This is a genomic window from Daejeonella rubra (assembly GCF_900103545.1).
GTDB classification, from domain to species: Bacteria; Bacteroidota; Bacteroidia; order Sphingobacteriales; family Sphingobacteriaceae; genus Daejeonella; species Daejeonella rubra.
The window spans coordinates 1-57671 of record NZ_FNHH01000007.1; the positions used below are offsets into that span (position 1 = coordinate 1).

52 protein-coding genes (1 of these 52 running past the window's edge) are annotated in these 57671 nt (G+C 39.4%); 30 read left to right on the plus strand and 22 right to left on the minus strand.

The window, feature by feature from the left end; genetic code table 11:
- Nucleotides 1-208 precede the first annotated feature (208 nt).
- The 3 genes from BLR27_RS18790 to pepT all read right to left on the minus strand — a co-directional run bounded on the left by BLR27_RS18790 (nt 209) and on the right by pepT (nt 5434).
- Complete coding sequence (locus BLR27_RS18790) at nt 209-3079, minus strand: outer membrane beta-barrel protein (RefSeq protein WP_176767625.1); 2871 nt, start codon at nt 3077-3079, stop codon at nt 209-211.
- A gap of 74 nt (nt 3080-3153) precedes the next feature.
- Nucleotides 3154-4038, minus strand: coding sequence for a hypothetical protein (locus BLR27_RS06555; RefSeq protein ID WP_090702341.1), 885 nt, complete (start codon nt 4036-4038; stop codon nt 3154-3156).
- A gap of 142 nt (nt 4039-4180) precedes the next feature.
- Entirely contained in the window at nt 4181-5434 is a 1254-nt protein-coding gene (pepT, locus tag BLR27_RS06560; RefSeq protein WP_090702346.1) for a peptidase T, read from the minus strand.
- Nucleotides 5435-5546: 112 nt separating this feature from the next.
- Between pepT and BLR27_RS06565 the strand changes: the two genes are divergently transcribed.
- The 5 genes from BLR27_RS06565 (at nt 5547) to BLR27_RS06585 (ending at nt 9572) form a co-directional block, all read left to right on the plus strand.
- The gene (locus tag BLR27_RS06565) at nt 5547-5885 is read left to right on the plus strand and encodes an MmcQ/YjbR family DNA-binding protein (protein ID WP_090702351.1); all 339 of its coding nucleotides are present in this window, start codon (nt 5547-5549) and stop codon (nt 5883-5885) included.
- Nucleotides 5886-5894: 9 nt separating this feature from the next.
- Nucleotides 5895-6149 carry a 4a-hydroxytetrahydrobiopterin dehydratase gene (locus BLR27_RS06570; RefSeq protein ID WP_090702355.1) on the plus strand — a complete coding sequence of 85 codons (255 nt, stop codon included), beginning with the start codon at nt 5895-5897 and terminating at the stop codon, nt 6147-6149.
- 70 nt (nt 6150-6219) lie between these two features.
- A complete protein-coding gene (locus tag BLR27_RS06575; protein ID WP_245704460.1) occupies nt 6220-7911 on the plus strand; it encodes a M14 family metallopeptidase in 1692 nt (563 codons plus the stop codon).
- Nucleotides 7912-8544, plus strand: a complete 633-nt coding sequence (locus tag BLR27_RS06580; protein ID WP_090702362.1) for a rhomboid family intramembrane serine protease — start codon at nt 7912-7914, stop codon at nt 8542-8544.
- Nucleotides 8544-9572: an MBL fold metallo-hydrolase gene (locus tag BLR27_RS06585; RefSeq protein WP_090702365.1), complete on the plus strand. Its 1029-nt coding sequence runs from the start codon at nt 8544-8546 to the stop codon at nt 9570-9572. Before BLR27_RS06580 ends, BLR27_RS06585 begins: the two co-directional genes overlap by 1 nt.
- 16 nt (nt 9573-9588) lie before the next feature.
- On the opposite strand, the gene BLR27_RS06590 is transcribed toward BLR27_RS06585, so the two are convergent.
- From BLR27_RS06590 to BLR27_RS06615, 6 genes are all read right to left on the minus strand, one after another.
- Entirely contained in the window at nt 9589-10578 is a 990-nt protein-coding gene (locus tag BLR27_RS06590; protein WP_090702368.1) for a hypothetical protein, read from the minus strand.
- 29 nt (nt 10579-10607) lie between these two features.
- Nucleotides 10608-11288, minus strand: coding sequence for a hypothetical protein (locus BLR27_RS06595; protein ID WP_143007712.1), 681 nt, complete (start codon nt 11286-11288; stop codon nt 10608-10610).
- A gap of 44 nt (nt 11289-11332) precedes the next feature.
- Nucleotides 11333-12004 carry a hypothetical protein gene (locus BLR27_RS06600; protein WP_090702375.1) on the minus strand — a complete coding sequence of 224 codons (672 nt, stop codon included), beginning with the start codon at nt 12002-12004 and terminating at the stop codon, nt 11333-11335.
- 156 nt (nt 12005-12160) lie between these two features.
- Nucleotides 12161-12916 carry a DUF2490 domain-containing protein gene (locus BLR27_RS06605; protein ID WP_090702378.1) on the minus strand — a complete coding sequence of 252 codons (756 nt, stop codon included), beginning with the start codon at nt 12914-12916 and terminating at the stop codon, nt 12161-12163.
- 124 nt (nt 12917-13040) lie between these two features.
- Nucleotides 13041-13691: a carbonic anhydrase family protein gene (locus tag BLR27_RS06610; protein ID WP_090702382.1), complete on the minus strand. Its 651-nt coding sequence runs from the start codon at nt 13689-13691 to the stop codon at nt 13041-13043.
- Between the two features lie 4 nt (nt 13692-13695).
- Nucleotides 13696-15252 carry a SulP family inorganic anion transporter gene (locus tag BLR27_RS06615; protein ID WP_090702385.1) on the minus strand — a complete coding sequence of 519 codons (1557 nt, stop codon included), beginning with the start codon at nt 15250-15252 and terminating at the stop codon, nt 13696-13698.
- Nucleotides 15253-15396: 144 nt separating this feature from the next.
- Between BLR27_RS06615 and BLR27_RS06620 the strand changes: the two genes are divergently transcribed.
- Nucleotides 15397-16071 carry a TetR/AcrR family transcriptional regulator gene (locus BLR27_RS06620; protein ID WP_090702388.1) on the plus strand — a complete coding sequence of 225 codons (675 nt, stop codon included), beginning with the start codon at nt 15397-15399 and terminating at the stop codon, nt 16069-16071.
- A 4-nt stretch (nt 16072-16075) separates the two neighbouring features.
- Here the strand turns inward: BLR27_RS06620 and BLR27_RS06625 are convergent, their stop codons facing one another.
- Complete coding sequence (locus tag BLR27_RS06625; RefSeq protein WP_245704461.1) at nt 16076-17059, minus strand: nitrilase family protein; 984 nt, start codon at nt 17057-17059, stop codon at nt 16076-16078.
- A gap of 970 nt (nt 17060-18029) precedes the next feature.
- On the opposite strand from BLR27_RS06625, the gene BLR27_RS06630 reads away from it, so the two are divergent.
- Nucleotides 18030-19043 (plus strand): dipeptide epimerase, encoded by a 1014-nt coding sequence (locus BLR27_RS06630; RefSeq protein ID WP_090702391.1) that lies wholly within the window; start codon nt 18030-18032, stop codon nt 19041-19043.
- Between the two features lie 11 nt (nt 19044-19054).
- On the opposite strand, the gene BLR27_RS06635 is transcribed toward BLR27_RS06630, so the two are convergent.
- Nucleotides 19055-19246 (minus strand): DUF6358 family protein, encoded by a 192-nt coding sequence (locus BLR27_RS06635; protein WP_090702395.1) that lies wholly within the window; start codon nt 19244-19246, stop codon nt 19055-19057.
- A gap of 6 nt (nt 19247-19252) precedes the next feature.
- Nucleotides 19253-19570 (minus strand): rhodanese-like domain-containing protein, encoded by a 318-nt coding sequence (locus tag BLR27_RS06640; protein WP_090702399.1) that lies wholly within the window; start codon nt 19568-19570, stop codon nt 19253-19255.
- Nucleotides 19571-19709: 139 nt separating this feature from the next.
- Between BLR27_RS06640 and BLR27_RS06645 the strand changes: the two genes are divergently transcribed.
- Genes BLR27_RS06645 through BLR27_RS06655 form a run of 3 tightly spaced genes read left to right on the plus strand, consistent with a single transcriptional unit; the run spans nt 19710 to nt 24046 of the window.
- Nucleotides 19710-20819, plus strand: coding sequence for a DUF4407 domain-containing protein (locus BLR27_RS06645; protein WP_090702403.1), 1110 nt, complete (start codon nt 19710-19712; stop codon nt 20817-20819).
- Between the two features lie 56 nt (nt 20820-20875).
- Entirely contained in the window at nt 20876-22693 is a 1818-nt protein-coding gene (locus BLR27_RS06650) for a M61 family metallopeptidase (RefSeq protein ID WP_090702406.1), read from the plus strand.
- A 51-nt stretch (nt 22694-22744) separates the two neighbouring features.
- A complete protein-coding gene (locus BLR27_RS06655) occupies nt 22745-24046 on the plus strand; it encodes a M20/M25/M40 family metallo-hydrolase (RefSeq protein ID WP_090702409.1) in 1302 nt (433 codons plus the stop codon).
- Nucleotides 24047-24058: 12 nt separating this feature from the next.
- Here BLR27_RS06655 and BLR27_RS06660 read toward each other — a convergent pair whose 3' ends face one another.
- The 4 genes from BLR27_RS06660 to BLR27_RS06675 form a co-directional block, all read right to left on the minus strand.
- Complete coding sequence (locus BLR27_RS06660; protein ID WP_090702413.1) at nt 24059-24547, minus strand: GNAT family N-acetyltransferase; 489 nt, start codon at nt 24545-24547, stop codon at nt 24059-24061.
- Between the two features lies 1 nt (nt 24548).
- On the minus strand, nt 24549-25115 hold the full coding sequence (locus BLR27_RS06665; protein WP_090702416.1) for a hypothetical protein: 567 nt from the start codon (nt 25113-25115) through the stop codon (nt 24549-24551).
- A 36-nt stretch (nt 25116-25151) separates the two neighbouring features.
- Nucleotides 25152-25787, minus strand: coding sequence for a thiamine phosphate synthase (locus BLR27_RS06670; protein WP_090702420.1), 636 nt, complete (start codon nt 25785-25787; stop codon nt 25152-25154).
- Between the two features lie 77 nt (nt 25788-25864).
- Nucleotides 25865-28231, minus strand: coding sequence for a TonB-dependent receptor (locus BLR27_RS06675; RefSeq protein WP_317040451.1), 2367 nt, complete (start codon nt 28229-28231; stop codon nt 25865-25867).
- A 710-nt stretch (nt 28232-28941) separates the two neighbouring features.
- Between BLR27_RS06675 and aspS the strand changes: the two genes are divergently transcribed.
- From aspS to BLR27_RS06705, 5 genes are all read left to right on the plus strand, one after another.
- The gene (aspS, locus tag BLR27_RS06685) at nt 28942-30687 is read left to right on the plus strand and encodes an aspartate--tRNA ligase (protein ID WP_090702428.1); all 1746 of its coding nucleotides are present in this window, start codon (nt 28942-28944) and stop codon (nt 30685-30687) included.
- Nucleotides 30688-30807: 120 nt separating this feature from the next.
- A complete protein-coding gene (locus BLR27_RS06690; RefSeq protein WP_090702433.1) occupies nt 30808-31836 on the plus strand; it encodes a N(4)-(beta-N-acetylglucosaminyl)-L-asparaginase in 1029 nt (342 codons plus the stop codon).
- 15 nt (nt 31837-31851) lie between these two features.
- Nucleotides 31852-32532 carry a PAS domain S-box protein gene (locus tag BLR27_RS06695; protein ID WP_090702435.1) on the plus strand — a complete coding sequence of 227 codons (681 nt, stop codon included), beginning with the start codon at nt 31852-31854 and terminating at the stop codon, nt 32530-32532.
- 12 nt (nt 32533-32544) lie between these two features.
- A complete protein-coding gene (locus tag BLR27_RS06700) occupies nt 32545-33261 on the plus strand; it encodes a copper homeostasis protein CutC (protein ID WP_090702439.1) in 717 nt (238 codons plus the stop codon).
- A gap of 70 nt (nt 33262-33331) precedes the next feature.
- On the plus strand, nt 33332-34636 hold the full coding sequence (locus BLR27_RS06705; protein WP_090702442.1) for an amidohydrolase: 1305 nt from the start codon (nt 33332-33334) through the stop codon (nt 34634-34636).
- A gap of 52 nt (nt 34637-34688) precedes the next feature.
- Here the strand turns inward: BLR27_RS06705 and BLR27_RS06710 are convergent, their stop codons facing one another.
- From BLR27_RS06710 to mutY, 3 genes are all read right to left on the minus strand, one after another.
- Nucleotides 34689-37892 carry a S41 family peptidase gene (locus BLR27_RS06710; RefSeq protein WP_090702880.1) on the minus strand — a complete coding sequence of 1068 codons (3204 nt, stop codon included), beginning with the start codon at nt 37890-37892 and terminating at the stop codon, nt 34689-34691.
- A 193-nt stretch (nt 37893-38085) separates the two neighbouring features.
- A complete protein-coding gene (locus BLR27_RS06715; protein ID WP_090702446.1) occupies nt 38086-38538 on the minus strand; it encodes a single-stranded DNA-binding protein in 453 nt (150 codons plus the stop codon).
- 21 nt (nt 38539-38559) lie between these two features.
- On the minus strand, nt 38560-39618 hold the full coding sequence (gene mutY, locus BLR27_RS06720) for an A/G-specific adenine glycosylase (RefSeq protein WP_090702450.1): 1059 nt from the start codon (nt 39616-39618) through the stop codon (nt 38560-38562).
- A 171-nt stretch (nt 39619-39789) separates the two neighbouring features.
- Between mutY and BLR27_RS06725 the strand changes: the two genes are divergently transcribed.
- The 5 genes from BLR27_RS06725 (at nt 39790) to BLR27_RS06745 (ending at nt 44904) form a co-directional block, all read left to right on the plus strand.
- Nucleotides 39790-40074: an HU family DNA-binding protein gene (locus tag BLR27_RS06725; RefSeq protein WP_090702454.1), complete on the plus strand. Its 285-nt coding sequence runs from the start codon at nt 39790-39792 to the stop codon at nt 40072-40074.
- 22 nt (nt 40075-40096) lie between these two features.
- Nucleotides 40097-40948, plus strand: coding sequence for a tetratricopeptide repeat protein (locus tag BLR27_RS06730; protein WP_090702458.1), 852 nt, complete (start codon nt 40097-40099; stop codon nt 40946-40948).
- Nucleotides 40949-41227: 279 nt separating this feature from the next.
- The gene (locus BLR27_RS06735) at nt 41228-42778 is read left to right on the plus strand and encodes an Rne/Rng family ribonuclease (RefSeq protein ID WP_090702461.1); all 1551 of its coding nucleotides are present in this window, start codon (nt 41228-41230) and stop codon (nt 42776-42778) included.
- 126 nt (nt 42779-42904) lie between these two features.
- Complete coding sequence (gene radA / locus BLR27_RS06740) at nt 42905-44323, plus strand: DNA repair protein RadA (RefSeq protein WP_090702466.1); 1419 nt, start codon at nt 42905-42907, stop codon at nt 44321-44323.
- Nucleotides 44324-44415: 92 nt separating this feature from the next.
- Nucleotides 44416-44904, plus strand: a complete 489-nt coding sequence (locus BLR27_RS06745) for a DUF4920 domain-containing protein (protein ID WP_090702470.1) — start codon at nt 44416-44418, stop codon at nt 44902-44904.
- 79 nt (nt 44905-44983) lie between these two features.
- Here the strand turns inward: BLR27_RS06745 and BLR27_RS06750 are convergent, their stop codons facing one another.
- Both BLR27_RS06750 and carB read right to left on the minus strand, forming a co-directional pair.
- Nucleotides 44984-46441, minus strand: a complete 1458-nt coding sequence (locus BLR27_RS06750) for an arabinose isomerase (RefSeq protein ID WP_090702474.1) — start codon at nt 46439-46441, stop codon at nt 44984-44986.
- Nucleotides 46442-46652: 211 nt separating this feature from the next.
- Nucleotides 46653-49469, minus strand: coding sequence for a carbamoyl-phosphate synthase large subunit (gene carB, locus BLR27_RS06755; protein ID WP_090702477.1), 2817 nt, complete (start codon nt 49467-49469; stop codon nt 46653-46655).
- 313 nt (nt 49470-49782) lie between these two features.
- Here carB and BLR27_RS06760 point away from each other — a divergent pair, with 313 nt between their 5' ends.
- From BLR27_RS06760 to BLR27_RS06790, 7 genes are all read left to right on the plus strand, one after another.
- Nucleotides 49783-50313 carry a hypothetical protein gene (locus tag BLR27_RS06760; protein ID WP_090702481.1) on the plus strand — a complete coding sequence of 177 codons (531 nt, stop codon included), beginning with the start codon at nt 49783-49785 and terminating at the stop codon, nt 50311-50313.
- 48 nt (nt 50314-50361) lie between these two features.
- Nucleotides 50362-50979, plus strand: coding sequence for a nicotinamide riboside transporter PnuC (pnuC, locus tag BLR27_RS06765; protein ID WP_090702485.1), 618 nt, complete (start codon nt 50362-50364; stop codon nt 50977-50979).
- Between the two features lie 34 nt (nt 50980-51013).
- Nucleotides 51014-51544 carry an AAA family ATPase gene (locus BLR27_RS06770; RefSeq protein WP_090702490.1) on the plus strand — a complete coding sequence of 177 codons (531 nt, stop codon included), beginning with the start codon at nt 51014-51016 and terminating at the stop codon, nt 51542-51544.
- A gap of 376 nt (nt 51545-51920) precedes the next feature.
- Nucleotides 51921-52484, plus strand: coding sequence for an RNA polymerase sigma factor (locus tag BLR27_RS06775; protein WP_090702495.1), 564 nt, complete (start codon nt 51921-51923; stop codon nt 52482-52484).
- Nucleotides 52485-52526: 42 nt separating this feature from the next.
- Nucleotides 52527-53102: a hypothetical protein gene (locus BLR27_RS06780; RefSeq protein WP_143007713.1), complete on the plus strand. Its 576-nt coding sequence runs from the start codon at nt 52527-52529 to the stop codon at nt 53100-53102.
- Nucleotides 53083-54300, plus strand: a complete 1218-nt coding sequence (locus tag BLR27_RS06785) for a hypothetical protein (protein ID WP_090702503.1) — start codon at nt 53083-53085, stop codon at nt 54298-54300. Before BLR27_RS06780 ends, BLR27_RS06785 begins: the two co-directional genes overlap by 20 nt.
- 100 nt (nt 54301-54400) lie before the next feature.
- A complete protein-coding gene (locus BLR27_RS06790) occupies nt 54401-55177 on the plus strand; it encodes a TerC family protein (RefSeq protein WP_090702506.1) in 777 nt (258 codons plus the stop codon).
- Nucleotides 55178-55185: 8 nt separating this feature from the next.
- On the opposite strand, the gene BLR27_RS06795 is transcribed toward BLR27_RS06790, so the two are convergent.
- On the minus strand, nt 55186-56373 hold the full coding sequence (locus BLR27_RS06795; protein ID WP_090702509.1) for a class I SAM-dependent rRNA methyltransferase: 1188 nt from the start codon (nt 56371-56373) through the stop codon (nt 55186-55188).
- Nucleotides 56374-56462: 89 nt separating this feature from the next.
- Between BLR27_RS06795 and BLR27_RS06800 the strand changes: the two genes are divergently transcribed.
- The 3 genes from BLR27_RS06800 to BLR27_RS06810 all read left to right on the plus strand — a co-directional run.
- Entirely contained in the window at nt 56463-56798 is a 336-nt protein-coding gene (locus BLR27_RS06800) for a tRNA-binding protein (protein ID WP_090702512.1), read from the plus strand.
- A gap of 4 nt (nt 56799-56802) precedes the next feature.
- Nucleotides 56803-57279: a nucleoside deaminase gene (locus tag BLR27_RS06805; RefSeq protein ID WP_090702516.1), complete on the plus strand. Its 477-nt coding sequence runs from the start codon at nt 56803-56805 to the stop codon at nt 57277-57279.
- Nucleotides 57280-57355: 76 nt separating this feature from the next.
- Nucleotides 57356-57671, plus strand: the 5' portion of a protein-coding gene (locus BLR27_RS06810) for a superoxide dismutase (RefSeq protein ID WP_090702519.1). It continues 293 nt past the right edge of the window; 316 of the gene's 609 nt are visible here — the first part of the coding sequence; its start codon is at nt 57356-57358; its stop codon lies beyond the right edge, outside the window.

The window sequence follows — 57671 nt, forward strand, 5'->3', positions numbered from 1 at the left end:
GTAAATGAGCTACTTAAAAATATAGACTACAAAGATGTCAAAGAACTAAATTGTAACCAACTGTCACTCAGCTTGTTTTAAGTGGACAGTAATGAATTCTAATATAGAAAATATCCTCTGGAATCAAATTCATTGGACGCTAAAGAAATGGAAACAAAAAAGCCGCTTCCTTTTCAGGAGCGGCTATAATATTAGAAAATGTTTAGGATTAGTTGAAAACTACATTGCCACCCGGCCCACCGGTACTTCCCGGCCCGCCACCTGATCGGTTAAACATTCCAGGACCCATTTGCTGCTGTTGAGGCTGCTTTCCACTGAATTTTTGAATTCTCATGGTAAAACTTAACATGACATATCTGGATAAACGATTGCTCTGACTATCAGTGATTACGTTACCTGTTACGGAACGGGAAACGCTGGTGTTTTCATCCAGAAGGTCAAAACCTTGTAAACGTAGAGTAGCGCGTTTATCTTTAAAGAATTGTTTTTCAAGATAGGTATTGATAATAAAAGGGTTAACAGCTAATGAACTGCTGTATCCATTATTAAATGATTTGCTAAAATCAGAACCTATAAGCCATGTTTTAAGGAAGTATACCTTGCTGCTAAAGTTCAGTGAGTAGGTAGATACCTTGGTGTTATTGTTGGTAATGGCATCATTTGAATTACTGTTAAAACTATATCTTAAACCCGGATTTAATTCAAAATTCTTATTTGGATTGATCTGCATATTCAAACCCTGCGAGAATATCCAGTTTTTACCTGTGTTCTTTACATTGTCTGTGAAGGAGATATTATTGATATAGTTTGCAGATCCATTGAAAGAGAACACATATTTTTTCTCCTGAAATGGTTTAGAGTAATTATAGAATGCATTGGTAGTAAAATAACCATCTGTATTTAAATAGCGTGATTCCTGAACCAGTCCTATTGCCGGATCCATTTTACGGACAATGTTTGAAACGATCTTATTCTCCGTAAAATTACCTGTTAAGTTGAAGAATAATACGTCTCCGGAGGCAAAATTGAAGTTATTGTATCTGAAGTTCAGGATATGTGAAAATTCAGCACCCAGGTTTGGATTACCATAAACAGGGTATTGCGGATTAGAGATATCTGGTGTTGGTTGCAACTGAATATAGGTAGGTTCATTGGCTCTGCCGAAATAATTTGCATTAATTGCTCTGGTACGGGAGAAATTATAAGAATATCGTGCTGAAGGAATAAGATTAAATCCAGTATTCCGGTTCGGTGTAGTGACACCCATCACAACCGAGCTTCCTTCCAAAACGTTTGGCTGAGCACTTAGTCCGAAGGAATAATTATATTTTTTTTGATTTACCCTGTAATTAACACCAAAACGATTGGTGCTGAAAGAGTAATCAAAGTCATTACTTAAGGTAGTATTGAATGTGGATGCTCCGGCAGGAGTTATATCAAAAGTTTCTCTTTCATTTTTATAATTTGTAGTGCTATGATTATAATTGAATTCCAGATTTGTTGTAGCACTTAAGGGCTCATTATAAGACAGATTGGCATTGATATTAGAGTTTCTGTTATTGTCATATAATTCCTGATTCCTGTAAACGGCCGTGTTTCCTCCATTCACAATATAATTGATGTACTGAGTCAACTGATCATCTTCCTGTTTGGTCTTTGCATTATTTGCTGAAACGAATAAGGAAATATTCCGGCCTCTCTTTTGAAGCCGATGATTGAATAAGATGTTTGCGCCAAAATTAGGATTTTTAGAAACGGTATTGTTCAGAGTGGTACCATCTGAGCTCAAACGGCCATTGTCAGATTGAATATAGCTGGAGTTACCAACATCTGTAGATCCGCCATAGCTGAATGAGGGACTGAATTTAATAAAATTCATACTGTCCGGTTTGTATTCAAGATTCCAGTTAAAACGGTGATTGTCATTGATCAGATTTTTTATTGACGATTGATCAGTAGATATCAGCGAGTTTTGAAAATTATTTTGCTGAAGTTGATTGCTCAAAACATCATTATCACGATTTGAATAGCTGTAATTACCGTATGAACTTATTTTTTTGCCATAGTCCTTGCGATAGTTCAGGCCTATTGATCCAACTGCTGTAAGTCCGTCGCTGCTGCCTCCGATACCCTGGATGCCACCACCTCCGCCACCCATGAAGCGCATACCGCCGCCACCACCGCCGCCAGCAGTTTGAACACGGGCACCGCCACCACCGCCACCAAATCCACCACCGCCACCAAAATTAAATACGGAGCTATTGGTATTGTTCAGATTACCGATAAATGAAAATTGTTCAGTGTTATTATAAGTATTGGCAGTTAATGAACCCTGGTATCTGTCTTTATTTCCTCCTCCAAGTGTTCCTCTTGCAAAATATCCTTTGTTCTTATCAGCCCTGATAGTAAAATTCAGAATTTTCTCAGGATCTCCGTTTCTGATTCCTGTCAGGTTTGCCTGATCACCATAATCATCAATGATCTGCGCTGATTCAAGGATATCTGCAGGAAGCTGCTGAGTAGCAGTCCTGACATCTCCACCAAAGAAGTCTTTACCGTTAATTCTAACTCGTGTAACAGCCTTTCCCTGTGCAGTTACATTACCGTTTTGATCAACCTCAACTCCGGGTAACTTCTTCAAAAGATCTTCTGCAAGTGCATTTTCTCTCAGGGGATAGTCAGATGCTCTGTAAACGATAGTATCTTCCTTTATGGTAACAGAAGGAGTACCAGATATAACTACCTCGCCCAGCATTCTGTTTTCGGCCTTTAAGGTAATTGGATCAAGTACCAAAGGAGTTTCAGCATCCTTGTATAAGAAACGCTTATTTAAAGCCTGATATCCAAGGCTTGAAACAGTGATTAGAAATGTCGATGATTTAACGCCTTTAAAAGAGAATTTACCATCTATGTCAGTTCGTGTAAAAATGGTATCCTTTCCGGCAATAAATTTTACCGTAGCTGCTATCACGCTGGTTCCGGTTGAATCTTTGACCACCCCGCTTACATCACGGCTTGTTTGTGCCATAGCACCGTAACTGATAAAAAAACCGATAATTAAGGGTAATATTCTTTTCATATTTGTTTGTATTTGTTTCATAATTGGGTTTAATTCCGCCAGGTTAATTTAAATCACCGGACAGGTCATTTTCATTATCGTTTTACAGCCAGCACACTCTTTATAAAAAACTCAGGAGTAGTTATGGTTTTACTGTATGAATAATTTCTTCTTGGCATTCCGCCATACATTCCATTATAGTTTCGGCCGTACCTGCCATTATATCTTCCTCCATAAGCTCCACCGTACATATCTTCATAATCATTCATATCCCTTTGCTGAGTAGCTGCAGGTCCCTGAAATCCATTAATCCTTATTCTGTATGTTATTAGTTCAGTGCTGCCTGGTTCAATTCCCAGTAATCGGAGTGGAATGGCAATCTCCTGAATCATATTATTTTTTTCATCAAATGCAGTTGCAGCCTTTATACCATAGGTATTATAAAGAGATATTCCTCCGTCAACCAGTTCCTTGAACCCTTCTACTTTGATCTCTTTGATCTTCGAAATTATTCGCCTTTGTATTTCCTTAGGCTCCGGCTGTTCAGTTTCATTCAATTTTTTACCAGGTGTCCGGTCAAGAATCGGGAACGTTACAGTAGGAGGCACTTTCTTACTGTTCTCATAATTTGCAGAGAAGCTTATTCCCCTTGCAAGTATTTTAGTTAAACCCTCTTGTGAACTATTTTTAATAGCGAGGTAGATATTTTCATTGTCATTGGATAGACTATAGTACAACTTGGTTTCTTCATTATATAAGTCAAGGCTATCTTTCCAATCATTTATAAATCCATCAACCAGAACAGGTTTTTCTGCCCATCGTGTGTTGATCAGCTCTGCCTTTTTCTGTGACCAGACCTGAACAGGAATGGTTAGAAAAGCAATAATTAAGAGAATAAAAAAGCTATTGATTTTAAGCATCATACTTGGTTTAGACTGCATCAGCAGTGAAGGTTTAACGACTCTTCGTAATGATTTCATTACAATTGAAATTGTATAAAATAGAACAGGAAAATTGAAATTTTTGGCAATTGGTTTTCAGCAAAAGATGCAAATATACCTTAGTATATACTCTTTTTTGTTAAACTCAGGTAAGATTAACGTTAGAATGGAATAAAATTGATCAACTTTTCTCCTCCCAGATCGAAGCAAGGTTAACAATTGTTTGTACAGCCTTTTGCATATCCTGAACAGATACCCATTCCTGCCTGCTATGGAAGGCATGTTCTCCGGCAAAGATATTCGGGCAGGGCAATCCCATGAACGAAAGTCTTGAACCATCTGTTCCACCTCTTATTCTTTGAAGTTTAGCTTTTAATCCTGCCCGCTCAATGGCCTCTATTCCTAACTGAGTTAAGTTCGGGTATCGGTCAAGTACCGATTTCATATTCCGGTATTGCTCTTCCACAATAAATTCATAGGTGGAATTGGGATAAGCTTTCAGTACCTGTTGAACGGTTTGCTCAAGGATCTGCTCATGGCTTTTCAGAGATTCTGTATTAAAATCACGGATAATAAACTCAATTTCAGCTTCTTCAACACTTCCGCTTATTGAAACTGGGTGTATAAATCCATCAAGATCTGATGTGCTTTCGGGAGAAAGGGTTTCTTTTGGCAATTGAGATACAATTGCTGAAGCGATCTTGATGGCACTTTCCATTTTGTTTTTTGCAAAGCCCGGGTGGGCACTAATTCCATGAATGACCACTTTTACACCATCGGCCGAAAAGGTCTCATTTTCAATCGTTCCGGCGCTCTCACCATCAATGGTATAAGCAAAATCAGCACCCAGTTTTTTAATATCAACATGATCTACCCCACGCCCAATCTCTTCATCAGGAGTGAAAAGGATCTTTATTGTTCCATGTTTTATCTCCGGATGATTGATCAGAAAATTAGCTGCATCCATTATTTCAGCTAAGCCTGCCTTGTTATCAGCCCCCAGCAATGTAGATCCGCTGGCTGTGATCAGGTCATGGCCTATCTGATCTTTCAGGTCGGGATGATCCTTCATTGAGATGATCTGTGTTTGATCGTCTGGTAAAACAATATCCTGTCCCTGATAATTTTTATGAACGATCGCTTTTACATTTTCACCGGAACAATCGGGGGAAGTATCCATATGCGAGCAAAAACATATGACAGGTACTTCCTTGTCAGTGTTTCCGGGAATTGTAGCATATACATATCCAAAATCATCCAGGTGAGCATCCGATAAGCCTATTTCAAGAAGTTCGGAAACGAGCAATCTGCCCAGGTTTTTCTGCTTTTCTGTGGATGGGCAGCTTTCTGAGCCGGGATCAGACTGCGTATCAATTGCCGTATACCTTAAAAAACGATCTGTAACAGTATTACTTATATTTTCGGGAGCGCTCATTTTTATCTAGCTTTAGGTCAGTTCATGCAAAATTAAGTAAAACATACTGCATGACTGAACTTTAGCCAAATCCGACCAATATTCTTCTGATCGGTTGAATTATTATTGTCAAATGAACATTGAAAGTTTAAGAGATTACTGCCTTTCAAAGGAAAAAGCAGAGGAAAGCTTTCCTTTCGGTGAGGATACCCTCGTCTTTAAGGTTATGAATAAAATCTTTTTGCTATGCGGATTAGAGCATCCTGATCGTTTTAATGTGAAGTGTGATCCTGAAAGGGCAATTTTACTCCGTGAAGAATTTGAAGAGGTACAACCCGGATGGCATATGAACAAAACTCATTGGAATACTGTATTTATGAACGGAAGGTTAAGTGATTCTCAGCTAAAGGAAATGATCGATCATTCTTATGATCTCATAATAAGCAGTTTACCAAAAAATAAACGATTTTAAAATTTAATTATGAATTGGAAAGAAATTAAGAATACGGAAAGCGGTGATGAATATATTCAAAGGGAATTGGTCTTTAAGGATTTTATTTCTACCTGGGCGTTTATGAACAAAGTGGCACTTTTAGCCGAAAAGCTTGGTCATCATCCTGATTGGTCCAATTCATATAACAAGCTAACTATCAGGTTAAGTTCCCATGATGCCGGCAATAAAATCACAGAAAAGGATAGGAATTTCGCTGATCTTATCGATAAGCTAGGGCATTGATATTATATTTGTCTCTTCAAATATGATTAAAAGGTCCTTTCTTATATTCATTTTACTAGCTTGTTTTCATATGGCAGACGCTCAGATTAGTCCCTTTGAAAAAAATAATAAGGTCACCACTACATACAAGGAGCTTATTGATTTTTATGCCCTTCTTGATCAGAAATATGATCAGATGCGGATACTGGATTACGGGCTAAGCGATATCGGGAAACCTATCAATCTGATCATACTATCCAGGGATAAAGTTTTCGATCCGGAGATTATACGAAAACAAAATAAAAGGATATTACTTATCAATAATGGCATTCATCCGGGCGAACCCGAAGGAATAGATGCAAGCATGATGATGGTTCGTGATTTGCTCGAAAAGAATTCCATTCCGGACGATCTTGTAATATGCATTATTCCTGTTTATAATATTGATGGTATGCTGAACCGCGGATTATCCCGTGTAAATCAGAACGGACCGGAGGTTTATGGTTTCAGAGGTAATTATCAGAATCTGGACCTTAACAGAGATTTTATTAAAGGGGATTCAAAAAATTCCAGAGTTTTTCAGAAGATCTTTTCCGACTGGCAGCCGGAGGTATTTATTGACAACCATACCAGCAATGGCGCTGATTATCAGTATGTAATAACTCTGATTCCAACTCAAAAGGATAAATTAAACCCAATATTGTCCAGCTATCTGACTGGCAAAATGCTTCCTGCGCTTTACAAAAAAATGAAGGGATCAGGTTTTGAAATGACTCCCTATGTCAATAGCATTTTGGAAACACCTGATTCCGGCATTACGGGTTTTTTGGAGTCGCCCAGATATTCAACCGGCTTTGCTGCCTTGCATAATACCATTGGTTTTATGCCCGAAACGCATATGCTAAAACCTTATGATCAACGGGTTAAGAGTACTTACCTCTTTATGGAACATGTTATTTCAACAGTTCAACAGGATGCGGATCTAATTGGAAAGAACAAGCGGAAAGCTGATGCAGCGGTAAAAGACCAGAAATCTTTTCCTTTGAATTGGTCTTTGGATGAAAATACCTTTTCGATGTTTTCATTTAAGGGTTACGAGGCAAAACATAAAACTAGTGATGTGAGTGGATTGCCACGTTTGTACTACGATCGAAATGCGCCTTTTGAAAAAGACATTAAAGTTTTTGATAATTATGTGCCTTCCTTATTTGTAAACAAATCTTTGGCCTATATCATACCGCAGTCATGGCAAAAGGTGATCGACCTTTTCGAATTGAATGGTATTCAAATGCGCCGTTTGAAGTCGGATACGACTGTAGATGCAGAAATGTATTATATCGAAGATTATAAAACAGTTTCCGGGCCATATGAAGGGCATTATTTACATTCACAGGTCAAACTTAGAGCTGAAAACCAGGAGGTAAAATTTTTTGAAGGTGATTATATTGTTTTTACAGATCAGGTAAAGAATCGCTATATTATTGAAACCCTCGAACCTCAGGCTACCGATTCGTTTTTTGCCTGGAATTTTTTCGATTCAGTGCTTGGTCAGAAAGAACATTTTTCTGATTATGTATTTGAAGACGATGCTGCACTATTATTAAATCAAGATGCTGAACTGGCCAAACGTTTCAAGGAAGAAAAAGGTAAGAACCCAGCATTATCCGGGAGTGCTGAATCACAACTAAACTGGGTTTACCGCAATTCAAAATATTACGAAATAACACATAGAAGATATCCTGTTGGCCGATTGATCGCGCCAATAAAATTAGATTTGAAATAAATGGAGAGTTTTATCAACGATACCCCTGTAGCTACAATCATTTTTATTTTCACCATTGTTACAAGCATTTATGCTTTTTCAAATGCTGAGGTTTATGGAAAGTTCATGCTTCATCCATATAGTGTAAGCCGTGGCCGCCGACTATATAGTATGATTACAAGTGGTTTGATCCATAAAGACTGGACCCATTTACTGGTGAATATGCTTTCCTATTATTTTTTTGCTTTTACCCTTGAAAAAACCTTTGTTTCCCTGAGCAGCTGGGGCCATGTTCAATTTGGGGTATTGTATATTGTGAGCATCATTCTGAGTGATATCACCTCGATCTTTAAGCATAAAGAAGATTTTTGGTTTAATAGCCTTGGCGCCTCCGGAGCGGTATGCGCCGTGGTATTCAGCTATATTTTATTCTATCCAATGAGTAAAATGATGATCTTCCCGATACCAATTCCCATTCCGGCTGTTATTTACGGCTTTTTGTTTTTAGGATATTGCTGGTATGCTTCTCGTAATTCAAGAGATGCTATTAACCACGATGCACACTTTTACGGAGCACTGACCGGGGTATTATTCACCATTGTATACTACCCTGATGTGGCTGGTTATTTTATCAATCAGTTAACCGGACGATAATGTTCAGAATCTTGGGCCGGAATCCCTCAGGTGAAGATCTCTTACTTTTCAACGGTTCATCAAACTACAGAAAGGGAGCTTTTCAAAATGAGAGTTTCACGGATTTAAGGTTAAAAGATGCTTCATTTTTTAAAATGATGCGTCTTTTGATTAACAAACCAAAGACAGTAAATCCGTCTTTTTCTTTACCATCTGTTAAAACTGATCTAAGATTATTGGATTCTGAAGGTCCTTTGATCATTTGGTTCGGGCACTCTTCATACCTTATCAGATATATGGGGATGACTATCCTTGTGGATCCTGTTCTAAGCGGAAGGGTTTCTCCGGTTTCATTTTTTGGCAATTCATTTCCAGGGACTGATATATATTCACCTGAAGATTTTCCAGATATTGATCTCATGATCCTCACCCATGATCATTATGACCATTTAGACTATAAAACTATTTCTGCTTTTTCAGCTAAAACCAGGCATTTCTATGTCCCATTGGGTTTAGATGCACATTTAAAGTTCTGGGGAATTGATTCAGCAAAAATTACCAGTATGGATTGGTGGCAGACTGTTACAACCGCAGGTGGATTTCAACTTACATCCACACCGGCCAGACATTTTACAGGCAGAAGTTTGAAGAGGAATCAAACACTCTGGACTTCCTTTGTCCTGAAGATGGGTGCAGTTTCCATTTTTATTGGAGGAGATTCTGGCTATGATACACATTTCAAAACGATAGGAGACAAATTCGGTCCATTTAATATCGCAATTCTTGAAAGTGGGCAGTATAACGATATGTGGCCATATATACACCTTCGGCCGGAAGAAAGTGTTAGGGCAGCAATAGAGCTTCAGGCAGATCTGCTTTTACCAGTGCACTGGGGCAAATTTGCTCTGGCATTTCACGATTGGGATGAGCCTGTAAAAAGAGTTTTAAGTGAAGCTGCAGAACAAAAATTAAGTGTGACAACTCCTATGATTGGTGAGCCAATATTTCTGGGTTCAGTTCACCCGGACAAAGAATGGTGGAGTTTATGAACCTCTACTGTATCATTCAGGATGGCAATTCCACAGATCCAGCCTCAATAAATTCCTGATCATTATCAAGAAGATAGCTTAAAGGGTTTTCAGGATCCTTCAGGATCTCAAATAGGAGGATACCCCATGGTTTCCAGAAATTTTCCAGTACCTGTGCAAAGGTTTTGTTTTGCCAGATATCGAAGAGTGGTTTATTACTCATACCCCTTAAAGGCATTGCTTCTATAAAAACAGCTTCATCTGTAGGCATTATGGTATATTCCGGCAAGCGGTTGAACAGATAATTCGAATAGAAGAACCGAGCACAGATCTCTTCAAACTGAGCTGGATGCAAAGGATTGTTGTTGATCTTTGTCAGGATGTCTTTATGATAGATGGCATTTGTACCGTTATCCTGGAGGCAGGCTATGATTCCAAAATCTTTCATGGCCAAAGAATAAGTAAGTGTATTGATCTCATCACGGTAGTTGAAAAGATCCTGTTTGGCATCAATCTTAAAAACACGAATTGACCATGGCAGATTTCCTTCAAACTCGATAGCCTGTGTCAGTGACTGAAGCATCATATGGAGGTTTCCGAACTTATGTACGAGCGACTGGGAAAATATGAACTCCTCTCCTTTGGCCTTCTGTTGAATCATTCCGATGCGGATCTCATTGAACAGGATACCATAAACCATCTTGCCGATCCATTGAAATAATTTTATTTCAGGCAGCTTTTTTACAGAATCATATCCAGATAAAAAGGCAGTTCTTATTTCTTCTTCTAATGGCTCTATAGCCTGATCATAAACTTTTCCGGAGCATGGCAGTTTCATATGACTGTAAGTCGACATGCTTTCATCAAGAAGTTTGAATGGCTTATCCTGAAGCTCATATTCCTGCATGAGCCAAAGAGGGAAGACGTGGATCTCTTCCTCAGTTGATTGAAGTTTTTCGCCGCTCAGAAAGCAGGATTGTTTACTGAAGTTTAAACGTTCGAAAGGTTTGTAAAGTTGAACCGCCATGACTGGCAAAGGTAGTAAACCCGCTTATTTTATTTCGGGACTTTAGTTTTTGAATCGTAAAATTTTCGGATTTCATCACCTAAGCGACGGGTCATTTCCCTTTTCGACAATATCAGAATATATTCATCTTCTGTAGGTTCAATTCCCATTCCTCTTGACATGCTGATCGAAGGGTCGAGTGCGCGTGGATCACCCTGTATATTATCTACATAGGTATTCACATAGTTATAGCTGGCAATAAACGTTTTTTGAAATTTTACAGGAGTTTCTGCCTTAATTAACAGGGAGGTTTTAAACCGTGCATTGGTTCGTTGCTGGATCTGAACAATGTCAACGCTTGCTGTAACAGTCTGGTAAACAGGTTTCCCATTGGAATCAGTGCCAGCTACGATATTCCGGCTAACCCTTCTTCTTGATACCCGTTCATCTTTTGGCCATAGCGTGAAATTTTCAATAGTAATATCGAGTACTACATCGGGATTTTCATCGGCATCAACCAGCACAAAATTTATGCTCTGAAACTGCTCAAGCTCATTCAGCAACTGAAAGCGGTAATAACTCAGGTTGATAAAATTTGCACTTGCGCTGCTTTCGGCCTCGATATTTATTGCAATCGGAACATCAATTTTCGGCGCTCTGGTTTTTTTTTGGGTTTTGCAGGATATGCTTACAACTAAAAGAAACATTAAAATGAAGCCAAACTTTTTCATGGTTCATGTTTTTTTATTGTTTGAGCCTCCGGATTGGGCTCATTTTATTTTGATGCAGATTCTTTTGCGTCGTAATATCGTCTGAGTTGTAAGGACAACTTTCGTGTTAATTCCTTTTTGGTAAGCAGGAACAAAATGTCACTTTCTCTTGGTTCCGGGATACCTCGTGATTCCTTAGTAATGAATTGATCGCCCTGTACGGATTCAATATATCTGTTATCATAGCTATAGCTTGTTTCGAACGTTTCCTGATAATTGTATGGAAGGCCTGCAGAATTCGTGATACTCGCTTTCATCCTTGCATCTGCCTTGCGGCGGATTCTGGCAGTGGTAACGTTTGCTCTCATAGTTTCATATACCGGGTTGCCTTTGTCATCCTGCCCAGTCCTTATATCACGGCTTTGCATACTCGTTGAAACAGTCTTGTTTCCTGGCCAGAGCTTGTATTCTTCAATATTAAGATCCAATATTAATTCAGGATTCTCATCATTCTCTGCCAGTACAAAACTTGCTTTCTGAAACTTTCTGATCTCATCGAGTAACTGCAGCCGGAAAAAATCCAGATTGACCAGATTTTGTGTGGCGTTATTCTTATCGTGAATATTTATCGCTATAGTAACACTCTTAGGCAGGGGATTGCTGTTAACAGGTTCTTTTGCTTTACAAGTAAAACCTAATGCAAACAGAATGATGAAAATTGATCTGGATTTTTTCATGATACACTAGCACAATTAAACCATTGCTGGCTATTCAGCATGTCAAATACAATTTACGAAAATCTGATGATTTTTTATTAATTATTGTATACCTGAAGAAACCTCTTTTATGTTACAGAAAGGCAGATATTGCTTCCTGTAAGGAGATTTTTTGTTTTAAAAATTTAAAATTGTGCTCACCAGAAGTCCCTTATTATTTTGAAATACATTACTTCCGTTAACTTCTCTGGATAATTGTGCAATTTGGTTAAGGTAGCCACCTTCAATACGGACTTTTGATGAGAATCGATATCCCAGAAGTATACCTAATCTATTCTGGTCGAAAACATTTTCATTTACATTTTTACCAAAGCCAATTAATACCTCATCATATACTGCTGCATAAGGGGTATTGTCGCCAATTGATTTTCCTTTCAACGGGAACTGTAAACGAAACATATATCGGAATCTATTGGAAAAGACGAACTGATCTTCTTTTTCTAATAATGCATTGGAGTATCTTCCAATCCATCTTTGTTCCAGCATGAAACGATGGCTTATTTCAAAATTTTTGATCTTATCGCTCAGATTTACCATTTGCCAGGATCTATGTTCAGTGAATTGTTTCCCCAAATTATTCAGTGGAATATCCCCATAATTATATGTTTCTGCCAAGGCATAGCCAACCCGTATACCAAGTTTAGGGTTTACCGTGTAGTTTAAGCCGGTTCGCAAAAGGTTTTGCATCGGTTCTGTGATCAGCTCATCTCGTCTCCACTGAAATTCAGAATTTAAGCTCCACTTATCATTCAATTTAATGCTGGCAGTAAATGCATACCAGCCTATTGTATTCGGGTCAGTTATTCTGGTATTTTGGGAATATGAAACCAGTCCGTTCAGAAATAGGAAGGTAACCAGGAGTAGTTTTTTCATTTAGCTGCTCTCTTTAAAAATTAGAATATTAATATTTGGTTTGACCTCCCGGATATCGGTATTACTAATCTTCATTTGATTGTGATTAAATTAATAGGGTGCATTAAAATGCACCCCTTTTTAATTAGATAGAATTATTTAGGATCAATGTGTCTTCATAAAATTCAACTTCACCAGTGCTTATATCATGAGTACCTCCAACGATTCCGATCTGTCCGCTTTCGATCATTTCTTTTAAAATAGGGCTTCTTTCCATGATCGCCTTAACAGTACGCTTGACATTGATAGTAGAAACCTTTTCAACAAAAATTGGATTTCCTGAATTTCTGTCTGCTTTAACGGTATCCTCATCGTCAACAGCAGGTCTTATTTTTGTTAAAAGTGCGGTAAGATTCCCCATTTCAACATGATCGCATGCACCTTTTACGGCACCGCATTTGGTATGGCCAAGTACAACAATGATCTTTGAACCCGCTACCTTACATCCAAATTCCATGCTGCCAAGGATGTCTTCGTTCAGAATATTTCCGGCAATGCGGATACTGAATACATCGCCCAAACCCTGATCGAAGATTAGCTCTGCTGAAGTTCTGGAATCGATACAGCTCAGGATAACAGCAAAAGGATGCTGTCCATCTGAGGTTTCGTTAGCTTGCTGTAAAAGGTTGCGGTTTATTTTTAGATTACTCACAAAGCGCTTGTTGCCATCCTTTAAAAGTTCAAGTGCTGTGGATGGAGAGATCGCTTCCTGTAATTCTTTCGTTAGTGTTTTCATATTCTTAATTCTTTATTGGTTCTATAAAATTGATGGTTTCTACTTTAATATTTTTCGTTTTGGCATTAGTCCGGTAATTGACAATCAATTCAACTACATCATGTGCAATTGATTTAGACTTGGTACAATCTATTATCACTTTTGAATCAGCGGGGATCTCATCCAATACCTTTAATACACTAGCTTTATTGAAGAAGGAAACTTCTTCGGCAAGCTCCAGGTGAAAGGTCTTTTGACCATCTTCTGTAGTTGTATTCGTTTGTAAATGGTGTGAATTTCTGTAACTGTGACGAAGTGTATAGAAAATTCCGAACAGTAAACCGATAGTGATTCCTTTAAGGAGGTCAGTCAATAATATGGCTACCACAGTTGCTACAAATGGGATGAATTGTTCCCAGCCTAATTTATACATCTGTTTAAACAGTTCTGGTTTAGCCAGTTTATAACCTACCATGATCAATATGGCTGCAAGACTTGCAAGTGGGATCATATTCAATAAACCTGCAATGGTGATGGCACTGATCAGTAGAAATATTCCGTGGAGGATAGCAGACATTTTTGTTTTTCCACCAAAGGAAATGTTTGCTGAACTGCGGACAATTACCTGAGTAATCGGCAGACCACCAATCAATCCTGAAATGATATTTCCTAATCCTTGTGCCTTCAATTCTCTGTTTGTCGGAGTTACTCTTTTGAAAGGGTCTATTTTATCCGTTGCTTCAACGCAAAGCAGGGTTTCCAGACTTGCTACTATGGCCATCACAATGGCAATCTTATATATTTCCGGGTTTGTTAACTGGGTAAAATCAGGGAAAGTGAACTGAGTTAAGAACTGCGAAAAATTTTCTGCAACTGGTAGTTGTACCACCTGGTCATTCGCAAGGGTAAAGTTCAATATTCCATTTTGAAACAGATAATTCATTACTATACCCAAAATAACCACAACTATTGGACCCTGAATCAATTGGAAGATCTTATGTTTTTTTGTGAGCACAGTGTCCCACAATATTAAAAGTGCGATGGATATAGAAGCGATCAGTAATGCTCCCGGCGTGATCCATTCAAATGCTTTGGCTAATGCTGAAAAGGTGTTCTCTCCATCTGCCTGAAAAAATGAATCGTCACCTTCAGCGTCTTTATCATATCCCAAAGCATGTGGAATCTGCTTTAATACAATAAGAAGCCCTATACCTGTGAGCATTCCTTTTATTACTGATGAAGGAAAGAAATAGGCGATAAATCCTGCCCTGGCAAATCCCATTGCCAGTTGGATGATACCGGCTATAACCACCGCCAGCAAAAATGCCGGCCATGAACCAAGTGTGGCAATTGAAGTTAGTACAATTACTGCAAGTCCGGCTGCCGGTCCGCTAACTCCAAGTGCTGATCCGCTGGCCATTCCAACAATGATTCCGCCAACGATTCCTGCAATTATCCCCGAAAAAAGCGGTGCTCCCGATGCAAGGGCAATACCCAGACATAGTGGAACAGCCACGAAAAACACGACAATACTCGCTGGGAGGTCGCTTTTTAGTTCCTTAAACATGTTTTTTGGTTCCATTTTCTAATTTTTTATAAAACAAAGATAGTATCATTATTTTAAATGATAGTAATACTATTTCATATAATTGTAAAACTTTTATCTACTTTTGTAATCTGGAAATAATAGCAAACAATTTGTGTTTACTATTGAGAGATCAGATCTATGGAATTACAGCTTCAAATAAAGATGAATGAGAAATTGTTTGTTCGAAACCCCGAGCAGACAGAACTTGGCAGAAAAATAATTGAATTCAGTATTCAGCTTATCCATGAAAATGGTTTTGAAGCATTTACATTTAAAAAGCTGGCAGAATTGATTGGCTCAACAGAGGCTGGTATTTACCGCTACTTTGAGAATAAGCATCGATTACTGATCTATCTTACTGCATGGTATTGGAGCTGGCTTGAATTCAGAGTTACTTTTCATCTGAATAACATTTCAGATCCAACCATTAAGTTAAAGAAGCTCATTCAATTACTTGCTGCTAATGTTGTAGATGATGACAGTACAATTTATGTCAATGAAAGTCTGTTGCATCAAATAGTAATTGCTGAAGGTTCTAAAGCATACCTGACCAAACATGTTTCTGAAGATAACAAAGACAGATTATTCAAACCGTATAAAGATCTATGTTCTTTGATCGCAGCTATCATTCTGGAATACAATCCAACTTATACACATCCCCGTTCACTTGCTACCACCATAATAGAAATGGCACATTTACAAGTGTTTTTTATGCATCATCTGCCTTCACTCACAGATTTTGGGGATAGTAAAGATGAACAGCTAGTGGTTGATTTTCTGGAAGATCTGGTATTTTGCAGTATTCGTAAATAGTATATCAATTCTCTTTTTTACTTCCTGAATTTAGCCAGACCACATTCAGCTCAGCCTGGTGCTCTTTACCTAGAATATCTCTGTAAAGATCTGGCCTTCTTGCTTTTGTATAGCGATATCCTCCTGCCAATTTAAGGTTTTCGGGGATTAGTGTTGTGCTCACCAGTGAGTCATCAAAAGATCTGCACTCTGCCAGAATATCGCCAAATGGATCAATGATCATGGAACATCCATTTTTTAGCTGGTCATCATCCATCCCGATCGGATTAGAGAAAACAGCATATATTCCATTATCATATGCTCTGGAAGGCAGCCATTTCATCAGCCATTCTCTTCCTTTCATCCCATCAAATTCCAGGCGAAGTGAGGTTGGGTCATTTTCGCGGTTCTGCCATAAGGCAGGATCCACAAAACCGGCACCCGGTCTTGTAGAAGGAGTGCACATAGTCACATGAGGCATAAATATCATATCAGCACCCAATAATGCGGTAGCTCTTACGTTTTCGATCACATTATTATCGTAGCAGATCAGTATTCCGCATTTCCATCCGTGGAGTTCGAAAACTGTATAACTATTTCCGGGGTTTAAATGGGAATTGATAAATGGGTGCAATTTTCTATGCCTTGCAATCAGGCCATTTTTATCTACACATACATATGCCTTAAATATCTTATCATCTTTATCTTTCTCAAAAAGACCCGCCAGTATAGTGATATCATGCTTTTTTGCGATCTCAGATAATTTCAGGATACTTGGTCCTTCGGGAATAAGTTCAGATACCTCAAGCATCTTATCTTTTGTTAAATGCCTGGCAAAGGTGTATCCGGTAATTGAACATTCATGGAATGCAATTACTTTTGAACCTTCAGCTGCTGCCTGTTTGGCAAGTTTATCAATTACTGATAAATTATATTCTTTATCGCCGCTTTTGTTCTCAAACTGAGCTGTAGATATCTTTAATTTTTCCATTTCTTTATAAATATTCATTAGTATCCAGGTATAAATATAAAGATTTCATAATATTGAAATCATCCCGCTCATGCCGGGTGAGGGCACTTACTTTTCCCTTCAGCTGGAAAAGTAAGCAAAAGAGCCGCGGCTTCCCGGTATTTGTTGTAAATCCACCCTTTATCCTATCGGTGTAATCCAAGCCGTGTTAAGGGAAGTGAAATATATGAATGGATCCTGCAACACTTCTCTGGATTACTTAAAGGCAGTGACTCATGATCGTTAATGCAAAGATAAAGCACGTCTTTACTGCCAAATCCCAGGAGGCCGATCTCTGCAATCAGCAATACCGGTAATTTATGAACGGTTGTTACCCATCGCACTGCCCTCAGCTACCATTCATATCAGATAAACGGTTCCGAAGAACGCTTCAATCTCCAGTGCCGGAAAAATCATAAAAGAGTTGCAGGTACATTCTGATTGCACTGGCAAGCATTAGATTTTGGGATGATACCCGGGACGGCTTTCATATTTTGGTATCCCCCAAAAGCAGCGATCCCTCTTTTTTGATGTGTGTTGGACATGTGGCCAAAGGCACCTAGGGATTGAAGAAGGCTTTTGGGTACTTTTGGCCTTCAAAAGTACCGAGCCCACCCGGCGAAAGAGGGTGACAAGGATATGCAAGAGGCTTTCTTTAACTCAACAACACTCTCAATTTAAAGGCATAAATAAAGGTTCCTTGCTATTCCTGAATTTAATCCCAAAACAGTGATTAACACCCCCTGTATAACACGCTAAAAAATCCAGCACTAAAGCTATAAAATTAACAATCAGGCAGATTTTTACAGGCTTTGAAATGATTTTTTAAGGAATTTTGTTTTGGAAACAAAACCAGCGTTTTGAAAATTATTTTCACTAAACCATTTTACCGGATCAAGGGGAATAAAAATATCATAAAACAGTGGCTCCCTGCCATAAATTTCGTTATTTCGTGCATTAATTTATTCCCATGAAGATCAGCTACAAACCTTTTGAGCTTAACCTAAAGCACCCTTTTACCATTGCTAAGTTTTCCCGCACTTCTACTCCGATCATGCTGATGGAGATCAGTCATGAAGGGTATACCGGATATGGAGAAGCCTCAATGGTACCTTATATGGGTGAGAACATTGAATCTGCTACGGCATTCATGGCAAAAGTGGATCTTTCCTGGCTTAAAGCGCCTTTTGATTTTGATGAAGTGATTGCCTATCTGGATAGTATAGCTCCCGGAAATCCAAATATAAAAGCTGCGGTGGATATAGCACTCCATGACCTTCGGGGTAAGATCGAACAAAAGCCATGTTATCAATACTTCGGTTCAGATCCTTCAAAAATGCCTCCTACTTCCTACACACTTGGAATTGATACGCCTGAAGTGCTCTTGCAAAAGATCAAGGAAGGCGAAAATTGTCATATAATTAAGGTAAAACTGGGAAGAGATAATGATAAGGAACTCATCAATACGATTCGTTCAGCTACTGATAAACCATTATATGTAGATGCTAATCAGGGGTGGACAGATAAGCAGCAGGGCCTTGATATGGTGCACTGGCTGCATGAGCAGGGAGTTGTATTAATTGAGCAGCCGATGGCTAAAGACGACATTGATTCCAATGCCTGGATCACTGAACGAAGTCCGATTGCCATAGTTGGAGATGAATCTGTTCAACGATTTGCAGATGTAGAAAAAGCGCAGGGTGTTTATCATGCCATTAATATGAAGCTTATGAAAAGCGCCGGCATGCATGAAGGCTACCGGATGATCATGAAAGCAAAGGAGCTTGGATTGAAAACAATGATCGGCTGTATGAGTGAAACCAGTTGCGGAACACTAGCTGCCGCAGCATTAGCTCCACTCTGCGATTGGGCAGATCTTGACGGACCATTCTTAACCAGCAACAATCCATATAGAGATCCTGAATTTAAGGATGGGAAATGGGTGCTTTCTGACTTAGCGGGACTAGGATTAATAAAATCTTAAGGATAAAGATCTTATTTTCCTCTATTGGTAAGGCTTCTTACGCTTTTTACAAGCCTGAATTTGAGATAAATCAGCATTGCTAGTGGTGGTATTCCGGCAAACAGGTATAAATAATACTTGTTTTTAAATGACCATGCGAGAGAAATAACAACAACAATAATTGCTACGTTCAGGAATATATTTAATAAGATTTTTTTAAGCATATCGAATTAATAAACCGGCATATCTGGTTCAAATTCTGCTTTCCATGCAAGAATACCACCTTTTAAATTATAAAGATTAGTATATCCTAATTGTTGTTCCAACTGATTCAGGGCAGCTGCACTTCTTGCTCCGCTGCGGCACTGCATGATCACAGGTTTATCCTTGCTTATTTTTGATGCTTCAAGTATAACCCCTGCAAGCGGAATGTTCAAGCCATTCAGATTAGACATTTCATATTCAAAAGTCTCACGCACATCGATCAATTGGAAATCTTCCTTATTGTCGATCATCTTCTTAAGTTCCAGTACAGTTATTTCCTTCATGGTGATTTTATAAAATGTAAAGGTACGGTTTTCTATAAATATTAGTAAATAACTGGCATGTTGAAATATAATCTTTGATCTGTAACATGTTGGCACATCAGGCGTTTAATAAAATAATTCTATTGCTGTTTTATCCCAAATGGAAAATCTAACCCAATTTTTCTGGTTTTGCTCCGGTGCACATGTTGATACCTTAAAAAAGTATCCTACGGAACATAATAAATATGTAGGTATTGGTGCAACTATCTTTTTTACAGCCCTTTTTGCAGCATTATCCGGAGGCTATGCTATGTACTTCGTTTTTGCCGGAAGCCCAACTGCGGTTATTTTTGCTATTTTTTTCGGAATTATCTGGGGACTCGCCATATTCAATATGGATAGATATATCGTTTCCAGTATCAGTAAAAGCGGCAGTACAAATCAGCAGATCCTGCAGGCTACCCCCAGAATTTTACTGGCTATAATGATAGGAATTGTTATCTCAAGGCCCCTGGAACTAAAAATATTCGATAAAGAGATCCGTCAGCAGTTAAAAACAAGTTACCTCAACGGCCAGCGTTCAAGAATTGATACATTGAACAGGACTTTTGACCTTAAATATACTGCTGAACTTCAGAAGAACAGTGATCTGAAACGCGAAAAGGATTCATTGGAGAAGGATATTAACCGCTCCAGATATATTCTGAATCAGGAGGTTTTTGGTGATAAAACAAATCAAACATCCGGAATTACAGGCTATGGCACTTATGCCAAACAAAAGGAGTCGATCGTAGTTCAGAAAGAACAGCGGCTGGAGATCGTCCGAAAGGAATTAACTGCAATGGATTCTTTTTTCACTGGCAGGAAAGTTCTTGATGGTTTATCTGATCAACGAATGTTCAGCGGAAAACAGCTTGATAGCCTTGCTAATGTGGCCGGCTTTGCCGACAGGAACCGTGCCCTCGGTCAGCTAACCTTTCAGGAGGATGGCACACGGGATCTGGATAATTATCTTGCCATATCTTTTATTGGTTTCCTTTTCATACTATTCGAATGTTTACCGGTTTTTGTAAAGCTGATGAGCAATAAAGGCCCTTATGACATAGCGCTACAGAATACAGACGATACAGCCATTTATCATTCAGGCAGAACAATGGATAAAGATATATCTGTGATTGATGGGGTACATGATACCAGGGTAAATACTGAAATAGATCAGCAGAAGCGGCAGCTTACCCGCTCCGGAAATATTGACCGGGACCTGGATTAGTACGTTCTTTTTGATCCACAATTTTTCTAACTTCATCCCGCCAATTAAACTGATCAATGAGGACAAGCCTTTTTCTACTAGTATTTTTATTTACTACCCTGAACTTATCAGCTCAGAAACCACTTGAATATAAGATCTCATTTCCAAATGCTGTTCATCATGAGGCAGAAGTTGAACTGCTTATTCCCGATGTTCCTGCTGGTCCCTTAATATTTCGGATGAGCCGGTCTTCACCAGGCAGATATGCTACCCATGAGTTTGGTAAGAATGTTTATGCTGTAAAAGCATTTAATGGGAAAGGGATTGAATTGACAGTAATGCAGGTAGAAGGTGATGTTTACAGCGTGGATAAGCATGATGGAAACCTTAAAATATCTTATACCGTTTTTGGTAACTGGGTAGATGGCACTTACCTGGCAATTGACGAAATTCATGCGCATTTAAATATGCCTGCAGCTTTTATGTGGGTTCCTGTACTCTCCGGAAGGCCAATTCAAATTAAATTCAATGATCTGAATAAATATAATTGGAAAGTTGCCACTCAACTAAAACCTACAGTACTTACAGATACTTATACAGCTCCTGATCTGAATTATTTTATGGATAGTCCGGTTGAACTTTCTGACCATCATTTAACGAGCTGGACAGACCGTAATCCTGATAATACGGAACAGACCATTCGCCTGAGTTCACATGCCATTGATAATAAGGAAGTTGTATCTAATTATGCGAAAATGGTTGAGCGTATGGTTAAAGAATCAAAAGCAGTTTTTGGTGAATTGCCCAGGTTTGATCATGGTACCTATACTTTTTTGCAGGACGTAAGTCAGGATAATGCCGGTGATGGTATGGAGCATAGAAATTCAACTGTGATCAGTGATACTCAGAATAAGATCGCTGGTAGTGAGGAGGATCTTTTGGGTACTTTTTCTCATGAGTTCTTCCATGCCTGGAATGTGGAACGCATTCGTCCGAAGACCCTGGAGCCATTCAATTTTTCTCATGCCAATATGAGCAATGAACTCTGGTTTGCAGAAGGTTTTACACAATATTATGGTAATCTGATCTTAAAGAGGGCAGGTTTCCTTTCTGAAAAGCAATATCATGGGGTACTTTCCGGTATTCTGAATGGAGTATTAAATTCACCAGGTGCTTCAAGCTTCTCTGCACCTCAAATGAGCCGTCGTGCAGTTTTTGTGGATGCCGGAGTTTCTGTCGACAGGAATAATTATGCCAATACCTTCACTTCTTATTATACCTATGGAGCATTTATCGCCATGGGCCTTGATCTTCGTTTACGGTCAGAATTTAATCTGACACTGGATGATTTTATGCAGGCTGTATGGAAAAAACATGGGAAAACTGAAATACCGTATTCAATTCCGGATCTGCAAAATGTGCTCGGAACACTAACCAATACCATGTTTGCAGAAGATTTTTTCCATAGGTACATTCACGGTACTGAAAAGAATGATTATGTAAAGTTGCTGGCAAATGCCGGGCTGGAGCTTCGGAAAGCTGAACCCGGAAAGGCAAGTATTGGGAACCTCAGATTGAATTTGAGACCAACAGATGGAAGGAATATAGTCTCAGCTGCAACTGTCAAGGGAACCGCGGCTTATGAAGCAGGAATTGATATAGGGGATTATATTTCAAGGATTGGCAATGATGATGTGAACGGAAGGCTTGATAGTATCCTCAGTAAATACAAACCAGGCCAAAGCATTTCAGTTACGTTCGAACATAAAGGCAGAATAAAAACTGCCAGTTTAAAACTTCAGGAAAGCAATATACTTGAGGTAGTGGAAAATGAAAAGGCAAGTCCGGAGCAAATCAAGTTCAAAAATAACTGGTTATCATCAAAAATTAAATAGAAACTGAATAAACTCATCCAATGGATTTATTCATTGGGTTAACGCAACAATATGAAAAAAATATACGCAGGCTTAATTGCCATTTTATTTCTGGCATCCTGTTCAGTTCAGAAACCTGAGAAGATCGTTAAAGAGGCTGATGTTGCCCGGATCATAAAAACACTTTCTTCTGATGAAATGGAGGGCAGAGGTACTTTTACCCCGGGTATTGACAAGGCTGCGAAATTTATTGAAAATGAATTTAAGCAGATTGGACTCAAACCATTGGATGGTGATAATGATTTCAGACAAGATTTTAAAGTTAAGAGGTTTAAAGCAGGGGAAATAAGTGCCACAATTAATGGAAAGCTTATTGATCAGCAGAATGTATTGGCCATTTCAGATCTGCCTTCCTTAAAATTCAGCAATACTTCCGGGAATACCATCATTCGTATTGCTGCCGGAGAACAATTCATACAGCGATACAGGGAAATTAGTGCAATGAAAACGCAGGTTCTGGTACTGGTTGATAATCAGCATGCTGCAATCTTTAAACGTCTGAAAGATAATTTTTCAAGAGGCCGAATCGTTGAAAAAGTTAAAGATTCGGGTGCTGCAGTATTTGTACTTGGCGAATCTGATGCAAGTTCATATAGTGTAAGTGCATCTAATATCATTGAGGAGCTTCCCTTGTTTAACGTTGCAGGAATGCTTCCCGGTAAATCGAAAGAAAAGGAACTGGTATTGATCTCTGCTCATTACGACCATCTTGGTATTGTAAAGTCAGTTGATGGTGATTCCATCGCGAATGGTGCAGATGATGATGCCTCAGGAACCACAGCAGTTATCTCTCTGGCAAAATATTATAAGAAATTAAATAATAATGAGCGTACCCTGATATTTGTTGCTTTCACTGCGGAAGAAGTTGGTGGTTTCGGTGCCCGTCATTTTTCATCCTTATTGAATCCTGATGATGTTGTTGCTATGTTTAATATTGAGATGATCGGTAAGGCATCGAAATTTGGTAAAAATGCGGCATTTATTACAGGATACGAAAGGTCAGATTTTGGCGAAATACTTCAGAAAAACCTGGAAGGAACTGATTTCAAATTTCACCCTGATCCATATCCTGCTCAAAATCTATTTTATCGCAGTGATAATGCTACTCTTGCTGCTCTGGGAGTTCCGGCACATACGATTTCAACGGATGAGATCGATATAGATAAGTTTTATCATACCGTAAATGATGAATTTGAAACACTTGCTGTATCTAATATATGGGCAACAATTAAGGCAATTGCATTAAGTTCAAGAAGCATTATTGCAGGAACTGATACACCAAAAAGGATCCCGAAATTAAACAGCAGACCGTAATTTAGCGGCTAATCAGAGATTTTTCCTCATCACATAATCATTCAATACAAAGTGATGGTAATTGATATCTACAGTCTGGTAGATATCAAAGCCTGACTTTATATAAAAGTGATGTGCCGGATTTCCTCTGTTTACGTTTAATTCAAGGATCTTTCCACCCTTTGCTTTGGCTAATGAGGAAACCTGCGCGATTAGTTTTTTACCTGTTCCGTGGCCCTGTTCTGTTGGCAGAACATAGAGCTTATGAAGTTTAAAGACCTGATTTTCCGGATCTGTCAGAGAATATCCTGCAAAAGCAATCGGAATACTCTCTCTTTCAGCTATCAGGAATTCAATCCCTGAGTTCATTTGTTCTAATAAGCTTTCTGCAGAATACATATCATTCAGCATAAAACTGATTTGCTCATCAGAAATGATATTCCGGTAGCTTGGCCACCATATTTTTTCCGCAAGTTCATTGATCGCCGGAATGTCAAGTTCTGAAGCTTGCCTGATAATCATATTAAATAGATTCTGAAATAAAAATAAATGGCTGCTCAAAAGTCAGGGAATAGAAACCGTCTTTTTCTGTTTCCAGTATGTGATCTTCTAGTTTTCTTAGTCCGCTTGTTTGGAGCTTATGAACCTCATGAAGTATTTGTATTACTTCTCCGGCGGGTTGCCACTTACTAAAACCAGATCGTACCGGAAATATTTTTTTATCTCCAATGAAGACCACAATATCCAGATCATCCACAAACAGGACATAGTCTTTCAAAACAAACTCATTGGTAATAATGTTCACTGCCGGGTATTGCTCACCTACCAGAAATTTCAGGGCATCTTCAAGTGGTTCAATGTCTGTAAGGATCAGCCTGGTACTTTCCTGTGCATAGAAATCAGGATCCTTTGTTACCACAGCATCAACCTTAAATGCCATTGAATCAACGAGCTCATAAATATCTTCATGAACGATAACTGTTGGGCTCCATTCCAGTATCTGTCCCAGATTTTCATTCTCAAAACCATCAAGGCTTATGATCAGTAAAGCGGGCTCCTGTTTTTCGCGAACTACGTGATGTGAAGACATACATCAAAAGTAACAAAGCCTTTTCAATGTTTTGCTCTAATAGATCTTTTTGTAAAATTCTCTGATCATAATTCCTGGTGAATCCGAAGAGTTTACGGCTGCAGAAACTGCTATTCCATAAATTCCAGTGTTTAAAACTGCTTCGGTATCTTCAAAATTAATACCGCCAACAGCTAATAATGGAAGATCAATTCCTAGTTCTGTCATCTTATCAGCAATTTCTTTGTAGCCTTCTGTTCCCAGCAGTGGATAATCATTCGGTTTTGTTTTTGTGACAGAAAATGGTCCGCATCCTGCATAATCTACAGCACCCGAGGCATATATCCTTTGAATATCTTCAATGGTATTGGCAGAGGCTCCCAATGTTTTTTCATCGCTGATTATTTCGCGGATAGCAGAAAAGTCAGCATCCATATCTTCAATATGCACTCCCTGTGCATCCACCTGGTCAAGTAAATGATAATGGTCTGTTAGGATCAGCGTAGCCCCCCAATCATCGCAGATGGAGGCTATCTGATGTATTTCCCGGATCAACTCCTCCTCAGCTTTTGAAAAACAACGATATTGAATCCAGTTTGCTCCTGCTTTACAGGCAATTTCTGCTTGTTCAATATGAGTCCGATGCGGAAGATCCTGCGTCAGGTAATGGAATTTAGAGATGTATTTTTTCATAGATAACAATTTAGGCTTTCCCTTTCTGTCCCATTCCGTCCCGGATTCAATCCGGGACGGGATTAGGACAGGAAATATTAAAATTTCAAGCTCAATGAAAGTAAAAAATTACGGGTTGCCTGTGGATAATAAAAATTCTCCGTTGTAAAATCTCCTCCATACATGTAACTGAATGTATATCCGTTAGCTTCATACAATTCAGAGAATACATTATTAACCAAAAGTGTCAGTCCGATATTTTTTAATCCTTTGAATGATGTATTATATCTTAAACGCAGATCATTGACAAAAAAGGCATCCAGTTTGCGTTGCGAATTGGACGTATTGTCAAGATATTGCTCAGATACATATTTGCTCAGCAAGGCAATTTCTGTTTTTTTGAATGGAAGAAAACTGATTTCACTGGAGCTAATAAATGTTGGTGAAAATGCAAGATCAGTATTTTTGTAATTTGTTATGATCTGGCCGCCATTATCATAATCATCTGAATACTCAGTGAAATTTTTGATCTTATTATCACTTAAAGATGCGGTTAAACTCCAGAATAAACTATTGTTTATTTGAACCTTTGTATCCATCTCCAATCCATATCTATAGCTTTTTTCAACATTCTGACGGATATACTCACCTACATCATTCACTTTTCCGGTCAGGACCAGCTGATCTTTATAATACATTGCATAGGCATTGATCCCGGCAGTGAAATTTTCTGCCCTGTGCCTGTAACCCGTCTCGATATCAAGCAAATTTTCTGCAGATGGCCGATTGGAAAGGCTTGAATTTATATAATCATCACGATTCGGTTCTTTGTTAGCTATAGCTATAGAAGCATACACATTATTTCTCTTGTTGACTTCATAACTGAAACCGAGCTTCGGGTTGAAAAAATTCAGCTGATCATTCTGATGAAGGTTCATCCTGTTCTTATCAGTACCACTCACCTTGTAATTCACGCTTCGGTACTGAAGATCTGCAAACAGGTTTAGGTTTCCAAGTTTGAATTCTGCTTTTGCAAACGTATTAAAATCAGTTTTGAAACCATTCCCTTTGTAATAGGGTGTTATGCTGTTTCCTATCGGGATGAACTGCCCTCTGATCACTTCGCCAAAATGATCACCATCATATTCATTATATGCTCCGCCCAGGGTGTAACTGATGTTTCCTGATGGTCGGTAGTCTAATGAATAAGTCAGGCCATAGAAATTATTGTCAAGCCAGCGGCGCCTTACGAGGTCGCTTCTGTTGTTTGTGATCCCGCCTGCAGGAAATGGTGCAATTCCATAATTAGCAAGATTTTGATCTTCCTTAAACTCTTCATAATAGCCACGGCCTTTGGTATAATGCAGTGCAGTATTGGCTGAAAATACAGATGAAAACGTATGGGAATATAATAGCTGATAATGATCCTGAACATAATTATCTGTCTGGTCATCGTAGGTAAAACTATTAAAGGTTCTATTGGTCTTCAGCAAATTCTGCGGGACACCATTCCATGCCTGGTAAGTTTTTTCAGAGCCAGAGAATACGTTAGCGCGAAGCAGGTCTTTTTTACCATAATAGGCAGCACTTAAAAAGTATGATTTCAGCATGGATGAACCACGGTCAATATAACCATCCGACTGGATCCTGGAAAGCCTGCCATCAAAACTGAATTTATTATTGATCAGACCCGTGCCTGCATTGATCGTATTTTTTATAGTCTGATAGGATCCAAAGGTGTTATTCAATTCGGCATATGCTGAATCCCTTTTGGTGGTAGTCTGAATATTTAAACTACCTCCAAAGGCACCTGCTCCATTTGTAGATGTTCCAACACCACGCTGTATCTGAATATTATCAACAGATGATGCAAAATCGGGCAGGTTTACCCAATAGGTTCCCTGACTTTCTGGGTCATTATACGGAATGCCATTTATAGTAACATTCAACCGGGTTGGATCGCTTCCGCGGATGCGGATCCCGGTATAACCAACACCATTTCCTGCATCAGAACTAACCACCACTGATGGAGTCTGATTCAGCAGGAAGGGCAGATCCTGACCAAGATTATTCTTTTCCAGTTGCTCTTTGCTGATATTGCTGTAGGTACTTGCAGAGTTTTCGGAGGCCCTTGTTGCCCTGACCAAAACTTCATCGGCTAAAAGACTGTTTTGAATTAGTTCAAGGTTAAGACTGATATTTCCGTTCAAACTGATAGAACGTTCAAGGGTCTGATAACCAAGAAAGCTAACTTTGACAAGATAATTTCCGGGTTTTAAATTTTTAAGTGTGTAGTTTCCTGATGCATCTGTACGGGAGGAAGAATAGGTATTTTCTAAGCCGACACTGGCTCCGATAAGGGCCGAACCTGAATTTTTGTCTGAAATTTTCCCACTGATAGAAAATTGAGCTGAAGCCATAAAGGGCAGCAGTACCGCCGCAGCGATGAATAATAACTTTTTCAATTTGAATTGTTTAATTAGTTAAAAATCCTGCATAATGGGGTTATATGCAGTTCATTAACTTGTACCTCCCTACGCCGGCATTATCCGGATCAGGTGCTCTCAGGAGTTAAGAATTATGAGTTTGATTCTTAAGTGTTCTAGACCACTTATAACTTACCACTTATAACTTTTTACTCCATCGATGGGTATATTCTCAGCCTGTTTTTGTGTTTGATTTCGCAAACAAGGCACCCCTATTGATGTGGCAAATATATAGAAAAATTCATATTTTAGAACAAATCATTCAAGGCATGATAAAATCAGCAATGTTAAGACTCAAACCTGAATTGGTATTTTCACTACTCATTGCAGTCTTTTTATCTCTCTTATCTTTTCTATATAGATGAAGCTAAATATTCCTTTGACGGAATTTTTGAATTTACCAATCTGATTTTCCTGGGAGTTTATACTGTGATCTTCTTTTGTATCCAAAAGCTTATTCAAATGGGATTGGGAAGCATTGGATTAATCAGGAACAAATCCTTACTCGTTTAAAGTATTGTTTCTGCGTTTGTTTTGCCCGGACATTTATTTATATTTTTCATAATCATTTCATAGCAAAATACCTGAAATTCACCTTTGGGGTGAGATAATTTATCGTTTTTACAAAAATTCAATAAAATACTTATCATTTTTCTAAAAACTGTACTTTTGCGGATTAGAACAAAATTATGCTCAGAACACACACTTGCGGGGAACTAACCATAAATGATTTAAATAAAGATGTAACTCTTACAGGATGGGTGCAGAAATCACGAGATCTGGGAGGAATGACCTTTGTTGATATGCGTGATCGCTATGGAATTACCCAATTGACTTTCAATTCGGATGACAACGCTGAATTGAGAGCTCAGGCACGTGAATTAGGTCGTGAATTTGTTATCCGTGTGGCAGGTAAAGTGATTGAGCGTTCTAACAAAAACCTTAAAATGAATACTGGCGAAATTGAGATCAAGGTTGCAAAGCTTGAATTGCTCAATGCAGCTAAGCTCCCGCCTTTCCTAATCGAGGATGAAACCGATGGTGGTGATGACCTGCGATTAAAATACCGTTATCTTGATCTGCGCCGTAACCCGGTAAGAAATAATCTGGTTTTACGCCATAAAATGGCTCAGGAGGTTAGAAAATACCTGGATGGTTTAGACTTTATCGAAGTAGAAACTCCTGTTCTGATTAAATCTACTCCCGAAGGAGCACGTGATTTTGTGGTTCCAAGCAGAATGAATCCCGGTGAGTTTTATGCATTGCCGCAGTCGCCTCAAACGTTCAAGCAATTGTTGATGGTTTCTGGTTTCGACCGTTATTTTCAGATCGTAAAATGCTTCCGTGATGAAGATCTTCGCGCCGACAGGCAGCCTGAATTTACGCAGATCGATTGTGAAATGGCCTTCATTGAGCAGGAAGATATTTTAAATGTTTTTGAAGGACTGATCCGTCAGTTATTCAAAAATGTAAAGGGTGTTGAGCTGGCAGAGGTGCCAAGAATGCAATATGCAGATGCCATGCGCTTGTATGGTTCTGATAAACCGGATACCCGTTTTGACATGCAGTTTGTTGAACTTAATGATATTGTGAAGGGAGTTGGATTCCCTGTTTTCGACAGTGCTGAACTTGTTATTGGGATCAATGCAAAGGGATGTGCTGAATATACCAGAAAACAAATTGATGAGCTGACCGATTTCATAAAACGTCCCCAAATAGGTGCTACAGGTTTAATTTACTTACGTCATGGAGCTGATGGAAGCTTGAAATCATCTGTAGACAAGTTCTACAATGAAGATGAGCTTAAAAAATGGTCTGCAGCATTTAATACAGAACCTGGTGACCTGATCCTGATCATGGCCGGGCAGACTGATAAAGTTCGGAAGCAATTGAGCGAACTTCGTCTTGAAATGGGTAACCGTTTGGGCTTACGTGATAAGAATGTATATGCCCCACTCTGGGTTCTTGATTTCCCACTATTAGAATGGGATGAGGAAAGCCAGCGTTATCATGCTATGCATCATCCTTTCACCTCTCCTAAGCCTGAAGATATCGCGATGCTGGATACTAATCCCGGACAAGTCCGTGCAAATGCCTACGATATGGTAGTGAATGGTACTGAGGTAGGTGGTGGTTCGATCCGTATCCACGACAGAGATCTGCAGTCATTGATGTTTAAGCATCTGGGATTCACCGTTGAAGAAGCTCAAAAACAATTCGGATTCCTTCTCGATGCTTTTGAATATGGCGCTCCTCCGCATGGTGGTATTGCCTTTGGTTTCGACAGATTGGTTTCGATCTTCGCCGGACTCGATTCTATCCGCGATGTGATCGCATTCCCTAAAAATAATTCTGGCAGGGATGTGATGATCGATTCTCCTTCAACAATCGCCGATGAACAATTGAAAGAACTGAAGATCAAAACAACGGTGTAATGTCCTCTGGCAGCATTCTGACTTGATTTCTATTTTATATTTTAGCATAATCAGTAGTCTTTTTAAGACCATTTGCTGACGACTATTCTCCAGACTGATCTTTTTATACTATATTTATTTATGATCAGTCGCCGTAAATTTCTGGCTGCCACTTCGCTTACAGGAGCGTCAATTGTGGCAGGGAATAAATCTTTTTCAAAACTTGTTCAAGAAAGCCCAGTCTCAGCTGTCCTGAATTCACCAATAGTAATTTCCACCTGGGATTTTGGTATCGCAGCCAATGCAGCAGCCTGGGAGATTCTGAAAAATAAGGGCCGAGCCCTTGATGCAGTTGAAAAGGGAGTACATGTTCCGGAAGCCGACCCCAATAACCAATCCGTTGGATACGGAGGATTGCCTGATCGTGATGGTCGTGTAACTCTGGATGCCTGCATTATGGATGAATTGGGTAATTGCGGAAGCGTAGCAGCTCTTGAGCATATTTTGCATCCTATATCTGTTGCGAGACTTGTAATGGAAAAAACACCTCATGTTTTGCTGGTAGGTTCTGGTGCACTTCAGTTTGCTCTTGAGCAGGGTTTCAAAAAGGAAAATCTTCTTACTCCCTCTTCAGAAAAAGCCTGGAAAGAATGGCTGAAGAATGCGAAGTATCAACCAGAAATAAATATTGAAAACAGATTATTCAGTCCGACTAAACTACCCGGAAATCAATATAATCATGATACCATTGGAATGCTTGCTATGGATGCGGCGGGTAATATGTCAGGTGCCTGTACAACCAGCGGCATGGCCTATAAAATGCACGGACGCGTTGGAGATTCACCGATCATTGGGGCGGGTTTATACGTAGACAATGAGGTTGGTGGAGCTACTTCTACAGGAGTTGGTGAAGAGGTTATCCGTAATGTCGGGAGTTTTCTTGTGGTTGAATTGATGCGTCAGGGTTATCCCCCGGAAGAGGCCTGCAAAGAAGCGGTAATGCGAATAATCAGAAAAAAACCTAATACTGCAAAAGAAATTCAGGTTGGTTTTCTGGCCTTAAATAAAAAGGGCAAATATGGAGCTTATGCCATTCAGAAAGGTTTCAGTTTTGCAGTTTGTGATGATAATGATCAGAAATTACTGGTGAAAGCCGCCAGTTATTCCTAAACCAAATCATTATTTATGAGGACATGGTTCGAAAACAGAAGTACAACAAAAAAAGATATGATGCAGCTCCTGCATGCATATAAGCAGATAATTGACCTTAATGCCATTTGTTCAGTAACTGATCCCGATGGAAAGATAATTTATGTCAATGATAAGTTTTGTGAAGTAAGCAAGTATTCCCGAGAGGAGTTGATTGGGCAGGATCATAGAATTGTTAATTCAAATTATCATCCTTCAAGTGTTTTTAAAGGTTTATGGGATACCATACAAAGTGGAAAAATTTGGCGCTCAGATGTAAGGAGTAAAGCGAAAGATGGATCATTTTTCTGGCTGGATAGCACAATTGTTCCAATTCATGATGAAAATGGGGTAATTACTGAATTTTTCTCATTGCGTATTCCTATCAATGATAGAAAGAAGATTGAGGAAGAGCAGAAGGCCTACGTAAAAAATCTCGAAAAAATGCTTTTTATGGTTTCTCATGAAGTCAGACAGCCAGTTTCTCAAATATTAGGAGCAGTAAGTCTCCTTGAAGATGATAACTCGATTAGTAAAGAAAATTCTGAATTATGTTCCGCTCTTAAAGCCTCAGCAGCTAATCTTGATGTTTTTACAAAAAAGCTTACAGCCTTTATGAATGGCCTGCGACCTGAAACAGATAAAGTTTCAGATAGCTCATCTGATACGAACCTATAAATTTGTGCTTTTATGTTAAACAATTTGGAGATCTGTGTGGGTTCATGGCAATCTGCTTTGGCTGCTCAAACTGGCGGTGCAGACAGGATCGAACTTTGTGATAACCTTGCTGAAGGAGGTACTACACCTTCCTACGGGATGCTAGTACAATGTAAGAAACTACTTCAAATTCCATTTTTTCCAATAATCAGGCCCCGCGGCGGGGATTTTGTTTATTCAAAAAATGAATTTGAAATAATGAAAGAAGATGTCATCTGCTGCAGGGAAATTGGGTGTGAGGGAATTGTTATTGGGATCCTCAGGAAGGATGGCAGTATCGACACCGACAGGTGCTCTGAGCTGATCGCCCTTGCCGGAGCTATGCAGTTTACCTTCCATAGGGCTTTTGACCGCTGTAATGACATGAAAGGGGGTCTGGAGGACATAATACAACTGGGTTGTCACCGTGTGCTTACTTCCGGTGGCAGAGAATTTGCTTTTGAAGGAATTGAAGTATTAAAATCACTGGTACTTCAGGCAGGCTCAAGGATCTCTATTATGCCTGGTTCAGGTATTAATGAACTGAATTTGCATGCAATCGCAAATGAAACTGCTGCTTATGAATTTCATACTACCGCAAAAAAATTGATTGAATACGATATTGATCCGATCAACGGAGAACCTTACCATGCCCTTGAAACTTCTGTTGAAAACGTTTCAAAATTAAAGGAGATCCTATCCCTGATCTGATGAATCATTCATCTGATTGAATCTTGAATTTCTTATTCTTTTCTGTACTTTTATTTTCAAAACATTTAACATGAACAAATCATATCTGGCGGGATTGCTTTTACTTTCATTACCTGCATTTTCTCAAATAAGTCCAATAAAAACGAAGGTCAGTATGGCAGCTGATAAGATAGAATCAAAGGTCATTGAATGGCGCCGTGACTTTCATGAACACCCTGAGTTGGGAAACAATGAAACCAGGACAGCCGCAATTGTTGCAAAACATCTGCAAAGCCTGGGAATGGAAGTTAAGACCGGAGTTGCAAGAACGGGTGTTGTTGGTATTCTTAAGGGTGGAAAACCAGGACCTGTAGTTGCCTTGCGGGCTGATATGGATGGACTTCCTGTAACAGAACGAGGCTCTCTTCCATTTGCATCAAAAGTAAAAACACAGTATAACGGACAAGAAGTTGGCGTAATGCATGCCTGCGGACATGATTCTCATACTGCGATGCTGATGGGTGTTGCAGAAGTTCTGGCAGGAATGAAAGCCGACCTTAAGGGCAGTGTTAAGTTTATTTTCCAGCCGGCTGAAGAAGGTTCAGCCCCCGGAGTTGAAGGCGGAGCAGAATTAATGGTTAAAGAAGGTGTACTTGAAAATCCAAAGGTTGATGTTGTATTCGGATTGCATATCTGGGCACAAACAGAAGCAGGAAAAATCACCTACCGTCCGGGTGGAATGATGGCAGGAGTTAATGATATGCAGATAATTGTTAAGGGAAGACAGGCTCACGGTGCAGCACCCTGGGCATCAATTGACCCAATTGTTGTTTCAGCACAGATCATTAATAATTTACAAACAATTGTAAGCCGAAATCTAAATATCACTGAAAATGCTGGGGTAGTGACCATTGGCTCTATTCATGCGGGTGTCAGATCAAATATTATTCCTGAGCAGGCCGAAATGCTCGGTACTATCAGGTCGCTTAGTGTCGAAGATGAGAAATTACTGATCAGTAGAATCAGAACTATTGCTACAAAAACGGCTGAAGCTGCAGGAGCAACTGCTGAGGTTAAAATACCTTACAGCAATCATTATCCGGTAACATATAATGATCTTGCACTGACAGAAAAGATGCTTCCAAGCCTTGCAAAGGTGGCAGGCGCTGAGAATGTGAAGTTAATACCACCAATAACCGGTGCTGAAGATTTTTCGTTTTTTCAGGAAAAAGTACCCGGATTGTTTTTCTTCTTAGGAGGAATGCCTAAAGGAGCTGATCCAAAAACTGCCCCTTCGCATCATACCCCTGATTTTTTCATCGACGAAAGCTCTTTCAAGCTTGGAGTAAAAGCATTAACAGGCTTGACTCTGGATTACATGGATATGGCAAAGTAATAATCCTCTTTGCATTTTTACGGAAACGAATAACAATAAAAGCAAATTACTTTTATTTTTTTGGTAACTGCTTCATAAGCTCATCAGCAGCAGCCTTCAACTGCTCATCAACTCCTTTTGCCTTATAATCTATAGAATTATCTATGATAATATCAGGAACAGCAGGGCCAAGTTCCTGATTTTCATTAGTTGCCTTTACATACCAGCCTCTGCGGGGTATGCGTACTGTTGATCCGTCAATCAATGTTTTTGCACCTGTAGAAATAACAGATCCATTGGTTGGGGTACCCACTAGTTTTCCTATACCTAACTGCTTAAATGCATGGGAGAAGATTTCGGCGTTGGAATAGCTGTTTTCATTGCATATTGTTATTGATGGCTTCATCCATGCAGCAAACACCAGCCGTTCGCCAACAGGATAGTAATCACGAAACTTCAGTTTGTCTTTTTCAAGATCTTCAGTGGCTCCCCGTGGAACAGCATAAGAATGCTGCTTATAGTTGAGAACAGTCATCAGGTAATCAGTAGTGCTGCCACCACCATTATAACGAACATCTACGATCAAACCGTCTTTACCATACCCTGCAGCTGTGAATTCTCTTTCAGTATCCTCGAAGCTTTCCATATTCATAGCTTGTATATGAATATAGCCTAACCTTCCATTTGAGTATTTATCAACCAGTTTTCTTCGCTCATCCACCCATTCATCATAAAGTGCTTTAGATTCGCTTGCCACAGGCCTGATTACTACTTCTCTGCTTATCCCATTGCTTCCTTTTACCTGCAGTAACACTTTTTCATTTACTGTCCCTGTCAGATAGCTATAGAAGTTTTCATCCTTTTTAAGGGCCTCTCCGTTAACTGAGGTAATCATATCACCCTGAATTAAACGGCTGCCTGTTCTGCTTGCCGGTGCATCAGGGATAACGCGAACCACTTTCATTCCCTCAGATGAAGGAATTAGCTCAGCGCCTAAGAGTCCGGTTGTTTCTCTTTGCGTTTCTGTTCTGTCAGCGGGATTAAAGCCCATGTGACTACTGTTGAGTTCACCCAGCATCAGGTTAAACATATCCCTGAAATCAGCACTGGTTGACGCGGAGACTGCTCTTTTCTTGTATTTATCATGAAGGGCATTCCAATCATAACCATGCATTTTGGGGTCGTAAAAATCATCACGAATTGCTCTCCATGCTTCTTCAAATACTTGCTCCTTTTCTGTTGGATAATCAATTTTTAACCTGGCTGAATAAGGTAATGATTCCTGTACAGATGTTTTTGCATCTATCCTTGCAAGTGAACCACCCTGTCTGAAGAAATAGACAGATTTACCTTCATTGTCGATCGACAGAGAAGAGGGATTCGATCCGCCCTTGCTGAGCTCCTTCAATTCTTTTCCATCCCATTTGATACTGTACAGATCCCTGCCTCTTGCTGTGCTGGTTGTTGCTGTATAAAAAAACGTCTGCCCATCTTTAGAAATAGCCAGATCGCCCTCATCGCCCGGGAAGCTGGTTACCTGTACAGTTCTTTCACTGATGCCTTCAAAATCTATTTGAACAGGCTTAATTCCAGCTTTTACTGATTTACCTGCGGTAGCCGGTACAGCAGCAGGTGCATCCTGCCAGTCTTCATTTACTTTTTCCCAGTCTTCTTTCTTTAGCCAAACGAACCAAACGTCACTGCTTAAATTGTTTCTTGAGGAAAGGAAACCGAGTTTTGAACCATCAGGGCTCCAAACCGGACTTCTTTCTGTCCTGGGATGCATGGTTACATTCACAGGCCTGGAAGAATTATCAGCTGCCTGCACGTAAATCTCATTGTTGGCGTATAGATCACTTTGTGAATAAGCCAGCCACCTGTTATCAGGGCTCCAGGCTATTCCTGAGGGTGCAGCCCAGCTGTCGCTTAAGATTTTTTCATTTTTCAACTGGCCATTTCCGGAAATATCCGCCACGATCAGCTTACCTCTTCCTCTTATAAAAGCGATCTTTTTCCCATCATAAGATACTACAGGTGATGTTTCATCTTCTGAATTACTGGTTATCTGAATGATTTCAGTTTTCAGTGTCCTGAACAGATTAGTTTCATTTTTATCTATGGAAACGGCCATAAAAAGATTGAAGTTTCCGGCTGTTCGGTCTGAAGTGAATACCAGTGAAGAATCATTCAACCAAACCGGATTCATATCTCTGTACGCATGATTAGAAATATTAACGCTTCTGTTCTTTTCTTTATCAGTTTCCTTAATAAATACTTCCCCCCGGATGGTGTATGCAAATAACTTTGCATTGGGTGCGAGTGAATATTCGGTTGCCCCGCTTGTTAAAATTTTGCTTTCTGAAGCATCAAGCCGTTCATCAGTATTCATTCGTATATCGATCTTTTCTGCCGGTCCCTTATTGTTTTTCAGGAGGTATAGATTCATGTCTTTTTCAAATACTATACTGGATGCATCTTTGGAAATTGCGTAATGCCTGATAGCTTCATCCTTATAATTTGTGATCTGCTCTGGTTTACCTGAGGCTTTTCCATTACCATCAATATTAATCCTGTAAAGGTTATATGTACCTGAATTAGAACTGAGGAAATACAGCATATTGTCACTGCTCCACTGAGGCATTATATCATTGGTAGAAAAAAGCGGAAGCTTGTTATAGCTCTTGGTTTTAGTATCCATTATCCATATTTCTCTGTCGGAAGAGCCTCTATAGTCTTCTCTTGCAACAGGATTACTTCCGCCACGCGTAAAAGCAATAAATCGGCCATTCGGGGAAGTAACCGGCTCAAATCCTAGAATATCTGTTATTCGCTGCTCGGTTCCACCAGTTAATGGAATAGAATACATTTCAGAATCCCTTTCAATCTGCCGGAATTCCCTGCTTGTTGTAAAAATGATAGAACCATCATTCGTCCAGCTGGCAATATTATCTGGAGCCGAATGATAAGTTAGTCGCTTTGATGTACCTCCGTCAACGGGAATGGTATAAATATCATTATTGCCGTATCGGCTTCCCGAAAAAGCTATTGATTTACTATCGGGACTGAAAATAGGGTTGCTTTCATATGCTTCGTGAATTGTAAGCCTGACCGGACTGCCTCCTGTTACCGGAACGGTCCATATATCACCCTGGTAAGAAAATGCTATAAGCGATCCGTTACCATTTATTGAAGGATGACGTAACAATAAATTTTTCTGACCGTAAGCCACTAAGACAATAATCCAGGCTAAACCTGACAACAAAAAATGCTTTTTCATATACAGTCCACTTAAAAATAAAGAATGAAAGTAATAAAAAAAAGCAGCAAGCCATGAGATAGATCTTAAACAGGAATTTGCCATGACTTTTGATGGTATTGAATAAACATTTTCAGGAATTTGGCATGTTCATTCCTGAATTCTTATGGGCTAAGAATTAATTAAATTTTCTATGAATACATTCTGAAAAGATTTAAAACGGCAAATCATCATCAGCCGCCGTTCCTTTGTCATAGTTCATTGGCTGGTCTTCCTTTGCAATTCCATTTTCTGATTTATTCTGCTGGGAATTGTCGCCATGTTCGTTTTCAAAATCACTTTTTCTGCCAAGCATGGTAAAGTTTTCGGCAACAACTTCAGTGGTATATTTTTTATGACCCTCCTTATCTTCAAAGGAGCGTGTTCTTAATTTCCCTTCAATATAAACCAGCTTGCCTTTCTGAAGATATTTCGATGCAATATCCGCCAGGCCCCTCCACATAACAATATTATGCCATTCGGTCTGTTCAATTTTTCTGCCGTCTTTATTGTAGGTTTCTGAAGTTGCTAAGGGGAAGCTAGCAACTGTAACACCCCCATCCAAATGCCGTACTTCAGGATCCTTGCCTAAATGCCCGACTAAAATGACTTTGTTAATTCCCGACATAATATTTGAAGTGTAAAAATTTTAAGTATTCAATTTATGGAAATTTTCGAAGAAATGGAAAATTAGTTTTGGTTGTGCCAACTTTTCAAGCTCATCCTGACCTACATAAAACCACGATCTTTCTGAAAGAAATCTATCAGAAAAACTTTCAATTTCTATAAAGCTGGCATGAAGTTTCTGGTGGCTGAGAATATGTTTTACCGGTGCTGAAACAGACCGTATTTTCACCTTCTCTCCAAAACAGCTGATAAATTTTTCTGATCTGATCAGATCGTGTGCATGGCTTGGAAATTCAGTCTCAAAAAGTGGAAGATCGAACATGTTTTCCCAGATATCCCCAGCTCCCCGCTTGTTAATGAGGATCTGCCCATCTTTTTGGGCAATTATGTAATTAAAGTATCGCTCCCGGATCTTCAGGGATTTAATTTTGACGGGAAGCTCATTGATCCGGTTTGTTTTTCGGGCCTCACATGCGGCCTGTAATGGACAAGAAAGGCAATCAGGGTTTTTGGGCTTGCACTGCAATGATCCAAACTCCATGATGGCCTGATTGAACTTTCCTGCCTGTGATTTATCCAATAATTCATTTGCCAGATCAGTGAATAGTTTTTTTCCTTTTCCTGTATTGATCGGAGTATCAATGCCAAAATATCTGGATAACAGTCTGAAAACGTTTCCATCTACCACAGCCCTTGCTTCATTAGATGAAAATGAAGAAATGGCGGCAGCAGTATATTCACCAATTCCTTTTAACTTGATCAGTGAATCATAGTTTTTTGGAAAATATCCGGCATGCTCTTCCATGACTAGCTGGGCGGTTTGATGCATATTTCTCCCCCGGGAATAATAGCCTAAACCCTGCCAGAGCTTTAGTATTTCATCTTCACTGGCAGAAGCGAAAAGTTCAACTGTCGGGTATTTCTCAGCAAAGCGATTAAAATAGGGTGTTCCCTGCTCTACCCGGGTTTGCTGCATGATGATCTCTGATAGCCAGATGATGTACGGGTCTTCTGTTTTTCTCCACGGAAGATCCCTTTTATTCCTCTGGTACCATTCAATTATTTCTTCAGCAAAATTCATTTGAGATAGAGTGTATTAGCACATTTAACAGTGCAAAAGTATCTTACTATTTGTTTTATAGCGAATTGGTTTAAAAAAAAGCAGATTTATTTCCCAAATTCAATTAAAACCAATACTTTTGCAACCCCAAATAAGTTAAGTATTTAGGATAAAAAATAAAAGAAATTAGATATGACCAAGGCAGAAATCATAACAGAGATCTCTAATAAAACCGGAATCGAAAAGGTAGATGTACAAGAAGCTGTAGAAGCATTTTTCAAAGTGGTAAAAAATTCCATGATAAATGGAGAGAATGTTTACGTGAGAGGTTTTGGAAGTTTTGTTGTGAAGAAAAGAGCTAAGAAAACAGCCCGTAATATTTCAAAAAATACAGCAATTATTATTCCTGAGCACTTCGTTCCAAGTTTTAAACCTGCTAAGGTTTTTGTTGAGAAAGTAAAAACAGGCAACAAATAATTAAATTTTTATCAACCAGAGAATGTTAAACAGGAAGCAAATAATTGTTGTGGGTTCAGTAGCTGTGCTGATGGGCCTTATGCTTTCCTTAGATATTCAGGGTTTGGTTAAGCCGGGCGAAGGTGAAGGTGCTACGGCTAAGGCTGCTGCTCCTGCGGCGTCGACTGTTAAAGCAATTTCATTGGATGAGGTATCCCTGACCGCAAAGGAAGGTTTAACTGCCAGCCTTAAGTCGCAGATAAGTGATCTTGAGGCTCAGTTGAAAAGCGCCTCTGAAGGCGATAAATTAGATCTTTATAAGAAGCTTGCCCAGCAGTGGGATGATGTTAATCTTTCTACTCCATCTTCATTGTATTATGAGATGATCGCTGAAAAGACGCCTGATTTTAATTCATGGCTTAAAGCCGGAGATAAATTTACAGATGCTTATCAGCAAAGTATGGACACTCTGATCCAGCCTGCTTTAGTTCAGAAGGCGATCAGTTCGTATCAGAAGGCTGATAAAATAAAACCTAATACCCTTGAAGTGAAAACAGGATTGGGTATAGCTTACGTTACCGGGACCCCAAACCCAATGCAGGGAATTACTTTATTACTTGATGTAGTAAAGCAGGATCCTAAAAATTTAAAGGCTAATTTGAATTTAGGCTTGTTTTCAATGAAATCAGGTCAGTTTGATAAAGCTGTTGAGCGTTTTAAAACAGTAATTGCAATAGCTCCAAGTGCTGAAGCATGGTTCTACCTTGCTTCAAGCTATGAAAGCATGGACAAGAATGCAGACGCAATTGCTGCTTATTTAAAAACAAAAGAGATTGCAGCTGATCCGAATATGAGTCAGTTTGTTGATCGGAAAATAAACGAATTAAGTAATTAGATTATAAAACATTTTAAAAAACAACATTATGCCAAGCGGTAAGAAAAGAAAAAGACATAAAATGGCTACCCATAAGCGCAAAAAACGCTTAAGAAAAAACAGACATAAGAAAAAATAGTCTGAGTGACCTGATCTTTTAAGGTCAGGTTATTTTTAAGACTCATTGAATAATTAAACCTCCCGCATCACTGCGCCGGAGGTTTAAATCATTCGTTTGTTTTTATTTTTCCTATATTTTAAACGTATGCCGGTCTTCGACCGGTGTCTTAAATTTAGCCATTGGTAAAGGAATTAATTATCAATTCATCCCCTAGCGGGGTTACTATTGCTTTACTGCAAGACAAGCAACTCGTAGAACTAAATACAGAGCAAGTCAGCAACAATTATGCTGTTGGCGATATTTATCTCGGTAAGATCAAGAAGATCATGCCCGGACTCAATGCCGCTTTTGTAGATGTAGGCTATGAAAAGGATGCTTTTTTGCATTATCTAGACCTTGGTCCGCAGGTTCAGTCGCTTTTAAAGCTGACTAAGATTGTAAAGGGAGGCAGTTACAAAGATAAACTGCTCAATAGTTTCAGACTGGAAACGGATATCAGTAAATCCGGAAAAATTTCAGAAATTCTGAACCGGAATATGTTGCTGCCTGTGCAGATAGCAAAGGAACCAATATCAACAAAGGGTCCGCGTTTAAGCTCAGATATTTCAATAGCAGGCCGTTTTGCTGTGCTTGTACCTTTTTCGGATGTTATTTCGATCTCCAAAAAAATAAAGAGTAATACAGAGCGTAATCGTCTTAAGAAGATCGTTGAAAGTATTAAGCCAAAGAACTTTGGTGTGATCATTCGTACCGTTTCTGAAGGAAAAGGTGTTGCAGAACTTCAAAAAGATCTTTTGGATCTTATCGATAAGTGGGAGAAGTTTACTACCCGCTTACCCGGTACTGAGCCTTCCAAAAAGATCCTTGGTGAAATGGGGCGGACCTCAACTATCCTGAGAGATATATTGAATACTGACTTCACCAATATTCACATTGGAGATCCTGCATTGTTTGAAGAGATCAGATCTTATGTTCATGAGATTTCTCCTGAAATGGAAAAGATCGTTAAACAGTACCGTGGTAAAGAGCCGATATTCGAGCATTTTGGTATTGAAAAGCAAATCAAATCAGCGTTCGGCCGTACAGTAAATCTTCCTGGAGGAGCTTATTTGGTGGTTGAACATACCGAAGCTTTGCACGTTATTGACGTAAACAGCGGTAACCGTACTGCAAATACTGAAAATCAGGAGCAAAACGCCCTGATGATCAACATGGAAGCTGCAAAGGAAATTGCCAGACAGTTGCGCCTTCGTGATATGGGTGGTATTGTGGTAATCGATTTTATCGATATGCATAAACCCCAGAACAGAAAGGAACTGTTTGATTACCTGAAGGATCTGATGCTTCTCGACCGTGCTAAGCATACTATTTTGCCGCCGAGTAAATTCGGGTTGGTACAGCTCACACGTCAGCGTGTGAGGCCTGAAATGAATATCGTAACAAATGAGAAATGTCCTGCCTGCAATGGTACAGGAGAGATCAAAGCGAGTATCATTTTAATGGACGATATAGAGAACAACCTGAACTATATTCTCAATGAGCAGAATGAAAGCAGTGTTACTTTATGCGTTCATCCTTATATTGAGGCTTACATTAAAAAAGGATTAATTTCAATTCAATGGAAATGGTTCTTTAAGTTCAGCAAGTGGATCAAAGTGAAAGCGATACCTTCCTACTATCTGACTGAGTTTCATTTTCTGAATTCTAAGGAAGAAGAAATTAAGCTGTAAAGCTTACCTTGACATTATAAATGTGCAAATGAGATAAACCCATTTGCACATTTTTTATTTACGAATACTCTGTTTTGTATTTGATAGCTTTCTTTTCAATAAATTAGCAATCTAAATTTTAAAACCATGGCTAAAACACGTTCCGCTTATTTCTGTCAAAGTTGCGGATACGAATCTGCCAAATGGTTAGGAAAATGCCCATCCTGTAATCAATGGAATACATTTGTTGAAGAAATAATTGAGAAGGCCAATCAATCTGTTCCCGACTGGAAAGCCGGATCTACAAGTACGCAGCGCTCCAATAAACCTGCTGCTATTCATGAAATTGTATTTTCTGAAGAGAACCGGCTAATTACTCCCGATAAGGAATTAAACAGGGTATTGGGTGGTGGTATTGTAAGTGGTTCCATTGTTTTAATTGGCGGTGAACCTGGTATCGGGAAATCAACATTAATGCTGCAAGTTGCGCTTAACCTGCCAGGGCTTAAAGTACTTTATGTTTCAGGTGAGGAAAGTGAGCAGCAGATAAAAATGCGCGCCGAACGCTTAGTACCTGATTCAGGGAAAAAAGCTTCAGAATCTGCTGATACCTATATCTTAACAGAAACCTCAACTCAGAATATTTTTAAGCAAATTGAGATCCTCCAACCCGATCTGGTGGTTATAGATTCTATCCAGACCCTATATTCTGCTCATATTGAATCTACACCAGGAAGTGTTTCACAGGTGAGGGAATGCACCGCAGAACTTCTTCGTTTTGCTAAGGAAAGCGGGACTCCGGTTTTTCTGATCGGTCACATCACTAAAGACGGGATGATCGCTGGCCCTAAGATTCTGGAGCATATGGTTGATACCGTATTACAGTTTGAAGGCGACAGACATCATGTTTACCGCATCTTACGTGCAGTGAAGAATCGTTTTGGTTCTGCTTCAGAGCTGGGCATCTATGAAATGCAGGGTAGTGGTTTAAGAGAGGTGTCTAATCCTTCAGAGATCCTCCTTTCACAGAGAGATGAACCCCTGAGTGGTATTACAATATCTGCCATGATGGAAGGATTAAGGCCGATGCTGATCGAAACACAGGCATTGGTCAGCGTTTCGGCATACGGAACTCCCCAGCGCTCTGCAACTGGCTTTGATACTAAAAGAATGAATATGCTGCTTGCCGTTCTTGAGAAGCGTTGCGGCTTCAAATTGAGTGCAAAGGATGTTTTTCTGAATATTGCAGGCGGACTAAGAGTCGAAGATCCTGGTATCGACCTGGCTGTGGTAGTGGCAATCATATCATCTCATGAGGATATGCCAGTTGATTCTAAGATCTGCTTTGCTGCGGAGGTTGGCTTATCCGGTGAGATCAGGGCCGTTAACCGGATTGAACAGCGTATTGCGGAGGCTGAAAAACTTGGATTTGAGCAAATATTTATCTCTAAATATAACCTTCCGGCTGGCAGAGGTGTTAAAACATCCCCTGAATGGCAGAAGTATAAGATCGCAATAAAAACAGTGGCAAAAGTGGAAGAGGTCTTTAATGCTCTATTTGGTTAATAGCCTATTCCCTCTGTACAATGTCATAAGACATATTTTTAAGGAAAAAGATAATTATTATTGCGAAATTTGGCAATTGAAAAATTGAAAAAATGAAAACAATAGTACTATCAGTAATTGCATTGGCTTTTCTTTCCTCATGTAATACTACGCCAACAACAGCATTACAGGCTGTTCAAAATGTAAAGGGAACCGCCGTTTATGGTGATTCTGTTAAGAATGATAATGTTATTGAGATCACTGCTCTTCAAACGGCAATGGTCGGCGAAAGCAAGAAGGATATTAAGATAAAAGGACAGGTAAAGGAAGTATGCAAGAGTAAAGGCTGCTGGATGATCATGGATCTGGGCGATGGTAAGGAAATTCGTGTAACTTTTAAAGATTATAAGATTTTTGTTCCAAAGGATCTTACCGGAAAAGAAGTTATTCTGGATGGCTTTGCTTATACTGATACAACATCAATTGAAACACTCAGGCATTATGCAAAAGATGGCGGTAAAACTGCAGCCGAAATCGCTGCAATCACTACACCTAAAGAGCAATTGGCCTATGAAGCCAAAGGTGTGGTTGTAATAAATTGATTTTCATCAAATATGATTTAAAAGGGAGCTTTTCGAATAAAGAAAAGCTCCCTTTTAATTTAGAACCCATTTCAGGTCATTAACAAACCTTCACCACCTCCATATTCAATAATTGACCGAGCTTTTCAATTTTTGAACTGATATGCCCAATGCCTACAGCACAGTGATGCGCCGGGCCATGACTATTCCAATTATTTACAAAATTTCTTGCCCCGATCGGGAATTTATACCGGCTGTTGGTATTGCCGATCTGGAGCACAGGACCCGAGACAGATTCGCCTTCTGCAATGAGCAGCATGAGTCCGCCACCTCTTTTTTCTGCTACTGAAAGCATTGTTACCGGACCATTTTTTACCATCATTTCTACCGAAACGCCTTTACCAACTTTACCATGATATACATGCAGTGGGCGTACCTTGGTTTTCCCTTCTGATATGGCAATATGCCCGGGACCATCATGCCCCATTAATACGACATCTTCATTAAAGTCCATGGCATAATATTCGGTAAAGGATCCGCCAGCGCCAAAGGAGTCCATTATTTTCATGGCCTGAACATTTTTTATTTCATATTCTCCAGCAACAGGTATTCCATTTGCTGTCAGTAATGAGTTGCCCAAAATTATAGATGCGATCGCTTCTTCATTTTCTACATTCCCTGTGCCTTTATAATAATAGGCTAGTGAACCAAGCTGATGTTTTTCTGCCAATCTGTCCAGCGCCACTGAGGTAATAGCCGCCTTTTCAAGGTCTTCCTGCGGGCAGCCCTCCTGCACATCAAAGGTTTCGTAAAACAGTTTTAGCCTTTCATTTATTTCCTTTTCACTTACCTCTTTTCTTAGAATTGCAAGCTCTTCAACTTCAATCAGTTCTATATGTCCCCCGAAATGGGCGTATTGCTGCGTAAGGTCTGTATATATATCCAGCATTCCGCTATAGTAATGACCCATACATCCCATACGGTTATAGGCCATGATATTGGCAACTCTGGCAGCCTCAACCCACTCGAACACCTCTTTCCAGCATTCTTCATCTTCATGCAGCATTCCGGTTATCTGATGAAATTTAATGCCAACACGGTTAAATACATTGGCAATTTCCGGAACTGAACAGGGTGAACAATAGGAAAGCCATTCCCCTGTCATTTTGGTGCGGTCGGACATGGAATTGAAAACTGTATAATCAATGGCAGCTTCGGGAGATAGGTTTAAAATGATGACCGGCACCTTTGCCCGCTGTACCACAGGAAGTACTGTGGAGGATAAGGCATAAGTTGTGACGTATAAAAAGATCAGATCAACATCTTCAGTCTTAAACATTTTACCTGCCTGAAATGCTTTATCAGTAGTGTCTACTAAGCCGGCATTAACAATTGCAGGATGAATTTGTGATAGCTTTTGCTCAACGATATTAAGATAAGCCTCCAGGCGTTCCTTCAAGCCGGGAAACTGTGGCCAGTATGTATCCAGACCGATACCGAACAGACCAATTTTCATCCCTGAGTTGTATGCCGAATCGTCCTTGTTCAATTTATTCATGAATGCTTTATTAATTGTTTAATAAAGATGCAATAGAAAAATTCAATTTCGAATTTTTATTCATTCAATTCAGGATAAACAATAAAACCTTTTAACCCTGCATAAAAAAAGGCCCGCAGATAATTCCGCAGGCCCATTGTCTTTGTTCTTTAGTCTTGACTCCAGGTTCATACCTCCTACCTCCTACCTCAGACCTCTTACCTCAGTCCTCCTACTTCGACAAATACATCGATTTCTCCTTATATAAATGTCTGAAATATGGATCCTCTAAATCACGTATGAAACGTATAGCTTCACCCGTTGATTTCATTTCAGGCCCCAGTTCTTTTTTAACTTCAGGGAACTTATCGAAAGAGAATACAGGCTCTTTAATGGCATAGCCTTCCAGTTTACGAACAATGGTAAAGTCTTTCAGTTTATGGGTGCCAAGCATGATCTTGGTAGCAATATTGATGTATGGAACATCATATGCTTTTGCAATGAAAGGAACAGTACGTGAAGCTCTTGGGTTTGCCTCGATCACGTAAACTTTTTCATCTTTTATAGCGAACTGAATATTTAATAAACCCCGAACATTGAGTGCTTTTGCAATTCGCCTGCTGTATTCTTCCATTAAACCGATAACCTTATCAGATAAATTGAAAGGAGGTAAAACTGCATACGAGTCGCCGGAGTGAATACCAGCAGGCTCAATATGTTCCATCAAACCAATTATATGACAATCATCACCGTCTGATATGGAATCTGATTCAGCCTCTTCGGCTCTGTCAAGGAAATGATCGATCAGAACACGATTACCCGGAAGGTTTCTTAATAATGTAACAACTGCTTTTTCAAGGTCTTCGTCATTGATAACAATACTCATTCCCTGTCCGCCTAATACATAACTAGGACGAACAAGTACCGGGTATCCAACTTTATGAGCTACTTCCAATGCTTCTTCCGCACTTTCTGCTACTCCATACAAAGGATAAGGAATATCCATTTCCTTTAATAGATCAGAGAAACGTCCGCGGTCTTCAGCAATATCCATGCTGTCGAATGAGGAACCAATTATTTTGATCCCTTTTTCATGAAGTTTCTCAGCCATTTTAAGTGCTGTTTGTCCGCCAAGCTGAACAATTACTCCTTCAGGTTTTTCAAGTTCAATGATCTCACGTACATGCTCCCAGAATACCGGTTCAAAATATAGCTTATCAGCCATATTGAAGTCGGTTGATACAGTTTCAGGATTACAATTGATCATGATCGCTTCATAACCGGCTTCTTTGGCTGCCAGTAATCCATGCACACATGAATAATCAAATTCTATACCCTGTCCGATACGGTTCGGGCCGGAGCCAAGAACGATGATCTTTTTCTTATTGCTTACAATCGATTCATTTTCATCTTCGAAGGTGGAATAGAAATAAGGTGTTTGAGCAGGGAATTCAGCTGCGCAGGTATCAACCATTTTATATACCCGGTGTATACCTAATTCCTTACGGCGGTCATATACTTCATCTTCAGTTACATTTCCAAGCAACCAGGCGATCTGCATATCAGCGTAACCTTTTTGCTTTAATGTGATGAAGAAATCTGTTGGTATGTTATTTAATGAATAGCGCTTTAGTTCTGCCTCCATGGTAACGAGTTCCATGATCTGCACCAGGAACCATTTATCAATATGAGTTATCTTTCGGATAGATTCCAGGGGAACTCCGAGGCTCATTGCATCTTTAACATGGAAAAGTCGATCCCAGCTTGGATGTTCCAGACTATGCATGATCTCTTCCAGGTTGCGGCTTTGACGACCGTCTGCGCCAAGTCCAAGGCGATTGGTCTCTAAACTCTGACAAGCTTTTTGCAGGGCTTCGATAAATGTGCGACCTATAGCCATTACTTCACCAACCGATTTCATTTGCAAGCCGAGTTCGGTATTCGCGCCTTTAAACTTATCAAAGTTCCAGCGAGGTATTTTAACGATCACATAATCAAGAGTAGGCTCAAAATAAGCAGAGGTTGTTTTAGTGATCTGGTTTTCAATTTCATCAAGGTTATATCCTACAGCTAATTTAGCTGCGATCTTTGCGATCGGGTAACCAGTTGCTTTTGAAGCAAGCGCCGATGAGCGTGAAACCCTTGGGTTGATCTCAATAGCAATAATATCTTCTGTAGCTGGGTCAACGGAGAATTGCACATTACAACCTCCCGCGAAATTACCTATGGCGCGCATCATTCGTATCGCCTGATTACGCATATCCTGGTAACAGCGATCACTCAATGTCATGGCTGGCGCAACGGTAATTGAATCTCCTGTATGGATACCCATTGGGTCAAAATTCTCTATGGAACAGATAATGATCACATTATCATTTCCATCTCTTAGTAATTCAAGCTCAAATTCCTTCCAGCCTAAAACTGCTTTTTCAACTAGTACTTCATGAGTCGGTGAGGCCTGTAAACCACGGCTTAAAGCCTGGTCAAATTCCTCTTTTTTGTGAACAAAACCTCCTCCGGAACCTCCAAGAGTATAAGAAGGACGAATAACTAGCGGATAACCAATTTCCTGAGCAGCTTCCTTGCCTTCAAGGAATGAATTGGCAATTTTAGATTTTGCAACTCCAACTCCGATCTCTACCATCAGCTTACGGAACTCTTCACGGTTCTCAGTCTTTTCGATCGCTGCGATATCTACCCCAACGATACGAACATTATGAGCCGCCCAGATACCCCTTTCTTCAGCCTCCTTACAAAGGTTAAGAGCAGTTTGTCCGCCCATAGTAGGCAAAACAGCATCAATTTTCTGTTCTTTTAAAATTTGTTCTATACTTTCACAGGTTAAAGGAAGCAGATAAACATGATCAGCAATAACCTTATCTGTCATAATCGTGGCAGGGTTAGAATTGATAATGGAAACCTTAATTCCTTCGTCTTTCAGGGAAAGTGCAGCCTGTGATCCTGCATAATCAAATTCGCAGGCCTGGCCGATAATGATTGGTCCTGAACCGATGATCAGGACTGAACGGATGGAAGTATCTAATGGCATAGTTCTTCTAAGAGTCTAATTTTGACTAATCAAATACGAGATTACTATGCTTTGAAGAACAAAAATCCCGATTGCTTCGTCGGGATGCAAAGTTATGTTTTTTTATGCTAATGAAGCCTGTTTTTTTTAAAAAGCATCCATTTAAAACAAGAATTTCTACCGATTTTCGATTTAAAATTTCATGCAATTGCTTATGCATGAAATTTCATGGACTTAATTTGCCGATTGGAACGGTATTTGGGTAAGGTCATGTACTTATTCACAAAATTCATTTAACTCCTGAAAGTAGATTCAGACTAAAAAAAATATTACTATGAAAAGATCAATTTTAGCGTTCATTGTACTGGGTACAATCTTAACCGGATGCTCAGCGGTACAATCTATTATACGTTCAACTTTCCCCTATACAGCCACTCTGGTAGTTCCTGCAACTGCTAAAGTCAATGTAGAGCAATCAGCAACAAGTCAGGCGAGTAGTTTCGACCAGATATTTACAGGTCAGGGTTCCAATACTGAATCTATAAAGGATGTAAGGGTAGCTTCTGTCAAGCTTGATGCAAGTTCCCCTTCCGGTCAGAGCTTTGGAGTATTTAAATCAGTCAAAATTTATCTTTCGCGTGGTGATAGTAATAAAGAGATACTTATAGCTACCAGAAATGATATTTCCACTACTGTTGGAAGTAGTATCATGCTTGATGCCGATACAACTGTTTTACTTGATGAATATATTAAAAGTTCAACTGTTCGTATCAGAATGGAATATACACTTAGAAATGCCATTTCATCAGATATAACATTGAAGGCAAGTGTTGGATTTAACGTGGCACCGAATACTGCAAAATAATCCTAGATTTACCCCGCTGCTTCCAGCAGTGGGGTAATATTTAGACAGATGATTTTTATTCTCGCTATAACCGACTGGCTGAAAAGTCAAAGTGTTTTGGAAATATCCGGTGTGATAAGCGGGATATTATGTGTTTATCTTGCTGCCAGGAATAATATCTGGAGCTGGCCTTTTGCTATCATCAGTGTTTCCCTCTATATAATCATCTTTTTTGAAGCAAAATTATATGCTGATGCAGGTCTGCAGGTGTATTTTTTAATTACTAATATCTATGGCTGGTACTTTTGGAGCAGAAAGTCTGAACAGGAAGATAAGGTTCCGGTTTCATTTGCCACCAGAAAGTCACTACTAATTTCTTTGGCAGCCATATTGATCTTTACACTTTTACTGGGTACCTTCCTGTATAAAGGAACCGATGCCTCATTTCCCTATCTTGATAGCTTTTGTACTGCCTGCAGCCTTGTTGCACAACTGTTTCTTGCCAGAAAGATCATTGAAAACTGGCTGATATGGATATTTGTGGATGTTATTTATGTGGGTGTTTATCTGGTGAAAGACCTTCATTTAACCGCAGGAATGTATGCTTTATATGTTTTGATTGCCACAATGGGCTATATTAACTGGAAGAAAGAATACAAGCAATCCAAATTGCCGCTAAATACATAGGCTTAAGAAATAGGATGACTTTAAGAATGACACTATGGAATTGAGCCTGATCAGAATAGCTATCGTCGGACCGGAATCAACTGGTAAATCAACCATTTCAGAACAACTGGCAAATCACTATCAAACAGTTTGGGTACCTGAATATGCACGCGGCTACTGCGAAAAACTAACAGCTCCATGTACCTGGGAGGATGAGATCAATATGTTCAGGGGGCAGCTGGAACTAGAAGAACAAATGGCAGCCAATGCTAATCGACTTCTGATCTGCGATACCACATTCATTACAGTTAAGATCTGGAGTGACCACATGTTTGGCAGTGCACCCCAGGAGGTACTGGATAAACTCCCGCAGCATTCATATGATCTTTATTTGCTCATGAACATTGATCTCCCATGGGAAGAAGATCCATTGCGCGATTTTCCGGATATGCGGGAACATTTTATGGAAGTTTGGCATACTGAATTAAGATCATTGAATGCAAATTATTCTCTGATCTCAGGATCTGATGTAGAAAGACTGCAAAATGCAATTCAATGTATCGACTCTTTTATGATCAATAAATAAATTTCTCCATTTGCTGATGAATTGATTTCATCCGGCATGGTTATGATCTATAAAATGTACTGATATGAATTTACTGGGATCAAATAACACAGCGTTTAGTCTGGCTTAGGGATAGCAGTGGAAATACTTTTTTGGGAAGCAAAAAAGATTGCAACGAATAGCCTGGCACCGCTCCCGCGGGGCAAGCCCAATTAAACCAAACAATTAAAAAATTCATTTATCTTTAAACAGGGGCCAATATATTGAGGTTCAGGCCAGTTATTACTTCCCTGTTTGAAGACATTCATATGCCAAACTCACCTTTATACTATTTTTTAACCCACCATGCAACGCAGGAAAATAGTCTGCGTCTTGTAAATAAGAAAGCGTAAAAAATTTGGAAGCTGTTTACGTAGATCAGCATTACGGCCTTGTGGTTGAATGCAGAAACGGTAGTAGGAAAGCATATAATGACCTGTACAAGCTCTATTCAAGAGCCATGTTCAATATCGCTATGCGCATTCTTAATGATGCAGATGAGGCTGCGGATGTGTTGCAGGAAGCATTTGTTGATGCTTTTGCCCGTATCGCCGATTTCAGGCAGGAAACCACATTCGGGATGTGGATGAAACAGATCGTGATCAACAGGTCGATCAGTCAGTTGCGAAAGCGCAAGATGGACTTGATATCAATTGATGAGACAGATGTTGAATCTATTCCTGATAATGAAGGGCCCGACACTGAAGAACTTGAATTGCAGGTACGGCAAGTACGGGCGGCTATCCAGGAGCTTCCAGATGGGTACAGGGTAGTATTAACACTGTACCTTCTGGAAGGATATGATCATGAAGAGATCTCGCATATTTTGCGGATCAGTGAAAACACTTCAAGAACACAATTTATGCGGGCGAGAAGAAAACTAGTTGAAATGTTAAGGAATAAAGGAATTAGTTATAATTAATTAAAGATCCGGATCAATCATCCCCGGATCAGGGAGAGGCTAATGATGAAAGAAAGATTAGAGAGTTTTGTAAGAAATAATAAGAAAGAATTCGACCAGTTTGAACCACCGGCAGATCTTTGGAACAGGATCGAAAAGCAGCTTGATGAAAAAAAGATCGGGATGCAGAATGAGATTGGGGTAAAAAAAGAAAGAGTTGTTCGTGTGAGCTTTTTACTAAAAATGGCCGCTACTGTTATTCCACTACTTTTTGCAGGTTTATGGTTCTATCAATATCAGTTTAAGCAATCGACTGATCTCAGCAGTATTGATCCGGGGCTGGCTAAACAGCAGGTCCATTACGCTACACTTATAGAGGTTAAGCGAACTGAATTAAAACGTATTGAGAAGGAAGAGCCTCAATTGTATCAGGAGTTTTCATCAGAAATAAAGAAGATGGATGAAAGCTATCAGAAATTGAAAAATGATTTGCCTGCAAGTCCGAATCAGGAAGAAACCGTGAAAGCGATGATCAGAAATCTTCAGATACAGACAGAATTGTTAAATCAGCAACTGCAAATAATTCAACAGATCAATCAGGTTAAAAAAGAACAGAAAAATGAAACACAGAATATTTAAAAAAGCACTGCTATTTGCTCTGACACTTTTGTTCATAGAGATAGCCTCCGGGCAGTCTAAAGAAAAGGCCCAGCCCAAAGATTCAAAGATCACAATTGATCTGAAAAACATTGAATTTGGTCTCAACGAAGCTTTCAGGGCGGTAGCTTTTGAGCTGAAGAATATTGATTTTGAGAAGATCGGAACAGCAATTGAGATAGCCAGCAGGGAAATTGGAAATATTGAGGTTGAAGTCATTGATGCAGATAGTGAAGAGGAGCATGAGTATGTCGGCACTGCAGAAAAAACAAAGCGTATAATTAAGACCTATGTGGTTAATAAGGATGATAAATTGGCGATCAATAATCAGTACGGAAAAGTTGCAGTACACGTATGGGCAAAGAATGAAATTAAAGTTGAAGTAGAGATCAAGGCATTTGAGGCATCTGAAAATAGTGCTACCGAACTATTGGAAAGTGTAAATATTGCAGAATCGCATAATGGTAATCTCATCAGTTTTAAAACCAATTTTGAAAAGACTTCGCTGAACTTTTGGTCAAGAATTAAAAATGGTAAAGAAGAAAGAAGGGGAGTGCAGGTTAATTATATTATCTACATGCCGGCTAAAAACGCCCTTGATATAAATAATCGCTATGGTAGTACAGAGATCGATGATTTTTCGGGTCCAGTTAATATCAGCAGTTCTTATGGTTCATTTTCATCCGGCAAACTTGATCATCCGGCAAATCAGGTCAAAGTGAACTATGGTTCTGCAAGCATAGAGAATTTTTCCAATGGGAATTTGACGATCAGTTATGGTAGTTTAAAACTAACTGAGGGTGATAAACTTAATGCAACAATCAGATACAGCAGCTCTAAAATTGCCCATCTAAGTAATGGAGGCACATTTAATGTGGCCTATAGCAGCGGCTTTAAAATTGATGAGGTGGATAAAAATGTCAAAAATCTTAATATTACTTCATCTTATTCCGGGGTAACACTGGGGATAGATGAAACTGCAGATTTTGATTTTGATGTAACTGTAAGCTATGCTGGATTTAACTATTCAGGTAACCGGGTAAGTGTAGCTGATCAGCTCTCAGACTCGAACAGCTCTAAAGGGTGGAACCCAACTAAAAATTTTAAAGGTCAGGTAGGTAAAGGTTCCGATTCACGTATTATTATCAAATCTAATTATGGGGGTGTAAAATTTTTATAATTCCTTGTTTATAGAGCTAAAACCTTTCGCTTTTCGGCGGGAGGTTTTTTTGTTTTTATTCCTGATCACATTTAACTTACTTTTACAAAAATTTTAAACTATGGAATGGTTGTCAAACCCGGAGATCTGGATATCATTAGTCACGTTAACAATATTGGAAATAGTCCTTGGAATAGATAATATCATATTTATTTCAATTATGGCGTCTAAACTTCCTGCCAGCAAGCAGAAAAAGGCTCGTCAGCTGGGATTGGCTCTGGCTATGATCACAAGGGTGCTATTACTTTTATCTTTAACATGGATTATGACATTGACCAGTCCGCTGTTCAATATGGGCGAATGGATGGCCTTAACAGATGCAGAACTATTGAAACAGTTTGCAATTTCGGGTAGAGATCTGATCCTGATCATTGGAGGTTTATTCCTTATTTATAAAAGCACCAGTGAGATCCATGATAAACTTGAAGGAGAAGAACATCATACTGATACAAAAGCGGTGGTTACTTTTTCAGGTGTAATTGTACAGATCCTACTTCTTGACATCGTTTTTTCACTTGACTCAGTTATTACGGCTGTAGGAATGGCAGATCATATTGAGGTGATGATCGCTGCTGTGATCATTGCAGTATTAGTGATGATGTTATCAGCTGGTGGTATCAGTGATTTCGTAAATAAACACCCAACTGTCAAGATGCTGGCTTTATCATTCCTTTTACTAATTGGAGTTTCACTTTTAGCTGAAGGTTTCGATCAGCATATTCCAAAGGGTTATATCTACTTCGCTATGGCTTTCTCGGTTTTAGTTGAAATGCTGAACCTGAAAATGAATAAAGGCAAAAAGCCTGTTCATTTACATAATTTGCCTGAAGAAAAGTAAATCGGGAATTACATAACGCGGCAAAGCAGTCCTTTAAGATATTCTCCCTCAGGGAAAGATGATCTTACCGGATGATCTGCAGGCTGAGAGAACTGCTGAATGAATTGTACTTCTTTTCCTGCATCCAGGGCAGCCCATGCAATGATCTGTTTGAACATGCTGATATCAACTGCTCCTGAACAGGAGTAGGTTGCCAGAAGTCCGCCTTCCTCAAGCAAGAGCATTGCCATTCTGTTAAGGTCTTTGTATGCTCTTGATGCTTTTGTTAAAGCTGAGCGTGATGGTGCATATTTTGGTGGATCCAGAATGATGATGTCGAATTTTTCATTCTCTTCCCTGAATGCTCTAAGCTGCTTATTCACATCTGATTGTATGAGGCGATGTGGAATATTATTAAAGTCATTGATCTCCATGTTTCGCTTTAAAGTATCCAAAGCCAGAGCTGAACTGTCAACGCTGATTACCTCTTTTGCCCCTTTAGCAAGGGCATTCAGGCTAAATCCGCCTGAGTAGGAAAAGCAATCCAATACTTTTTTTCCTTTTACATGATCTGCAACCCATTTTCGGTTATCGCGCTGATCACAGTAAAATCCTGATTTTTGGCCTTCTGCAATATTAACCTGATAGAAAATGCCATTCTCTTTCACGCTGACAAATTCAGGAGGTTCTGTGCCAAGCAGGATACCACCTGAAGAAGCTTCCATTCCTTCATGTGCGCGTGCTGAGGCATCACTCCTGTCAAAGATCCCTTTCGGACTTAACAATTTCTGTAACTCATCCAGGATAATATGTTTGATATTTTCTATACCGGAAGTAAGTATCTGTACAGAGAGGAAATCAGCATACCGGTCAACGATCAATCCCGGAAGGAAATCAGCTTCACTGAAAATCAGACGATAGGTATTTGTTTCTCCAGTATTCAGTTCATCTCTGTGTTTCACTGCAGTCCTGATCTTTTTTCTCCACCAGCTTTCATTGATCTCTGTTTCAAGGTTCCATTCAAGAAGGCGTACTGCTACTCTGGACTTATTATTGAAAAAACCATAGGCAAGGAAATTATTATTACTGTCTGTGACCATAATAATATCACCATTTTCAGGATTCCCTTTGATCTGATCTATTGCACCAGAAAACACCCAGGGGTGTAATTGTCTGACTGCTTTTTCTTTGCCTTTTTTTAATTTTACAGAATGCATGGCGCAAATTTACAATTTATGTTCCAATCATTAGGGGCCATCCCGATGATGCCTCTCCATAAATTCACAATTCATGCTTAACTTTGAGCATGGAAGAAATAAGCTGGTCTGATTTTGAAAAGGTAGCCTTAAGGGTGGGTACAGTTCTTGAGGTTCTTGATTTTCCTGAAGCAAGAAAACCGGCCTACAAGCTTAAAGTAGATTTTGGTGAATATGGAATTAAATGGAGCAGTGCACAGATCACTAAACACTACTCCAAAGAAGATTTAATAGGCAGGCAAGTCATTGCAGTGCTGAATTTCCCAAAAAAGCAGATTGCAAACTTTATTTCAGAATTTCTGGTCACCGGATTTGCAGATCAGGATGGTAATATTGTTCTGACTGCCGTTGAGCGTCAGGTTCCAAATGGTTCATCTTTAATTTAGTTTTATGAAATATATCAGTTTTACAGATGAGCCGGCCATTAATCCTGATGATTTTTTTATGAAGGAAGCATTGAAGGAAGCACAAAAAGCACTTGCTTTGGATGAAGTTCCGATTGGTGCGGTGATCGTTCATGGAGGAAGAATTATTGGCAGAGGACATAATCTCACTGAGCAGCTGAATGACGTTACCGCCCATGCTGAAATGCAGGCTTTTACAGCAGCGGCAAATTATACAGGTGGAAAGTATTTGAAGGATTGCACCTTATACGTAACTATTGAACCTTGTGTAATGTGTGCCGGCGCATCGTACTGGACACAGATAAGTCGCATAGTATATGGTGCCAGGGATGATAAAAGAGGCTTTTCACAGGTTTCTGACAGGATCATCCATCCTAAAACTGAGGTGGTCGGTGGTGTCAGCTCTGAAGAGGCTGCCAGATTGATGAAAGACTTCTTTATTTCCAAACGTGATAAATCTTGACAACAAATTGAATAAGTTCTAACTTTTCAGTCTTATATTTGTTATAGAAAATAGTATAAACCCTAATTATAAAAAGATGGCTTTTGAACTACCCGCGTTAGCTTATGCAACAGATGCATTAGAACCGCATATCGATAAAATGACAATGGAAATTCACCATGGCAAACATCACCAGGCTTATGTGGATAATCTGAACAAGGCTTTGGCCGGTACTGATGGTGAAAACCAGAAGATCGAAGATATCATCAAGAATATTTCAAAGTATGCTATGGCAGTTAGAAATAACGGTGGCGGTCATTTCAATCATACTCTTTACTGGTCTATTATGTCACCAAATGGCGGTGGTGCCCCAACTGGTGATCTTGCAAAAGCAATAGATACTGCTTTTGGTT

Bases quoted from the DNA above. Each gene is read 5' to 3' on its own strand.
- BLR27_RS06705 (WP_090702442.1), top strand. From the start codon at position 33,332: ATGAACAAATCATATCTGGCGGGATTGCTTTTACTTTCATTACCTGCA.
- BLR27_RS06600 (WP_090702375.1), bottom strand. From the start codon at position 12,004: ATGAAAAAATCCAGATCAATTTTCATCATTCTGTTTGCATTAGGTTTT.
- BLR27_RS06780 (WP_143007713.1), top strand. From the start codon at position 52,527: ATGATGAAAGAAAGATTAGAGAGTTTTGTAAGAAATAATAAGAAAGAA.
- BLR27_RS06605 (WP_090702378.1), bottom strand. From the start codon at position 12,916: ATGAAAAAACTACTCCTGGTTACCTTCCTATTTCTGAACGGACTGGTT.
- BLR27_RS06620 (WP_090702388.1), top strand. From the start codon at position 15,397: ATGGAATTACAGCTTCAAATAAAGATGAATGAGAAATTGTTTGTTCGA.
- BLR27_RS06700 (WP_090702439.1), top strand. From the start codon at position 32,545: ATGTTAAACAATTTGGAGATCTGTGTGGGTTCATGGCAATCTGCTTTG.
- BLR27_RS06695 (WP_090702435.1), top strand. From the start codon at position 31,852: ATGAGGACATGGTTCGAAAACAGAAGTACAACAAAAAAAGATATGATG.
- BLR27_RS06725 (WP_090702454.1), top strand. From the start codon at position 39,790: ATGACCAAGGCAGAAATCATAACAGAGATCTCTAATAAAACCGGAATC.
- BLR27_RS06745 (WP_090702470.1), top strand. From the start codon at position 44,416: ATGAAAACAATAGTACTATCAGTAATTGCATTGGCTTTTCTTTCCTCA.
- BLR27_RS06795 (WP_090702509.1), bottom strand. From the start codon at position 56,373: ATGCATTCTGTAAAATTAAAAAAAGGCAAAGAAAAAGCAGTCAGACAA.
- BLR27_RS06650 (WP_090702406.1), top strand. From the start codon at position 20,876: ATGAGGACAAGCCTTTTTCTACTAGTATTTTTATTTACTACCCTGAAC.
- BLR27_RS06715 (WP_090702446.1), bottom strand. From the start codon at position 38,538: ATGTCGGGAATTAACAAAGTCATTTTAGTCGGGCATTTAGGCAAGGAT.
- BLR27_RS06785 (WP_090702503.1), top strand. From the start codon at position 53,083: ATGAAACACAGAATATTTAAAAAAGCACTGCTATTTGCTCTGACACTT.
- BLR27_RS18790 (WP_176767625.1), bottom strand. From the start codon at position 3,079: ATGAAAAGAATATTACCCTTAATTATCGGTTTTTTTATCAGTTACGGT.
- BLR27_RS06670 (WP_090702420.1), bottom strand. From the start codon at position 25,787: ATGAAAAAATACATCTCTAAATTCCATTACCTGACGCAGGATCTTCCG.
- BLR27_RS06630 (WP_090702391.1), top strand. From the start codon at position 18,030: ATGAAGATCAGCTACAAACCTTTTGAGCTTAACCTAAAGCACCCTTTT.
- aspS (WP_090702428.1), top strand. From the start codon at position 28,942: ATGCTCAGAACACACACTTGCGGGGAACTAACCATAAATGATTTAAAT.
- BLR27_RS06660 (WP_090702413.1), bottom strand. From the start codon at position 24,547: ATGATTATCAGGCAAGCTTCAGAACTTGACATTCCGGCGATCAATGAA.
- BLR27_RS06790 (WP_090702506.1), top strand. From the start codon at position 54,401: ATGGAATGGTTGTCAAACCCGGAGATCTGGATATCATTAGTCACGTTA.
- pepT (WP_090702346.1), bottom strand. From the start codon at position 5,434: ATGAGCGCTCCCGAAAATATAAGTAATACTGTTACAGATCGTTTTTTA.
- BLR27_RS06635 (WP_090702395.1), bottom strand. From the start codon at position 19,246: ATGCTTAAAAAAATCTTATTAAATATATTCCTGAACGTAGCAATTATT.
- carB (WP_090702477.1), bottom strand. From the start codon at position 49,469: ATGCCATTAGATACTTCCATCCGTTCAGTCCTGATCATCGGTTCAGGA.
- BLR27_RS06760 (WP_090702481.1), top strand. From the start codon at position 49,783: ATGAAAAGATCAATTTTAGCGTTCATTGTACTGGGTACAATCTTAACC.
- BLR27_RS06555 (WP_090702341.1), bottom strand. From the start codon at position 4,038: ATGAAATCATTACGAAGAGTCGTTAAACCTTCACTGCTGATGCAGTCT.
- BLR27_RS06655 (WP_090702409.1), top strand. From the start codon at position 22,745: ATGAAAAAAATATACGCAGGCTTAATTGCCATTTTATTTCTGGCATCC.
- radA (WP_090702466.1), top strand. From the start codon at position 42,905: ATGGCTAAAACACGTTCCGCTTATTTCTGTCAAAGTTGCGGATACGAA.
- BLR27_RS06750 (WP_090702474.1), bottom strand. From the start codon at position 46,441: ATGAATAAATTGAACAAGGACGATTCGGCATACAACTCAGGGATGAAA.
- BLR27_RS06665 (WP_090702416.1), bottom strand. From the start codon at position 25,115: ATGTCTTCACATCACGTAGTTCGCGAAAAACAGGAGCCCGCTTTACTG.
- BLR27_RS06770 (WP_090702490.1), top strand. From the start codon at position 51,014: ATGGAATTGAGCCTGATCAGAATAGCTATCGTCGGACCGGAATCAACT.
- BLR27_RS06625 (WP_245704461.1), bottom strand. From the start codon at position 17,059: ATGAATATTTATAAAGAAATGGAAAAATTAAAGATATCTACAGCTCAG.
- BLR27_RS06690 (WP_090702433.1), top strand. From the start codon at position 30,808: ATGATCAGTCGCCGTAAATTTCTGGCTGCCACTTCGCTTACAGGAGCG.
- BLR27_RS06590 (WP_090702368.1), bottom strand. From the start codon at position 10,578: ATGGCGGTTCAACTTTACAAACCTTTCGAACGTTTAAACTTCAGTAAA.
- BLR27_RS06710 (WP_090702880.1), bottom strand. From the start codon at position 37,892: ATGAAAAAGCATTTTTTGTTGTCAGGTTTAGCCTGGATTATTGTCTTA.
- BLR27_RS06595 (WP_143007712.1), bottom strand. From the start codon at position 11,288: ATGAAAAAGTTTGGCTTCATTTTAATGTTTCTTTTAGTTGTAAGCATA.
- BLR27_RS06730 (WP_090702458.1), top strand. From the start codon at position 40,097: ATGTTAAACAGGAAGCAAATAATTGTTGTGGGTTCAGTAGCTGTGCTG.
- BLR27_RS06640 (WP_090702399.1), bottom strand. From the start codon at position 19,570: ATGAAGGAAATAACTGTACTGGAACTTAAGAAGATGATCGACAATAAG.
- BLR27_RS06805 (WP_090702516.1), top strand. From the start codon at position 56,803: ATGAAATATATCAGTTTTACAGATGAGCCGGCCATTAATCCTGATGAT.
- mutY (WP_090702450.1), bottom strand. From the start codon at position 39,618: ATGAATTTTGCTGAAGAAATAATTGAATGGTACCAGAGGAATAAAAGG.
- BLR27_RS06585 (WP_090702365.1), top strand. From the start codon at position 8,544: ATGTTCAGAATCTTGGGCCGGAATCCCTCAGGTGAAGATCTCTTACTT.
- BLR27_RS06800 (WP_090702512.1), top strand. From the start codon at position 56,463: ATGGAAGAAATAAGCTGGTCTGATTTTGAAAAGGTAGCCTTAAGGGTG.
- BLR27_RS06570 (WP_090702355.1), top strand. From the start codon at position 5,895: ATGAATTGGAAAGAAATTAAGAATACGGAAAGCGGTGATGAATATATT.
- BLR27_RS06565 (WP_090702351.1), top strand. From the start codon at position 5,547: ATGAACATTGAAAGTTTAAGAGATTACTGCCTTTCAAAGGAAAAAGCA.
- BLR27_RS06615 (WP_090702385.1), bottom strand. From the start codon at position 15,252: ATGGAACCAAAAAACATGTTTAAGGAACTAAAAAGCGACCTCCCAGCG.
- BLR27_RS06575 (WP_245704460.1), top strand. From the start codon at position 6,220: ATGGCAGACGCTCAGATTAGTCCCTTTGAAAAAAATAATAAGGTCACC.
- pnuC (WP_090702485.1), top strand. From the start codon at position 50,362: ATGATTTTTATTCTCGCTATAACCGACTGGCTGAAAAGTCAAAGTGTT.
- BLR27_RS06645 (WP_090702403.1), top strand. From the start codon at position 19,710: ATGGAAAATCTAACCCAATTTTTCTGGTTTTGCTCCGGTGCACATGTT.
- BLR27_RS06580 (WP_090702362.1), top strand. From the start codon at position 7,912: ATGGAGAGTTTTATCAACGATACCCCTGTAGCTACAATCATTTTTATT.
- BLR27_RS06610 (WP_090702382.1), bottom strand. From the start codon at position 13,691: ATGAAAACACTAACGAAAGAATTACAGGAAGCGATCTCTCCATCCACA.